Source organism: Nocardioides donggukensis (assembly GCF_014842875.1).
GTDB lineage: Bacteria > Actinomycetota > Actinomycetes > Propionibacteriales > Nocardioidaceae > Nocardioides > Nocardioides donggukensis.
On sequence record NZ_JACYXZ010000002.1, the window covers coordinates 454,302 to 511,972 of the forward strand.

At 72.2% G+C, this 57,671-nt stretch carries 50 protein-coding genes and 1 tRNA gene (2 of these 51 cut by a window edge); 17 read left to right on the forward strand and 34 right to left on the reverse strand.

The window, feature by feature from the left end:
• Positions 1-691, forward strand: the final stretch of a protein-coding gene (locus IE331_RS08535; protein WP_192142527.1) for a S9 family peptidase. Its footprint begins 1,436 nt before the window's first position; the window shows 691 of its 2,127 coding nt (coding positions 1,437-2,127); its start codon lies off the left edge, out of view; it ends in the stop codon at positions 689-691.
• A 205-nt stretch (positions 692-896) separates the two neighbouring features.
• Complete coding sequence (locus tag IE331_RS08540; protein WP_192142528.1) at positions 897-1,844, forward strand: sigma-70 family RNA polymerase sigma factor; 948 nt, start codon at positions 897-899, stop codon at positions 1,842-1,844.
• Positions 1,845-1,847: 3 nt separating this feature from the next.
• Here the strand turns inward: IE331_RS08540 and coaE are convergent, their stop codons facing one another.
• Positions 1,848-2,432: a dephospho-CoA kinase gene (coaE, locus tag IE331_RS08545; RefSeq protein WP_192142529.1), complete on the reverse strand. Its 585-nt coding sequence runs from the start codon at positions 2,430-2,432 to the stop codon at positions 1,848-1,850.
• A gap of 23 nt (positions 2,433-2,455) precedes the next feature.
• Here coaE and IE331_RS08550 point away from each other — a divergent pair, with 23 nt between their 5' ends.
• Positions 2,456-3,718, forward strand: a complete 1,263-nt coding sequence (locus tag IE331_RS08550; RefSeq protein ID WP_192142530.1) for a class I adenylate-forming enzyme family protein — start codon at positions 2,456-2,458, stop codon at positions 3,716-3,718.
• A gap of 35 nt (positions 3,719-3,753) precedes the next feature.
• Here IE331_RS08550 and IE331_RS08555 read toward each other — a convergent pair whose 3' ends face one another.
• The 3 genes from IE331_RS08555 to IE331_RS08565 all read right to left on the reverse strand — a co-directional run bounded on the left by IE331_RS08555 (position 3,754) and on the right by IE331_RS08565 (position 7,304).
• Positions 3,754-5,055: an HNH endonuclease signature motif containing protein gene (locus tag IE331_RS08555; RefSeq protein ID WP_192142531.1), complete on the reverse strand. Its 1,302-nt coding sequence runs from the start codon at positions 5,053-5,055 to the stop codon at positions 3,754-3,756.
• A 74-nt stretch (positions 5,056-5,129) separates the two neighbouring features.
• The gene (locus tag IE331_RS08560; RefSeq protein WP_192142533.1) at positions 5,130-6,248 is read right to left on the reverse strand and encodes a right-handed parallel beta-helix repeat-containing protein; all 1,119 of its coding nucleotides are present in this window, start codon (positions 6,246-6,248) and stop codon (positions 5,130-5,132) included.
• A gap of 105 nt (positions 6,249-6,353) precedes the next feature.
• Entirely contained in the window at positions 6,354-7,304 is a 951-nt protein-coding gene (locus tag IE331_RS08565; protein ID WP_192142535.1) for a GlxA family transcriptional regulator, read from the reverse strand.
• A gap of 93 nt (positions 7,305-7,397) precedes the next feature.
• On the opposite strand from IE331_RS08565, the gene IE331_RS08570 reads away from it, so the two are divergent.
• Positions 7,398-7,562 carry a hypothetical protein gene (locus IE331_RS08570; protein WP_192142537.1) on the forward strand — a complete coding sequence of 55 codons (165 nt, stop codon included), beginning with the start codon at positions 7,398-7,400 and terminating at the stop codon, positions 7,560-7,562.
• 128 nt (positions 7,563-7,690) lie between these two features.
• On the opposite strand, the gene rpsA is transcribed toward IE331_RS08570, so the two are convergent.
• Positions 7,691-9,202 (reverse strand): 30S ribosomal protein S1, encoded by a 1,512-nt coding sequence (gene rpsA / locus IE331_RS08575; protein ID WP_192142539.1) that lies wholly within the window; start codon positions 9,200-9,202, stop codon positions 7,691-7,693.
• Positions 9,203-9,405: 203 nt separating this feature from the next.
• On the opposite strand from rpsA, the gene IE331_RS08580 reads away from it, so the two are divergent.
• A complete protein-coding gene (locus tag IE331_RS08580; protein WP_225579682.1) occupies positions 9,406-10,248 on the forward strand; it encodes a class I SAM-dependent methyltransferase in 843 nt (280 codons plus the stop codon).
• 3 nt (positions 10,249-10,251) lie between these two features.
• Here IE331_RS08580 and IE331_RS08585 read toward each other — a convergent pair whose 3' ends face one another.
• Positions 10,252-11,145, reverse strand: a complete 894-nt coding sequence (locus IE331_RS08585) for a porin PorA family protein (RefSeq protein WP_192142541.1) — start codon at positions 11,143-11,145, stop codon at positions 10,252-10,254.
• Between the two features lie 141 nt (positions 11,146-11,286).
• Here IE331_RS08585 and IE331_RS16965 point away from each other — a divergent pair, with 141 nt between their 5' ends.
• Complete coding sequence (locus tag IE331_RS16965) at positions 11,287-13,104, forward strand: hypothetical protein (RefSeq protein ID WP_192142543.1); 1,818 nt, start codon at positions 11,287-11,289, stop codon at positions 13,102-13,104.
• Positions 13,101-14,306 (forward strand): acyltransferase family protein, encoded by a 1,206-nt coding sequence (locus tag IE331_RS16970; protein WP_192142545.1) that lies wholly within the window; start codon positions 13,101-13,103, stop codon positions 14,304-14,306. The genes IE331_RS16965 and IE331_RS16970 overlap by 4 nt, the downstream gene beginning before the upstream one ends.
• On the opposite strand, the gene IE331_RS08600 is transcribed toward IE331_RS16970, so the two are convergent.
• The gene (locus tag IE331_RS08600; RefSeq protein WP_192142546.1) at positions 14,207-18,319 is read right to left on the reverse strand and encodes an alpha-(1->3)-arabinofuranosyltransferase domain-containing protein; all 4,113 of its coding nucleotides are present in this window, start codon (positions 18,317-18,319) and stop codon (positions 14,207-14,209) included. The two genes, IE331_RS16970 and IE331_RS08600, sit on opposite strands and share 100 nt — an antisense overlap.
• A complete protein-coding gene (locus IE331_RS08605; protein ID WP_201931462.1) occupies positions 18,316-19,068 on the reverse strand; it encodes a class I SAM-dependent methyltransferase in 753 nt (250 codons plus the stop codon). Before IE331_RS08605 ends, IE331_RS08600 begins: the two co-directional genes overlap by 4 nt.
• A gap of 34 nt (positions 19,069-19,102) precedes the next feature.
• Here IE331_RS08605 and IE331_RS08610 point away from each other — a divergent pair, with 34 nt between their 5' ends.
• Positions 19,103-20,260 (forward strand): glycosyltransferase family 4 protein, encoded by a 1,158-nt coding sequence (locus IE331_RS08610; RefSeq protein ID WP_192142547.1) that lies wholly within the window; start codon positions 19,103-19,105, stop codon positions 20,258-20,260.
• A gap of 55 nt (positions 20,261-20,315) precedes the next feature.
• Here IE331_RS08610 and IE331_RS08615 read toward each other — a convergent pair whose 3' ends face one another.
• Both IE331_RS08615 and IE331_RS08620 read right to left on the reverse strand, forming a co-directional pair.
• Complete coding sequence (locus IE331_RS08615) at positions 20,316-20,468, reverse strand: hypothetical protein (RefSeq protein ID WP_192142548.1); 153 nt, start codon at positions 20,466-20,468, stop codon at positions 20,316-20,318.
• Positions 20,469-20,535: 67 nt separating this feature from the next.
• Positions 20,536-22,221 (reverse strand): hypothetical protein, encoded by a 1,686-nt coding sequence (locus IE331_RS08620; protein ID WP_192142549.1) that lies wholly within the window; start codon positions 22,219-22,221, stop codon positions 20,536-20,538.
• A gap of 76 nt (positions 22,222-22,297) precedes the next feature.
• On the opposite strand from IE331_RS08620, the gene IE331_RS08625 reads away from it, so the two are divergent.
• Entirely contained in the window at positions 22,298-23,533 is a 1,236-nt protein-coding gene (locus tag IE331_RS08625) for a lipopolysaccharide biosynthesis protein (RefSeq protein WP_201931470.1), read from the forward strand.
• Positions 23,534-23,546: 13 nt separating this feature from the next.
• Here IE331_RS08625 and polA read toward each other — a convergent pair whose 3' ends face one another.
• A complete protein-coding gene (gene polA, locus IE331_RS08630; RefSeq protein ID WP_192142550.1) occupies positions 23,547-26,249 on the reverse strand; it encodes a DNA polymerase I in 2,703 nt (900 codons plus the stop codon).
• A 65-nt stretch (positions 26,250-26,314) separates the two neighbouring features.
• Between polA and IE331_RS08635 the strand changes: the two genes are divergently transcribed.
• Positions 26,315-26,788: a hotdog fold thioesterase gene (locus IE331_RS08635; RefSeq protein WP_225579685.1), complete on the forward strand. Its 474-nt coding sequence runs from the start codon at positions 26,315-26,317 to the stop codon at positions 26,786-26,788.
• Positions 26,789-26,801: 13 nt separating this feature from the next.
• Here the strand turns inward: IE331_RS08635 and IE331_RS08640 are convergent, their stop codons facing one another.
• On the reverse strand, positions 26,802-27,374 hold the full coding sequence (locus tag IE331_RS08640) for a GNAT family N-acetyltransferase (protein WP_201931475.1): 573 nt from the start codon (positions 27,372-27,374) through the stop codon (positions 26,802-26,804).
• Between the two features lie 79 nt (positions 27,375-27,453).
• On the opposite strand from IE331_RS08640, the gene IE331_RS08645 reads away from it, so the two are divergent.
• The 5 genes from IE331_RS08645 (at position 27,454) to IE331_RS08665 (ending at position 32,483) form a co-directional block, all read left to right on the forward strand.
• A complete protein-coding gene (locus IE331_RS08645; RefSeq protein ID WP_201931476.1) occupies positions 27,454-28,191 on the forward strand; it encodes a DUF554 domain-containing protein in 738 nt (245 codons plus the stop codon).
• Positions 28,192-28,378: 187 nt separating this feature from the next.
• A complete protein-coding gene (locus tag IE331_RS08650; RefSeq protein ID WP_201931477.1) occupies positions 28,379-29,668 on the forward strand; it encodes a branched-chain amino acid ABC transporter permease in 1,290 nt (429 codons plus the stop codon).
• 19 nt (positions 29,669-29,687) lie between these two features.
• Positions 29,688-30,668 (forward strand): branched-chain amino acid ABC transporter permease, encoded by a 981-nt coding sequence (locus IE331_RS08655; RefSeq protein ID WP_192142557.1) that lies wholly within the window; start codon positions 29,688-29,690, stop codon positions 30,666-30,668.
• A complete protein-coding gene (locus tag IE331_RS08660; RefSeq protein ID WP_192142559.1) occupies positions 30,658-31,674 on the forward strand; it encodes an ABC transporter ATP-binding protein in 1,017 nt (338 codons plus the stop codon). The genes IE331_RS08655 and IE331_RS08660 overlap by 11 nt, the downstream gene beginning before the upstream one ends.
• Positions 31,671-32,483 (forward strand): ABC transporter ATP-binding protein, encoded by an 813-nt coding sequence (locus IE331_RS08665; RefSeq protein ID WP_201931478.1) that lies wholly within the window; start codon positions 31,671-31,673, stop codon positions 32,481-32,483. The genes IE331_RS08660 and IE331_RS08665 overlap by 4 nt, the downstream gene beginning before the upstream one ends.
• A gap of 166 nt (positions 32,484-32,649) precedes the next feature.
• On the opposite strand, the gene IE331_RS16515 is transcribed toward IE331_RS08665, so the two are convergent.
• Both IE331_RS16515 and IE331_RS08675 read right to left on the reverse strand, forming a co-directional pair.
• Entirely contained in the window at positions 32,650-33,969 is a 1,320-nt protein-coding gene (locus tag IE331_RS16515) for an ABC transporter substrate-binding protein (protein ID WP_201931479.1), read from the reverse strand.
• A 134-nt stretch (positions 33,970-34,103) separates the two neighbouring features.
• Positions 34,104-34,709, reverse strand: a complete 606-nt coding sequence (locus IE331_RS08675; RefSeq protein ID WP_318646796.1) for an ANTAR domain-containing response regulator — start codon at positions 34,707-34,709, stop codon at positions 34,104-34,106.
• Positions 34,710-34,781: 72 nt separating this feature from the next.
• Here IE331_RS08675 and IE331_RS08680 point away from each other — a divergent pair.
• Positions 34,782-34,854 (forward strand) — tRNA-Leu (locus IE331_RS08680).
• 33 nt (positions 34,855-34,887) lie between these two features.
• Here IE331_RS08680 and pyk read toward each other — a convergent pair.
• The 15 genes from pyk to IE331_RS08755 all read right to left on the reverse strand — a co-directional run bounded on the left by pyk (position 34,888) and on the right by IE331_RS08755 (position 53,565).
• Complete coding sequence (pyk, locus tag IE331_RS08685; RefSeq protein WP_192142561.1) at positions 34,888-36,336, reverse strand: pyruvate kinase; 1,449 nt, start codon at positions 36,334-36,336, stop codon at positions 34,888-34,890.
• A 34-nt stretch (positions 36,337-36,370) separates the two neighbouring features.
• Entirely contained in the window at positions 36,371-37,828 is a 1,458-nt protein-coding gene (locus IE331_RS08690; RefSeq protein WP_192142563.1) for a glutamate synthase subunit beta, read from the reverse strand.
• A 35-nt stretch (positions 37,829-37,863) separates the two neighbouring features.
• Entirely contained in the window at positions 37,864-42,396 is a 4,533-nt protein-coding gene (gltB, locus tag IE331_RS08695) for a glutamate synthase large subunit (protein ID WP_201931481.1), read from the reverse strand.
• Positions 42,397-42,578: 182 nt separating this feature from the next.
• The gene (locus tag IE331_RS08700; protein ID WP_192142567.1) at positions 42,579-43,523 is read right to left on the reverse strand and encodes a metallophosphoesterase family protein; all 945 of its coding nucleotides are present in this window, start codon (positions 43,521-43,523) and stop codon (positions 42,579-42,581) included.
• Between the two features lie 47 nt (positions 43,524-43,570).
• Positions 43,571-44,278 (reverse strand): VIT1/CCC1 transporter family protein, encoded by a 708-nt coding sequence (locus tag IE331_RS08705; RefSeq protein WP_192142568.1) that lies wholly within the window; start codon positions 44,276-44,278, stop codon positions 43,571-43,573.
• Complete coding sequence (lgt, locus tag IE331_RS08710; RefSeq protein ID WP_192142569.1) at positions 44,259-45,257, reverse strand: prolipoprotein diacylglyceryl transferase; 999 nt, start codon at positions 45,255-45,257, stop codon at positions 44,259-44,261. Before lgt ends, IE331_RS08705 begins: the two co-directional genes overlap by 20 nt.
• Positions 45,254-45,892 (reverse strand): SCO family protein, encoded by a 639-nt coding sequence (locus tag IE331_RS08715; RefSeq protein ID WP_201931482.1) that lies wholly within the window; start codon positions 45,890-45,892, stop codon positions 45,254-45,256. The genes lgt and IE331_RS08715 overlap by 4 nt, the downstream gene beginning before the upstream one ends.
• On the reverse strand, positions 45,885-46,682 hold the full coding sequence (gene trpA, locus IE331_RS08720; RefSeq protein WP_192142570.1) for a tryptophan synthase subunit alpha: 798 nt from the start codon (positions 46,680-46,682) through the stop codon (positions 45,885-45,887). Before trpA ends, IE331_RS08715 begins: the two co-directional genes overlap by 8 nt.
• Positions 46,679-47,920 (reverse strand): tryptophan synthase subunit beta, encoded by a 1,242-nt coding sequence (gene trpB, locus IE331_RS08725; RefSeq protein ID WP_192142571.1) that lies wholly within the window; start codon positions 47,918-47,920, stop codon positions 46,679-46,681. The genes trpA and trpB overlap by 4 nt, the downstream gene beginning before the upstream one ends.
• Complete coding sequence (gene trpC / locus IE331_RS08730) at positions 47,917-48,705, reverse strand: indole-3-glycerol phosphate synthase TrpC (RefSeq protein ID WP_192142572.1); 789 nt, start codon at positions 48,703-48,705, stop codon at positions 47,917-47,919. Before trpC ends, trpB begins: the two co-directional genes overlap by 4 nt.
• A gap of 35 nt (positions 48,706-48,740) precedes the next feature.
• The gene (locus IE331_RS08735; RefSeq protein WP_192142573.1) at positions 48,741-48,938 is read right to left on the reverse strand and encodes an HGxxPAAW family protein; all 198 of its coding nucleotides are present in this window, start codon (positions 48,936-48,938) and stop codon (positions 48,741-48,743) included.
• A 63-nt stretch (positions 48,939-49,001) separates the two neighbouring features.
• Entirely contained in the window at positions 49,002-49,607 is a 606-nt protein-coding gene (locus IE331_RS08740) for a Trp biosynthesis-associated membrane protein (protein WP_192142574.1), read from the reverse strand.
• Positions 49,604-49,972, reverse strand: a complete 369-nt coding sequence (hisI, locus tag IE331_RS08745; protein ID WP_192142575.1) for a phosphoribosyl-AMP cyclohydrolase — start codon at positions 49,970-49,972, stop codon at positions 49,604-49,606. Before hisI ends, IE331_RS08740 begins: the two co-directional genes overlap by 4 nt.
• Before the next feature lie 9 nt (positions 49,973-49,981).
• The gene (locus IE331_RS08750) at positions 49,982-51,778 is read right to left on the reverse strand and encodes an ABC transporter ATP-binding protein (RefSeq protein ID WP_201931483.1); all 1,797 of its coding nucleotides are present in this window, start codon (positions 51,776-51,778) and stop codon (positions 49,982-49,984) included.
• Positions 51,775-53,565: an ABC transporter ATP-binding protein gene (locus IE331_RS08755; protein WP_201931484.1), complete on the reverse strand. Its 1,791-nt coding sequence runs from the start codon at positions 53,563-53,565 to the stop codon at positions 51,775-51,777. Before IE331_RS08755 ends, IE331_RS08750 begins: the two co-directional genes overlap by 4 nt.
• Positions 53,566-53,623: 58 nt before the next feature.
• On the opposite strand from IE331_RS08755, the gene IE331_RS08760 reads away from it, so the two are divergent.
• On the forward strand, positions 53,624-54,658 hold the full coding sequence (locus IE331_RS08760) for a Vgb family protein (RefSeq protein ID WP_192142576.1): 1,035 nt from the start codon (positions 53,624-53,626) through the stop codon (positions 54,656-54,658).
• On the opposite strand, the gene IE331_RS08765 is transcribed toward IE331_RS08760, so the two are convergent.
• The 5 genes in view from IE331_RS08765 to IE331_RS08785 are tightly spaced (at most 11 nt apart) and all read right to left on the reverse strand, a layout consistent with a single transcriptional unit that may run on beyond the window.
• On the reverse strand, positions 54,645-55,088 hold the full coding sequence (locus tag IE331_RS08765; protein WP_192142578.1) for a PH domain-containing protein: 444 nt from the start codon (positions 55,086-55,088) through the stop codon (positions 54,645-54,647). The two genes, IE331_RS08760 and IE331_RS08765, sit on opposite strands and share 14 nt — an antisense overlap.
• Positions 55,072-55,929 (reverse strand): ATP phosphoribosyltransferase, encoded by an 858-nt coding sequence (gene hisG / locus IE331_RS08770; protein ID WP_192142580.1) that lies wholly within the window; start codon positions 55,927-55,929, stop codon positions 55,072-55,074. The genes IE331_RS08765 and hisG overlap by 17 nt, the downstream gene beginning before the upstream one ends.
• Positions 55,930-55,937: 8 nt before the next feature.
• Positions 55,938-56,201, reverse strand: coding sequence for a phosphoribosyl-ATP diphosphatase (locus IE331_RS08775; RefSeq protein WP_192142582.1), 264 nt, complete (start codon positions 56,199-56,201; stop codon positions 55,938-55,940).
• An 11-nt stretch (positions 56,202-56,212) separates the two neighbouring features.
• Positions 56,213-56,701 carry a 6,7-dimethyl-8-ribityllumazine synthase gene (ribH, locus tag IE331_RS08780; protein WP_192142585.1) on the reverse strand — a complete coding sequence of 163 codons (489 nt, stop codon included), beginning with the start codon at positions 56,699-56,701 and terminating at the stop codon, positions 56,213-56,215.
• A protein-coding gene (locus tag IE331_RS08785) for a bifunctional 3,4-dihydroxy-2-butanone-4-phosphate synthase/GTP cyclohydrolase II (protein ID WP_318646797.1) crosses the window boundary here: on the reverse strand, positions 56,698-57,671 show its 3' portion. The gene runs 274 nt beyond the window's last position; only the last 974 of its 1,248 coding nucleotides appear in the window; its start codon lies off the right edge, out of view — the gene reads right to left on this strand; its stop codon occupies positions 56,698-56,700. The genes ribH and IE331_RS08785 overlap by 4 nt, the downstream gene beginning before the upstream one ends.

Sequence of the window (57,671 nt, forward strand, 5' to 3'; positions counted from 1 at the left end):
CTACGGCTCCTACGAGGCCTCCATCGACCCGTACTTCTCGATCCCGAGGCTGTCGATGCTCGACCGGGGTGCCGGGTTCGCGATCGCCCACGTCCGGGGCGGCGGCGAGATGGGCCGGCAGTGGTACGACGACGGCAAGCTGGCCGCCAAGACGAACACCTTCACCGACTTCGTGGCCTGCGCGCGCCACCTCGTCGACGAGGGCTGGACCTCCCCCGACCGGCTGGTGGCCGAGGGCGGCAGCGCGGGCGGGCTGCTGATCGGGGCGGTGGCGAACCTGGCCCCGGAGCTCTTCGCCGGCCTGGTCGCCCAGGTCCCGTTCGTCGACGTGCTGACCACGATGCTCGACTCCTCGCTGCCGCTCACGGTGATGGAGTACGACGAGTGGGGCAACCCGGAGGGCGATCCTGAGGCGTTCGCGCGGATCCTCGGCTACGCGCCTTACCACAACGTGGCCGCGGTGGACTATCCGCCGATCCTCGCGGAGACCTCCCTGAACGACACCCGGGTGCTCTACGTCGAGGCGGCCAAGTGGGTGGCCCGGCTGCGGGCCACGGCCACCGGACGCCGGGACTTCCTGCTGAAGACCGAGATGGCCGCCGGCCACGGAGGGGTGTCGGGGCGCTACCAGGCCTGGACCGACCGGGCGTTCTCGCTCGCCTGGATCCTGGACCGGATGGGGCTGGCCTGAGCGCTCCCACCCGGCGGGGTGGGGTGGCCTGAGAAGTCCCTGAGAAGTGGTCCGATCGGCAACTATCCGCCCAGACCAATCGTCTGACCCTGTGTAACCGAATCACTCTCGGGTACGGGAATCTCTCCCGAGCCCGGCGTGTTCGAACAGGTGTGTGACGGAACCGATGCCCGGTGCCGGTCACTCGACGAAGGAGGGGCGCACCATGGCCACGATGACCGCGACGCGCGAGATCGAAGGACGCGACAGCGTCGGGCTCTACCTCGACGAGATCGCCCGCAACCCGCTCCTGGACGCCGCGACCGAGGTGGAGCTCTCCAAGACGATCGAGGCCGGGCTGCTGGCCGAGCGACTGCTGGCCGAGGGCCGGGTGGGCCGCCGCAAGGGCGGTGCCCCGAAGCGCGCCACCGAGGACGAGCTGGAGTGGATCGCCGAGCAGGGCCGCAAGGCCGTGGACACGTTCATCACCGCGAACCTGCGACTGGTCGTCTCCATCGCCCGCAAGTACGGCCGGGCCCAGATGCCGATGCTGGACCTCATCCAGGAGGGCAACACCGGCCTGATCCGGGCGGTCGAGAAGTTCGACTACACCAAGGGCTACAAGTTCTCCACCTACGCCACCTGGTGGGTGCGCCAGGCGATCACCCGCGGGATCGCGCAGCAGGCCCGCGTGGTGCGGCTCCCCGTCCACGTCGTGGAGGAGCTGAACCAGGTCGGCAGCGCACGCCGCAGCCTGGAGCGTCAGCTGGGCCGGGAGCCCGAGCCCGAGGAGATCGCCCACGAGCTCGGGATGGACCTCGACCGGGTGATCGACCTGCTCCGCTGGGGTCGTGAGCACATCAGCCTCGACTCCCCCGTCGACGAGGACGGCGACACCTCGCTGGGCGACCTGATGGCCCAGGAGACCACGCCGAGCCCCGACCTCGAGGTGCTCGACGTCGAGAGCCGGGACCGGCTCAACTCGCTGGTCTCCCACCTCGACGACCGGGCCGCGGACATCATCCGCTCGCGCTACGGCCTGGTCGACGGACGCCAGCACAAGCTCGCCGACATCGGAGCCAAGCACGGCATCTCCGCCGAGCGGGTGCGCCAGCTGGAGCGCGAGGCGCTGCAGAAGCTGCGCACGTTCGCCGACCCCGACCTGGCTGCCTGAGGGCTACCCGGCCAGCTCCGCGAAGACCTCCGCGACCCGCTCGCGGAGGTCTTCGTGCGTCCCGGTGTTGTCCACGACGTGGGTGGCGATCCGGAGTCGCTCGGCGCGTGAGGCCTGTGCCGCCAGCCGGGCCCGGGCGTCGGCCTCGGACATCCCCCTCAGCCGGGTCATCCGGTCCACCTGCACGTCCTCGGGGACGTCGACGACCACGACCGCGTCGAAGCCGTCCGCCTGGCCGGTCTCGGCGAGCAGCGGGATGTCGTGGACCACCACGTCACCCGGCTCGGCGGCCGCCTCGAGCTCGGCTCCCCGGGCCCGGACCCGGGGGTGGATGATCGCCTCCAAGGCCTGCCGCTTGGCGGGGTCGGCGAAGACCAGGGCACCCACGGCCGGACGGTCCAGCTCGCCGTCGGGGGTGAGCACGTCGTCGCCGAAGGCCGCGACCACCTCGGCCAGGCCGTCGGTGCCCGGTGCCACCACCTCCCGCGCCAGCAGGTCGGCGTCGACGAGCACCGCGCCGAGGTCGACGAGGATCGCGGCCACCGTGCTCTTGCCGGAGGCGACGCCTCCCGTGAGTCCCACGCGCATGGCGGTCACAGTAGCCTCACGCCATGCCCGCGCCGCCGCTGTCCCCCGGTGACCGGGTCGCCCTGCTGCTGCCCGGCTCCACGACGTACGTCGAGCACGTGCTCGCCCTGCTCCGGGCCGGGATCCACCCGGTCCCGCTCGACCCCCGCTCGACGTCCCGCGAGCGCGAGCGGCTGCTCGCGGTGGTGGACCCGCACCACGTCGTGGAGCGGGCCGACGACCTGGCCGCGCTGGCCGCGCGGTGCGGCGCCGACCACGGCCCGCCGAGGTGCCGGCCGATGCACTGCACCAGCGGCACCACCGGGACGCCGAAGGGGGTCGACTCGGGCCTGCTCTCCCCGGCCGACGCCGCCTCCCTGGTGGCGGAGGAGGCCGACCTGTGGGGGTTCGGCCCCGACGACGTGAACCTGGTGCTGAGCCCGCTTCACCACTCCGCGCCGCTCCGGTTCGCCCTCGGCACGCTGCTGGCGGGTGGCCGGGTGGTGGTGCCCGGCGGCGGCGAGCAGCGCGCGTTCGACGCCGCCGAGGTGACCGAGACGATCCGGGGCCTGGGCACGGCCCGACCGGTCACGATGTTCTGCGTCCCGACCCACCTGCAGCGGCTGTTCGCGCACTGGGACGCCGTCGGGGTGCCCGACACCTCGGCCTTCCGGCTGGTGGCCCATGCCGGCGCTCCGTGCCCGCCCGCGGTCAAGCGCCGGCTGCTCGAGCTGTTCCCGGCCGGGTCGACCTGGGAGTTCTACGGCTCGACGGAGGGGCAGTTCACGGCCTGCCGCTCCGAGGAGTGGCTGGAGCGGCCGGGCACGGTGGGCCGCGCCCGGCCCGGGCGGCGGCTGCGGGTCGCGGACGACGGCACGATCTGGTGCACGGTGCCCCGGCACGCCCGGTTCGGCTACTTCGGCGACCCGGACCGGACCGCCGAGGCCTGGCAGGGGGACGCGTTCACGGTCGGAGACCTCGGACGTCTCGACGACGCCGGCTACCTGTTCCTCGACGGCCGCCGGGAGGACCTGATCATCACCGGCGGGGTGAACGTCTACCCCGTCGAGGTCGAGAACGCCCTGCGCGAGCACCCGGGCGTGCACGACGTCGCGGTCTTCGGGGTCCCCGACGACCACTGGGGGCAGCGGGTCTGCGCCGCGGTGGTCGGGACGGCCTCGGCCGAGGAGCTCGACGGTTTCGCGCGCAGCCGGCTCTCCCCGCCGAAGCGGCCCAAGGAGTTCCGCCCGGTGCCGGACCTCCCCCGGACGGCGACGGGCAAGGTCCGGCGCAGCGAGCTGCAGTGACGGCAGCCGGGCACCGCGGGCCCCGAGCAGCACGCTCAGTCGAGCCGGACGGTGCCGCTCGGGGTGACGAGGAACCGCCTGCCGTGCGGCCCCTGCCAGGCGAAGGTGCCCTCGGGTGTCCGCCGGTAGTGCCAGCGGCGGGCGGTCTTGGCGCGGTGATGTCGTCGGCAGAGCGGCGCCAGGTTGCCGGGGTGCGTCTGGCCCGGCGGCCCGTGCTCGTCGTAGGGGGTGATGTGGTCGACGTCGCAGCACCGGGCGTCGCGCTCGCACCACGGGAAGACGCAGTGCCGGTCGCGCAGGATCACCAGCTCCCGCATCCAGGCCGGCGGGTCGTGCCCGTCGACCGCGTCGTCGCGGCCCCGGTCCAGCACCGGCACGACGGTCACCCGACCGCGGCCGACCCAGGCCCGGATCCGCTCCAGCGTGGCGGCCCCGAGGCGCTCGGCCGTGCCGGTGCCGACCCGGTCACCGAGGACGTCGGCGAGGTCGGCATGCAGGTAGAGCGTGCTCCGGGACCGGCCCCCGGCGCCGTCCACCTCCCCGGCAGCTCCCGCGGCCTGGTCGACGATCGTCCCCAGCGCCCGGATCTTGCGCACCTCCAGCCCGTCGTCGTCACCGGCGGCACCCAGCTCGGCAGCCCGACGGCAGACCAGGTCGTGGACGTCGGTGAGCACCTGGGTGTCACCGATGACCTCCAGGAACGACGTCCCGACCCAGCGCGAGAGCGGACCGGCCGTCGTGCCGACGCCGTGGGTGAGCCGAACGCTCCACGAGTCCCGCGCGGTCTCCTCGGCCTCGGCCTGCTCCTCGGCGTCGAAGAGCGCCTGCGCCTCGGCCACCGCCCGGTCGATCCGCCCCGGGCCGCACGAGTCCACGATCCCGGCCAGGCAGCGGTCGACGTGCGCCGCGGCCTCCGGGGAGAGCGTCACCGTGGCCTGCGCCACCCGTCGCGCCCGCCAGGGCGCCACCTCCAGCGCCTCCACCCGCTCCCAGATCGCCGGCAGCCGGTGCTCCAGCTCGAGGGCGTCGGCCATGAGCGCCATCCCCGCCCGGGTCGAGACCCCCAGGGCCGCCGCGAACGGCTCGGCGGTGAACGCCGCCACCAGCGGCGTGCCCTCACCACCGAGCAGCTCGTCGCAGTCCGCGACCTCGCCCCAGCAGGACGCGTCACCGTCGGGCAGCGCGGGATGCAGCGCACACCACTGGGCGGCGTACCGCAGCTTGCGCCGCTCCGAGGCGCGCGACTGCTGCTCGGCCTCCTCGGCGAGCTCGAGCAGCCACTCGGCATCGAGGTCTCGCACCTCGATCGGCTGCCCGGTCACGTCCACCTCGATCATGAGACCAGCCAAGCACCAGCCACCGACAGTCCGACGTCACCGGTGTCCCCGCGTGAGGTCCGGGTCGATCCGGCTCAGGTGCAGGTCCGGCCGCCGTACGTCGGGTTCCGCCCGTCGATGCGCTGACCGGTCTCCAGCACCCGGTTGCCGGAGCGGTTCCACCCGTCGGTGGGGCTGCCGCGCGGGAACCACACGCCGTAGTAGCCCACGCAGCCGAAGAGCCGCTGGCTGAAGACGTTGTCGATGAAGCGGGTGTTGAGCACCTTGTGGCCGCCCTCGGGCGAGGCCTCCGAGGGGTGGTAGTCGTGGGCGTAGATCGAGAACCCACCGCCGGCGATGAGGTTGTCGCGCACCACGATGTCGCGGCTGGTGCGCCTGCCGTTCCAGATCGCGACGGCGGAGGTGGCGCTGTTGTTGTCGTCCGACGTCATCTTGTAGGTGTTGTGCCGGATGACCCCGTGGGCGGAGCCGACGGTCTGGTAGCCGTCCACGTGGCCGTTGGCGGTGCGGGTCGTGAAGTTGTGGAAGTAGCTGTTCTTGATCCGGAAGTTGTCGCCGGTGGTCTGCGAGTAGCCGGTGTCGGCCCAGCCGAAGATCCCGTCGTTGACCCGGCGGCAGTCGAGCCGACCGACGACGAGGCTCGTCCCCTGGTGCCAGACGCAGGCGTGGACTCCTCGCCGACCGTCGGTGAGCACCCGGCGGATCGTCGCGCTGGCGCCGTTCTGCACCTTGATCACGCCGGTGCCGTTGGCCGCCTCACCCGTGCGGCCGCTGTGACAGGTGACCTTCACGTCGCGGATCGTCACGTTGCGCGCCTCGATGCTGAGGCAGCCCAGGATCCGCTGGCAGGACACGACGGCCCCGGCCCGGCCGATCCGGATCACCGAGCGGGCCCGGGTGCCCCGGTCCCGGATCCCGTCCGGGCACTTGGATGCCTTCGGCCCGGTCGAGCGGAGGCCCGGCCAGCCGCACGCGTGCAGGTGGGTCCAGACGTAGTCGCCGTCAGAGGCGCAGGCCGCGGGAACCGCGGCTGCGGTGCCCACCGCGGCGGCTGAGGGCAGGGGCGAGGTGCTGACCCCCGCCGAGGGTGCCGGGGCAGCCCGGCCGCCCGTGAGCGGGAGCACCACGAGGGCGCCGGTGAGGAGGGCGGCGAGGGCGCGCAGCGCGCGTCGTGTCGGGGGGTGGGGGGTCATCGTGTTCCTTCCGAGCAACGGTGCGCGCCGCCCCCCGCCGAGCACGGACGTCGTCCTCCGGCACGCGCTCCGCGGCACTGTAGTGCAGATCGCGGGGCGACGGGCTCAAGCCGGCCGATTGAAGGTGCGGCGGTACTGCTGCGGGCTCACCCCGCGGCCACGCGTGAAGTGGTGGCGCAGGGTGGCGGCGTTGCCGAAGCCGGTCTCCGCGGCGATCCACTCCACGGGGTGCTCGGTCTGCTCGAGCAGCTCCTCGGCGGCCACGAGCCGCTGCGCGGTCACCCAGGCGTGCGGCGTGGTCCCGGTCTCGTCCCGGAACCGGCGGGCGAAGGTCCGGGGGGACATGTGACTGCGCCGGGCCAGCGCCTCGACCCCGAGGTCCTCGGCCAGGTTCTCCAGGATCCAGGTCAGCAGCGGCCCGAGCGTCTCCGCACTGCAGTCGGGCACCGCCCGGGCGATGAACTGGGCCTGGCCGCCGTCGCGGTGCGGCGGCACCACCATGCGCCGCGCCGCAGTCGCCGCCACGTGCGCCCCGAACTGCTGGCGCATCAGGTGCAGCGCCGCGTCGAGCCCGGCCGCGGAGCCGGCCCCGGTGATCACCGGGCCGTCCTGGACGTAGAGCACGCCGGGGTCGACGCTCGCGGCCGGGTACGCGGCCGCCAGCTCGCCCACGTGCCGCCAGTGGGTGGTGCACCGTCGTCCGTCGAGCAGCCCGGCCTCCCCCAGCACGAAGGCGGCCGTGCAGTGGGCGAAGATCGTCGCCCCGCGCTCATGGGCGCGTCCGACCAGGTCCGCGACCTCGGGCGAGGGCTCGCGGAAGTCCCGCTTCGGGGAGACGCAGACGAGGTCGGCGGTCTCGGCGACCTCGAGCCCGTGCTCGACGTACAGGTCGAAGCCGGAGGAGCCGCGGACCCGGCCGGGCCGTGGGGTGACGACGCTGAAGTCGAAGACCGGGTTGTCGTCCTCGGCGTGGAACGGCTCGGCCCACACCTCGCACATCGACCCCAGCCCGAAGGGCTCGGCACCGTCCTGGACCACCACCGCCACGGAGCGCATGTGCCGAGCATGACAGAGGGTTGGCAGATAATCAATGGGGCATGTCATCACTGCCACTGGTGGCAGGATCTCCGGCGAGACAGAATTACTGCCATGACCGAACTCATCGCCTTCTGGGGCACCGCCCTCATCATCGCCATCGTGCTCGTGGCCCTGCGGGACGTCTACACCGACGACCCCCGACGGAGCTCCTCCCACCGTCCGCCGCGCAGCCACCACGACGACCCGTTCTCGCACACGGGCGCCTGGTTCCACTGACCCTTGCCACACCCGGTACAGCACAGAACACAGCACGAGGGCCCGGACACCGTGTGGTGTCCGGGCCCTCGCGCTGTGCTGCTAGGTCGGGATCGACTCCGGTCCCGCGAGACGCCTGCGGCGCTCGCTCAGGAGCCGCCGCCGGTGAGCTTCTCGCGCAGGGCCTGCAGGGCCTCGTCGGAGGCCAGCGAGCCGCCGCTGGCGTCCTCGGCCGCTGCCGGCTGGGCCGAGCCGCCACCGGTGGCCGGGGCGCTGTCGCCGCCGCTGGAGTACGACGTGGCCTCGCCCGCCTCGGCCTCGGCGACCTTGGCGTCGGCCTGCTGCTTGACGTGCGCCTCCCAGCGGGCGTGCGCCTTGGCGTACTGGTCCTCCCAGACCGCACGCTGCTCGTCGTACCCCTCGAGCCACTCACCGGTCTCCGGGTCGAAGCCCTCCGGGTAGATGTAGTTGCCCTGCTCGTCGTAGGAGGCGGTCATGCCGTAGAGCGTCGGGTCGAAGTCCTCGGCCTCGGCCGCCGCGGCGGTCTCGTTGGCCTGCTTGAGCGACAGCGAGATCCGGCGACGCTCGAGGTCGATGTCGATGATCTTGACCATGACGTCGTCGTTGACCTGCACGACCTGCTCGGGGATCTCGACGTGACGCTCGGCGAGCTCGGAGATGTGCACCAGGCCCTCGATGCCCTCCTCGACGCGGACGAACGAGCCGAAGGGCACCAGCTTGGTGACCTTGCCCGGCACGATCTGGCCGATCTGGTGGGTCCGGGCGAAGTGCTGCCACGGGTCCTCCTGCGTCGCCTTCAGCGACAGGGAGACCCGCTCGCGGTCCATGTCCACGTCGAGGACCTCGACGGTGACCTCGTCACCGACGTTGACGACCTCGCTCGGGTGGTCGATGTGCTTCCACGACAGCTCGGAGACGTGCACCAGGCCGTCGACGCCGCCGAGGTCCACGAACGCGCCGAAGTTGACGATCGAGGAGACGACGCCCTTGCGGATCTGACCCTTCTGGAGCTGGGTCAGGAAGCCCTGACGCACCTCGGACTGGGTCTGCTCGAGCCACGCCCGGCGGGACAGGACCACGTTGTTGCGGTTCTTGTCCAGCTCGATGATCTTCGCCTCGAGCGTCTGGCCGACGTAGGGCTGCAGGTCGCGGACGCGTCGCATCTCGACGAGGGAGGCGGGCAGGAAGCCACGCAGGCCGATGTCCAGGATCAGGCCGCCCTTGACGACCTCGATGACGGTGCCCTCGACGACGCCGTCCTCCTCCTTGACCTGCTCGATGGTGCCCCAGGCGCGCTCGTACTGGGCGCGCTTCTTGGACAGGATCAGCCGGCCTTCCTTGTCCTCCTTCTGGAGGACGAGGGCCTCGACCTTGTCGCCGACGGCGACGACCTCGTTGGGGTCGACGTCGTGCTTGATCGACAGCTCGCGCGAGGGGATGACGCCCTCGGTCTTGTAGCCGATGTCGAGCAGGACCTCGTCCCGGTCGACCTTGACGATGGTGCCATCGACGATGTCACCGTCGTTGAAGTACTTGATGGTCGCGTCGATCGCGGCGAGGAACTCTTCTTCGGACCCGATGTCGTTGACAGCGATCTGAGGCGCGTCGTAGTCCGGAAGAGTGGAGATGGTGCTCGTCATATGGGAAGTGATTCCTTGGATGGATGGCTCGTGCGGGCACGCCACAGGTCCTGTTTCACTACCGGTCGTGCGGTGCCGGGAAGGCCGGCGGGTGATAGCGAGCGAGAGTCCACTCCGTCCGGGACGCAGGCAGACTTCTGGCGCAGCGATCAGACTACCGGCGTGGCGCGCACCGCGTCCAACCGGGCGGTTAGGCTCGGGACATGGAGCCAACCATGGGGTCCCCCGGGGACGGGGCCCCTGACACCACCGGCGTGCGCGCCATCCGGGTCCGGGTCGGCGAGGAGACCTCGAGGGTCGCGAACCGCCGCGACTGGGACCGCTACGCCGACGAGTACCAGGCCACCCACGGGGCCTTCCTCGGCGACGCCGGCTTCGTCTGGGGGCCCGAGGGCCACACCGAGGACGAGACCCGCCTGCTCGGCGACGTGGCCGGGAGGTGGGTGCTGGAGCTGGGCTGCGGCGCCGGTCAGTGCTCGCGCTGGGTGATCGACCACGGCGGTCACGCCGTCGGGCTCGACCTCTCGCTGCGCCAGCTGCAGCACTCCCGCCGCCTCGACGCCGAGACCGGCACGCCGGTGCCGGCGGTGTGCGCGACCGCGACCGCGCTGCCGCTGCCCGACGAGCGCTTCGACGTCGTCTTCTCCTCCTTCGGCGCGCTGCAGTTCGTCGCCGACGCCGACGTCATGGTCGCCGAGGTCCGCCGGGTGCTGCGGCCCGGTGGCCGCTTCGTCTTCTCGGTCACCCACCCCACGCGCTGGATGTTCCCCGACGACCCCGAGGAGGGCGGCCTCACCGCCTCCCAGTCCTACTGGGACCGGACGCCGTACGTCGAGGTGGACGACGCCACCGGGGACGTCAGCTACGTCGAGCACCACCGGACCATCGGCGACTGGGTGTCGCTGCTGGCCGCCGAGGGCATGGCCCTGGTCCGCTTCGACGAGCCGGAGTGGCCCGCGGACCACGACCGCACCTGGGGAGGCTGGTCGCGGACCCGCGGGCTGCTGACACCGGGGACCGCGATCTTCGTGGCCCGACGCGACTGAGCGCTACGCCCGAGCGGTGGTGGAGCGGGAGCGCAAGAGCAGGAACCCGCCTGCCAGGAGCAGGATCGGGCCGAGGATGAAGCCCACCAGCGGGACGGTCTTGGTGAGCAGGTCCAGCGTTCCGATGCTGTCCTTCGCCTCGTCGACGTTGGTCTGCACCTGCTCGTCGGTGAAGGCCAGCTCGAGGTCCAGCAGCGTGGTGCCGTCGTCGGTGACCCGCGTCTCGGCCTGCTCCTGCTTGATGATCGCCCCGGTCCGGGGGTCGATCCACATCGTCTTGTCCATCGAGTACTGGCCCTCGATGTCACCGAGCACCGTGGCGTCGACGTCCTCGACGACGTAGTTGAACTCGTAGGTCTCCAGCCCGTCGAGGGACTCGGTCCCCTGGTAGGCGGCGGTCACGGCCTCGCCGACGACACCGTCCCAGAAGGGGTAGTCCTGCTTCTCGGCGTCGAACGGGAACTTGTTGATCAGCCCCTCGTGCGGCCGGGCGTCCTCAGGCAGGTACTCCTCGTCGTTGACGGCTGCCGCGTCGACACGGTCCGCAGCGAACACGTCATTGCTGATCGTGATCACGTTGGGATCCGCGTTCTCGTCGACCCCCTCCTCGCCACAGTCCAGCTCGGACTGCTCGAGGACCAGGCAGGTGGTGTTCACGAAGACGACCACGTCGTCGTCCGAGCGGTCCGAGTCGGCCTCGGTGATGCTCGTGGCGCGCACCTGGAGCCGGTCGTCGCTCTTCGTCGGGACCAGCGCCGTCCCGTCGAGCCGGGTGGTGGTGTCGGTCTTGAGCGGTGTCTTCTTCACGGCGTCCGGGGCCCAGACGACGGAGATGATGGCCGCCGTCACGAGGAACGCCCCCAGGACAAGCAGCACCCAGCTGATGATCTTCTGCACGAAATTACCCTCCCCAGGGAACCAAATGGCGCCCGAACTCTAGCAGGCAAGTTACCGGGTGGTCACTACGCGTGATCGAGGTCACGCGCTGCCCGGTCAGCGGCCGCAACTCGCGTACGACCCCGTGAGATAGTCGCTGCCGTGACCCACCCGGCCGGCGCCGCAGCGCGGCTCCTCCAACTCCTCAGGGACCCTGTCGTCGGCGTCGGTCTCGGGATGGTCGGGCTGCACACCGTGTTCCGGGCCTGGGCGCTGTACCCCAGCTGGTTCTACGCCGACGACTACCGGCTCCTGTACGAGGCGCGGGGAGAGCTGTCCGCGGAGTACCTGCTGCGACCTTTCGACAGCCAGTTCATGCCCGTCGGGCGGCTCCTGGCCTGGGCCGTCCAGCACAGCGGGACGCTCAACTGGCCGCTCGCGGCCAGCCTCACGCTCGGCATCGGAGCGGCCGCCGCCGTTGCCTGCCTCTGGGCGCTGGTCACCATGTTCGGCCCGCGCTGGGGGATCCTGGCCCCACTCGCGCTCTATCTCACCACGGCGGTCGTCACCCCGGCGGGGATGTGGTGGGCCGCCTCCCTGAACCAGGTGCCGCACCAGCTGGTCATCTTCCTGAGCATCGGGTGCTGGGTGCGCTACCTGCGTGGACCGCGCCACCTGTGGCTCGGGCTCACGCTGCTGGTCCTCCTCGTGGGACTGCTCAGCTACGTGAAGACCGTGTTCCTGTTTCCCGTCCTGGCCTACCTCCTGCTCGCCTTCTTCGCCTCGGGTGGAGCCCGGCGCCGGGTGCTGTGGTCGGTTCGCCGCTACTGGCCGGCCGCGGCCTCGGCGGCGACCCTCGCCCTCGTGTTCACGGTCTACTACGCCAGCCACGTCCCCAGTCTCGTGACCGGAGACGGCGACGGCGACCCGTCCGGGCTGGCCGGGACGCTCATCGGCACCTCCCTGGTGCCCGGGATGGTCGGAGGGCCATGGACGTGGTGGAACTACAACCCACCCGTGCCGGTCGCCCAGCCCCCGGAGGTCGCGGCGCACCTCGCCTGGGTGGCCGTGGCCTTCGTGATCGCCTACCTCTACCTCACCCGCCGCCGCACCGGCCGGGTCTGGGCGCTCCTCGCGGGGTACACGGTGTCGGCGTACCTCGTGCTGGCCACCACCCGTGGCTCACTGGTCGGCGCGCTCGCCGGGCTGGAGTACCGTTACCTGACCGACGTCGGTGCGCTGTTCCCCCTGTGTCTCGGGCTGGCGTCCATGCGGTTGCTCGGAGCCGTGGAGTCCACCGTCCCCCGCGAGGAACCCATGCTGACCGTCGCCGTCCCCTCGATCGCGAGCGCGACCGCAGTGGCGCTGGTCGGAGGGCTCGGCGTGTTCAGCTCGGTGCGCTACGTGCACGTGTGGCACAGCGACAACCCTGGCGAGACGTATGTGAAGAACGCACGGGAGGGGCTGCGGGGCAGCCCCGCGACGGTCGTGGACGTCCAGGTCCCGGACACCGTCATCCCCGCCAACGCCTACCCGGCGAACCTCACCTCGATCCTGCTGCCCGTGGTGTCCGGCAATGCCGAGTTCGACCGGGCCACACCGGAGCTGGTCGTGCTCGACGATGCCGGCAACCCGCGCCGAGCGACGTTCGGCGACGCGATCCGGACCGGGCCGGGACCGCGCGAGGGCTGCGGCTGGAAGGTCACGTCGCGTCGGCCCGCCACGATCCCGCTGGGGTCCCGCACCTACGACTGGGGCTGGTGGGTCCGGATCGGCTACCTGTCCTCGGACGCCTCCCCCGTGGTCGTGCGTGCCGGGGACGACAGCGTGACGACGGTCGTGGAGCCCGGGCTCAACAGCCTCTACGTCCAGCTGACCGGTGCCTTCGACACGGTGGAGATCGACGGTCTGGCCGACGGAACCCAGGTGTGCGTCGACGTCGTGGAGGTCGGCAACCCCGAGCCCGGAGGCGAGTTGTGAGCACCTCGAACCAGGAAGGCACGCAGCTCACTCACCTGCCCGCGCTCGACACCCTCCGCGCCGTCGGCGCCCTGGGCGTGCTCACCACGCACACCGCGTTCTGGGCCGGCGCGTACACCGCCCACGGGGTCTGGGGTGCCGTCCTGGCGCGGCTCGACGTCGGCGTCGCGATCTTCTTCGTGCTGTCGGGGTTCCTGCTCTCCAGGCCGTGGATCGCCGCCGCCCGAGCCGGTCGTCGGGGCCCGCGCGTCACGCCGTACCTCGGCAAGCGGTTCCTACGGATCGTCCCGGTGTACGTCGTCACCGCGATCCTCGCCCTCGTGCTCATCGACGCCAACCGGGACCTCGGGGTGCGGGACTGGCTGGTCACGCTGACGATGACCGACATCTACGTCTCCTCCGGACCACCGCCGGGGCTGACCCAGACGTGGAGCCTGGCGACGGAGGTGGCGTTCTACGTCACGCTGCCCCTGCTGATGCTCGTGATCCTCGGGCGAGGCGGGCTCTCCCCCCGTCGGGTCGCGATCAGCCTCGCGCTGGCCAGCTCGACCACCGTGCTCTGGCTGGCCGTCGTCTCGCCGCGACTTCCGTTCGCCGGCGACATCGCCGTCAACGAGTGGCTTCCCGCGTTCCTGACCTGGTTCTCAGCCGGGATCGGGCTGGCCCTGCTGCACGTGCTGCACGGCGCCGACGCGCTGCTTCCTCCCGTGCGCGACGCGGTGGAGCGGGTGGCCGCCAGCCCGGGCGTCTGCTGGAGCATCGTCGGCGGCCTCCTGCTGGTCGCGGCCACGCCCGTCGCGGGTCCCACGCTTCTCGTGGCGCCGACCCTCGCCGACGCCGTGACCAAGAACCTGCTCTACACCGCCATCGGCGGCCTCCTGGTCTTCTCGGCCGCCTTCGCGCCGGCGACCTCGCGCTACGCCCGCCTGATGGCGCACAGGGTGCCGCGACACCTCGGCCTCATCTCCTACAGCCTGTTCTTGATCCACCTTCCGGTGCTGCACCTGGTCATGAAGGCCACCGGGTACCAGCTCTACGAGGGCCACTTCCTGCAGATCTTCCTGCTGACGCTCGGGCTGTCCCTCCTCGCCGCGCAGGTGCTCTACAGCCTGGTCGAGAAGCCCTTCATGTCCCTCAAGCGACGTGAGTTCGGCTCGACGGACAGGGCCACCACCCCGGCGAGCGCCACCAGCACGAGGTAGTGCGGCCAGGCCCACTCCCCCGCCCAGCCGGAGTCGCTGCCCCAGGGCCGGAACAGGTAGCCCGTCGATGCCAGGAGCGGCAGGACGCCGACCGACCAGGCCGCCGAGTCGCCCAGCAGGTGACGGGCGGTCCACGCGAGAAGCAGCCCGACCCCCGCGCAGGCGACCCCTGCCCAACCGCCCAGCAGCGCTCCCGCGGCGACGGCGGCCGGCATGGCCGCCAGCAGCGGTAGTCGGGCAGCCCCGAGCCGTGGCAGCCCGGCCCCCGGCCACCGCCTCCGGGGCACCGCGAGGAGTGCCACCAGGAGCAGGGCCAGCCCGGCGCCCACTCCGAGCCCCACCCGGTACGTCGCGTCCGGGGTGAACCGCGCGGTGACCGGAGCACCGGATCCGTCGGTTTCCCATCCCTGCTGCCAGCCGTCCACCACCACCGGGTCGAGCTGCTCGCCGCCCTCGGTCGCCTCCCAGCCCGGGTTCACGTTCTGGCGGAGGACCAGCCACGGAGCTCCCTCCGCCGGCGGCTCCGCCACCTTCCGCACCGGGGTGGGCGAGCCGAGCCCTGCGCTCCTGACCGTCCGGGGGGTCGCCTCGGTGCCCAGGTGGACCGAGCGCGGTGCCACGGCGTCGGTGCCCCGGACCCGCACCAGGTTCGACCCGGACCGCAGGGAGACCTCGCCCTCGCCCCGGCACACCGACACCTCGACGTCCTCCATCGAGAACAGCTCGGCGGGGCTGGCGGTCAGCCGGGTCCTGACGGTGGCGCCGTTGACCTCGATCTCGGGGCCGGTGCCGCACGGCCGGGTACGCCGGTCCGGCGAGAGGCTCAGGGGGGCGTACGGAAGGCCGTCCAACCGGATCTCCCCGATCCCGACCGGCAGGCCCTGGGCGTTGCCCGCCGCGTCGAACGACACCGCATTGGCGGAGCTGAGCACCCGCACCGTGAGCCGATCCGTGCGCAGGGGACGGAACCGGGCGGCACCGTCCTCGTCCAGCTCGACGGTGCGCTCGCCCCCGGGCCAGATCAGGTCCAGCCGCGTGGGCCGGCGGACCGGGGAGTCCGGGTCCACGAGGACCTGGATGCCGCGCAGCGACCTCGTCCCGAGCCAGTTCAGCTGCAGCTGGGGGCGAGGGTCGTCGACCTCCGGAGTCCACGCGGTCCCGGTGTCGCCGTCCACGGCGGCCAGCCCCGACGCGCGAGCATCCGGGACACCCACGGTCGAGCCCACGGCGTTGAGGGGCTGGTCCTCCTGGATGAGGTCGAAGAGGCCGGGCCCGGCCACCGGGGCAGCCGTCACCCGCGGCCGGTACTGCCGGCGGCCGGCCACGGTGACCACCCTCTCGAAGCCGCCGGGCTCCTCCGAGAACCGTGCCCGGTTCTCGACGCAGGGCGTCCGGCCCTCGACCTCGACGCAGCCGGTCCGCTCGTCCCGGAGCGCCCGCAGCAGGATCTGGTCAGGGGTCCCCCAGCTCGGCGCCAGCGGTGGGAGCACGAGCTGGCGCCGCACGGTGGTGCCCGGGATCCGGATCTCCGCCAGGGCGAGGCCCGGGCCGCCCGGCGACGCGGACTCCACTCGCAGCCACCCGGTGGGACCGGGTGGCAGCTGCACGGTGCTGGTCGCCCCGGAGCGCAGGGTGGTCTCCACCTCACCGGCCTCGGTCCGCACCCGGACGGGGTTGCGCTCGGCGCCGGCCGCGCCGAGGATGATCTCCACCTCGGACACCGAGGTGGGTCGGGCCAGGTCCAGCTGCCACCAGGCCGGTCCGTCGCCGGTCTGCCGCGCCACCCACTCGGTCGACTCGTCGCCGTCGAGCGCGGCGAACGGGAGCCGGCCGGGGCGGGCGCCGCCGCCCATGGTCGAGTCCGACTGCGATGCCGAGGCGGACACCGCCTCAGCTCCGACCAGCCGCGCCGTCGTGAGCCACCGACTGCCCTCCTCGAGCTGGTAGTCCGGCACCGGGTTGCCCGAGCGGCGGACGTCGCCGGGGGTGGTGACGGCGGAGTAGCCGTCGTGGACCCGGCCGAAGAACCGCTCCCGGCCGAGCAGGCCGTCCGTCAGCAGGACCTGCCCGTCCGGTCGGTCGCCGGCCGGGTCGACGTCCACGCCGAGCCGCACCGGGTCGTCTCCGAGGAGACCGACGTCGGCCAGACCGAGCAGGTCCTCGGGCCCGCCGACCACCAGCGGCAGACTGCTCGCGCTGACCGCGGAGGCGGTCGTCCGCTCGACCTGGTAGACCTCGACGGCGCGCCGAGCCGTCTGCCACCCGCCGTTGACGACGATCCGCCCTTCCTCGGTCTCGAGATGGGCCTCACCACCGACCTCCGGGCCGAAGCCCCGCACCGGCACCAGGCCTGGCGAGTCCGCGAGGGCCTGGTGCACCAGGGCCGGGTCCGGGATGTCGGAGGAGACCACGAGGTCGTTGCGGACCACGACGTACCGGATGCCGGATCGTGCGAGGTAGGCGGCCAGCCCGCGGGAGCCCCGGCCCTGGGCCAGGCGCTCCTCGACGGCGTCCAGCATCCTGATGTTCCCCGGTGGGGTGAGCGGGATGGCGTTCCGCACCGCCCAGTCGGGACCGCCCTCGAGATACTGCAGCGGCTCGTCGCGCGGCGCACCCCAGAGGTAGTCCGCGAAGGACGAGCCCGGGGCGAGAAGCACCTCCCGGTCCCCCGCGTTCGCCTCGAGCCAGGCCGAGGCCGCCCGCCAGTACGGCGGAGTCTCCTGCACCGGATCGGTGGGGGCCAGCCGGCCCGCGACAGCCGGCGTGGCGGCAGCCACGACCGCCAGCGCCGCCAGCCCGACGACCGCGGGCCGCGCCGAGACCGTCACGTCCCGTCCGGCGACAACGAGCCGTCTGGGCTCAGCGGTCCTCGCGGCCAGCTCCAGCAGCCAGGCGAGGCCGACGACGAGCGGCAGCCGGATCAGCGGATCCAGCTTGTGCACGTTGCGGAACGGCGCGAGCGATCCGTCGAGCAGGTCGTTGAGCGGTGCGGCGAACCAGCCCTGCACCGACCCGAGGTGGCCGGTGCCCACGAGGACCAGTCCCACCAGCAGCGACAGGGCCAGGAACACCCGGTGCGGGTGCCCTCGCAGCGCGATGCCCACGGTTCCGAGCATGAGCACGACGCCGGAGTTCAGCGCGAGATAGCCCTCACTGACGGTCAGGAAGCCGCCCTGCCAGGCCGGCTCGACGTACGGCACCCACGCCGAGGTTCCTCGCAGGGCGTCGAAGGGGGTGGTCGGGAACGTGGTGATCGAGGCGGACTCGATGAAGTCCAGGAACGGGGGGCTGTACTGGCCGAGGAGGAACAGGGGCAGCAGCCACCAGAGGGTCCCCAGGGCCGTGAACACCGGCCACCAGAGCATGAGGCTCCGCCGCCGCGGCCCCCGGCTCCTCGTGAGCAGCCACACGACGCCCAGAGGCAGCACGGCGAACGTCGCCGCCGCGTTCACGCCCCCCACCATGGCCACCGCGAGGCCGGCGAGCATGGCCATCCTGCGCGGTGAGCCTCGCTCACTCCCGACCACCAACGGGAGCAGCACCCAGGGCGCCACGGCACTGGGCCAGGCCTCGATCGAGATCGGGCCCAGCGTGCTGAGCAGCCGCGGCGAGGTGGCGTAGGCCAGTCCGGCCAGGATCATCGCAGCATCGGAACGGACGCCCAGTGCCCGGCACAGCAGCGCCGTGCCGACGAAGGCGACGCACAGGACGACCGCCAGCCACAGCCGCTGCACCACCCATCCGGGGAGGTCGACGAGGTCGCCGATACCGAAGAACGGGCCCATCGGCCACAGGTAGCCGTAGGCCTGGTTCTGCAGCTGGCCGAAGGCGCCCGCCCCGTCCCACAGGTGCGTGGCTCGCTGGAGGAAGCCCCACGGGTCGACTGCGAGGTCGAACTTGGTGTCCGACACGAGGTATCCCGGTGACTGGATGAACGCCAGCCCGACGAGAAGCACGCAGCCGGCGGTGAGACGGAGCCCGGTGCGGGAGGTCGGTGCCGCGTCGCCACTCATCGTTTGCGCAGCACGAGCACCAGGTTCCACGTCACCACCTCGCGCACGACCGGCACCCGCAGGAGCCACCGGCTCCACCACGGGTTGTAGCGAGGGGTCAGGTGCACGATGTCCGCCACCTTCTGGCTCCTGGCCCAGGCGAGCCCGTCCCGGACCGTGACCTTGAACAGGGACTCGCCGAACCTGTTCTTGGGCTCGTGCCCGTGCACGCGGATGTAGCGCCTCCGCGCGAACCGGCCGCCCAGGTAGTGCCAGGCAGCGGTCTCGTGGCCGCCCCACGGGCCGTACCAGACCGTGTAGCTGATGAACGCCGTACCGCCCGGCCGGGTGACCCGCAGCATCTCCTCAGCCATCCGCCACGGGTCCGCGACGTGCTCGAGGACGTTCGAGGAGTAGCAGACGTCCAGCGAGGAGTCCGCGAAGGGCAGCTGCATCCCGCTGCCGATGACCGTGCCCGCAGCGATCTCCCCGGCCCCGGACAGCTCGCCGACGTCAGCGTCGAGCGCGAAGTAGGTGGCACCGGCCTCGGTGAACGCGTTCCGGAAGTAGCCCGGTCCCCCGCCCACGTCGAGCATCCTCGCGCCCGTGAGGTCGACGTACTCCGAGAGCTGGGCGACGGAGTCCTCGGCGAGTGCCGTGTAGAAACGGGCCGGATCCGGCTGCTCATACCGGAACTCCCGGAGCAGCCGGACGGACCGGCTCCAGGAGGCGCGCCACGGCCGCCGAGAGGGCGTGGTTCGGCGCAGCACGCGGCGACCCTACCCGACCCATTATCCTACGGCCGTGCAGCACCCCACTCGCTTCGACGGCCGACATGTCGTCTTCTTCAGCTGGCGCGACACCCGCAACCCAGAGGGCGGCGGCGCCGAGCTGTACCTCGAGAAGATCGCGGCCGGCCTGGTCGAGCGCGGTGCCCGAGTGACAGTCTTCTGCGCCGCCCATGCCGGCGCCCCGCCGGACGAGGTCGTCGACGGCATCCGCTTCGTTCGTAGGGGCTCCAAGATGGGTGTCTACGGTCGCGGGCTCCTTGCTCTCGCCCGGCGCGCGTTCGGGCGGGTGGACGCCGTCGTCGACGTCCAGAACGGACTGCCGTTCTTCACCCGCCTACTGACCCGCAAGCCGGTCGTCGTGCTCGTCCACCACGTCCACCGCGAGCAGTGGCCCGTCGTGTACCCGGGGCTCACCGGGCGCGTCGGTTGGTGGATCGAGAGTCGGCTCGCTCCCCGGCTCTACGCGCGGTGCCAGTACGTCGCGGTGTCGCAGGCCACGGCCGACGAGCTCGTCGGCCTGGGAGTGGACCGGGACCGGATCGCGATCGTGCACAACGGCACCGACCCGGCGCTGCCTACCACGGCGGTGCGACGCACCGCGCCGGCAGTGTGCACGGTCGGCCGGCTGGTGCCGCACAAGCAGGTCGAGCACGCGATCGACGCCTGCGCCCGGCTCGGGCCGGAGTTCCCGGGCCTGCGGCTCACGGTCGCCGGATCCGGCTGGTGGGACCAGGAGCTGCGCCAGCACGCACGAGCCACGACACCGGAGGGTGCGGTGACCTTCGAGGGGCACGTGTCCGAGCGCCGCAAGCAGGAGATCTATGCGGAGTCGTGGGTCATGGCCCTGCCGTCACTGAAGGAGGGCTGGGGCCTGGTCGTCGGCGAGGCGGGGATGCACGGCACGCCCACCGTCGCCTACCGGTCCGCCGGTGGCACCCGGGAGTCGATCGAGCACGGTGATTCCGGCCTGCTGGTCGACGACTTCGAGGAGTTCGTGGCGGGGCTGCGCTCACTGCTCGCGGACGAGAGGCTCCGCGAGCGCCTCTCCGTGGGCGCCAGGTCCATGAGCCACCGCTTCACATGGGGTCACGCCCAGGGCTCGTTCGCCCACGTCCTCAGTGTGGCCATGGCCGGGAGCTCCGAGCACAGCGAAGACCCCGACGAGACCTGAGACGCTGTGGCCGCATCGGGGTCGATCCCGGCGGACGCGCCGGGACGAGATCGGTTCAGTCCGTGCCGTAGTTGACGACCGGGCTCTCGGCGTTGGCCGGCGACTGCGACGGTGCTCCGGTCTGGTTGGAGACCAGGCCCACGACGGTCCCGACGGCGACAGCAGTGCCCAAGACGATGCTTGCGGCGATGCCTGCGATGCTTCCCACGTTCAATCCCTCCCTAGGATCCCGCGAAGGACTGTAGCAGCGGAGGCGGCGTCAACCTACTCGCCGGTCACATGTCTCGTCGACGCCGGACCAGCGTCCATGTGACGCCTGTCACGAGCAGGGAGAGGAACGCGGCCCAAGCCACGCTCATGGCGAGCCACCACTCGTCCGGGACCGGTCGTTCCCGGGCCTCGCCGAGTGTGACCACTCTCACGTCCGACGAGGTCAGGATCGACTCCCCCGCCACCTCGGGAGACTCGCCCGGCGCCGCACGCTCCACGACCAGAGTGCCGATGCCGAGATCGGTCAGCGCCGACGCTCGCGCTCCGGGCGTGGGTTCCGTCAGCGCCTGCCGGACCGCCTCGCCGCGGGGGTCCTCGCCGGCCAGCCTCTGACCCGAGACCACCAGCTCGTCGCTCGACACGTGGTCGATGCCCAAGTAGCGGCCCAGCGGGTCCAGCACCTTCTGGCCCCGGTTCCAGGCCGGGGCACGGTAGCTCGTGAACGGCAGGAGGAGGACCTCGCCCCGGGACGGGTCGACGGCGGTCCGGGTGGCGTCGTACCAATCCGGATAGCGCGCGGCGTGGAGCCGGCCGGAGGCGCCCCAAGCCGCGTCCGGCAGCATGGCGAGCGGCAGGACGGCCGCCAGAGAGGCCACCACGGTGGCGGAGGCATGCGGCTGGAACCACGCCCGGATCCGGGCGACGCCGTGGCCGCTCAGCACGCCCAGGAGCGGGGCACTGAGGACCAGCAGCCGGGAGCCGTCGCGCAACAGTCCGCCGCCCGGAACCTCTGCCGCCAGCCAGCCGAGGGCCTGCGGAGCACCCCACGACAGGACCGCCACGCCCCAGCCGACGCCCCAACAGACGGCCAGCGCGATCGCGTCCCGGCGATCGGTGCCGCGCCACCAGGCGCGCAGACCGGCGCCGGCCACGAGCAGCAGCGCGGCCAGTGCCAGCACCGCCAGCGCGCCCTCACGCGACACCGGCACCACCTCACGGTTCCAGATCCCCCCGAGCCCCAGCGCGGCCAGCGGTCCCGGCAGCGGACCCTCGCCGTTGGTCGCGAACCTGACGGCCCCGGCCGGGTCGGACGTGGCCCGACCGGCGTGGAGCAGCCCGGCCACCAGCCACGGAGCATTGCCCGCGAGCACCACCAGGGTCAGCAGCGCGTTGCGGAGCCGCCCCCTTCCCAGGCCGAACAGCAGGACCGCCAGTCCGCTGGCGATCCCGGCGCTGGCGCTGAGGCAGCCGAGCGGGAGCAGCAGGAGCAGGTGCGGCCGCACCGAGCTCTCACGTCGCCACCTGCCGGCTTCCAGGATCAGCCAGGGCAGAACGGCGTACCCGACCAGGACCGGCCAGTGCCCGATCACGAGGCGCTCGACCACGAAGGGATTCCAGACGTACACCGTGGCGGCGGCACAGCGCGCCAGCAGGGGGAGCCCCCCGACCAGCGCCGCGGCCCCGGCACCGGCCGCCGTCAGCGTGGCGACCAGGACGAGCTTCTGCAGCAGCATCCCCGGGATCACGTCGTCCAGCACTGCGACCACGGCGTCCGACGGGACGGCGCGCGGCAGGCCCGAGCCGACTCCGAGCGCGTCGACCCCGAGCCCCAGGTCGGGCACCCAGACCATGTCGTAGGTCAGGACGAACCCCGGAGCCAGGGCCGGGCCGAGGAGCAGCAGCGCCAGCAGCAGGGACCACAGGCCCGGGGCTGCATCCACCAATGCCCGCCGGTCCCACGCCCTTGCCACGGCGCCACGCTAGTCGGTGCAGGCCGATGTCGGTGCCGCACCGCTCGACCGGGCTGCGTGTGCCACACTCCACCCCGTGACGAATCCGGGCAGGACGTTGCCGAAGTGGCTCGTCGGCGGCAGCTCCATCGCCGTGGCCATCGGCATGATGAACCTCGCCACCTACGGCTTCACGATCATCGCTGCCCGGGTCCTCGGCCCCGAGGCGTACGGCGCCTTCGCCGCCGTCATGGCCACCCTGCTCGTCCTCAGCGTCCTCCAGCTCGGCCTCCAGGCCACCGCCGCCCGCCGGATCTCGGCCGACCCCGACCACGTGGGGCAGATCGAGCACTCGATCATGCGGGTGACCGTCCGGGCCGCCCTCGCCGTCGGCGCGCTCCTCCTGCTCCTCACGCCCCTGGTCGACCTGCTACTCCGCCTCGACAGTCTGCCGGTCGCGGCGCTGATCGCGGTGACCGCCGTGCCGATGACGATGATGGGCGGACAGGCCGGCATCCTCCAGGGAGAGCGTCGTTGGCTGCCGCTGGCGCTGGTGTACGCCGCCAACGGGGTGCCCCGGCTGATCGTCGGCACCGGGCTGATCCTCTGGCAGCCGACCGAGTTCATCGCCGTGCTCAGCGTCGCGCTCGGCCAGTTCGCACCGGTGCTCGTCGGTCGCGTCGCCCTGCGCCACGTGCGGGCACCCGGAAGCGTGAGCCACGCGCACAGCGCCCGCCCGGTCGTCCGGGAGGCGATCCACAACTCCCAGGCGCTCCTGGCGTTCTTCGCGCTGTCGAACGCCGACGTCATCGTGGCCCGCAACGTGCTCGCCACGCAGGACGCCGGCCTCTACGCGGGTGGCCTGATCCTCACCAAGGCGGTGCTGTTCCTCCCCCAGTTCGTCGTGGTGCTGGCCTTCCCTGCCATGGCCTCCGTCGACGAGAGACGCCGCGCGCTGACCCGCGGTCTCGGGATGGTCGCCGTCATCGGGGTGGTTGCCATCAGCGGCGCCTGGCTGCTGTCCGACCTGGCGATGGTCTTCGTGGGCGGTGACGGCTATCGCGAGATCCAGGACCGCCTGTGGCTGTTCGCCGTCCTGGGCACCACGCTGGCGATGCTGCAGCTGCTGGTCTACTCGGTGCTCGCGCGGCAGGGTCAGAAGTCGGTCTTCCTGGTGTGGGGCGCGCTGCTGGCTCTCGTCGCGGTCGGCTCCACGGTCAGCACGCTGCCAGGACTCCTCGCGGTCGTCGTCGGCGTCGACGTGCTGCTGCTGGGCGTGCTGTTCACGGTGAGCCTCTACCTGGTCCGCAGGCCGCAGCCCACCCCCGTATGAGGTCGCCGGGCGCTCAGTGCGCCGCGTCGTGCCAGCTGCGCCCGGTGCCGACGGAGACGTCCAGCGGGACGGTCAGCTCCGCCGCGCCCGCCATCTGCGCCCGGACCAGCGCCTCCAGCGCCTCCCGCTCCCCCGGTGCCACCTCGAGCACGAGCTCGTCGTGCACCTGCAGCAGCAGCCGGGACTCCAGCCGCTCGTCGGCGATCGCCCGCTCGACGTTCAGCATCGCGACCTTGATGATGTCGGCGGCCGAGCCCTGGATCGGGGCGTTGAGGGCCATCCGCTCGGCCATCTCCCGGCGCTGCCGGTTGTCGCTGGTGAGGTCCGGCAGGTAGCGGCGCCGGCCCAGGATGGTCTCGGTGAAGCCGGAGCGCCGGGCCTCGTCGACGATCCCGGACAGGTAGTCGCGGATGCCCCCGAACGTCTCGAAGTACTCCTCCATCAGCACCCGCGCCTCGGACGGCTCGATCCGCAGCTGCTGGCCGAGCCCGAAGGCGGACAGCCCGTAGGCGAGCCCGTAGTTCATCGCCTTGATCTTCGCGCGCATCTCGGTCGTGACCGCGTCGGCGTCCACCTCGAACACCTTCGCCGCCGCGATCGAGTGGAAGTCCCGGCCGGAGCGGAACGCCTCGATCAGCTGCTGGTCCTCCGAGAGGTGGGCCATGATCCGCATCTCGATCTGGCTGTAGTCCGCGGTCATGAGGCAGTCGTGGCCGGTGCCGACGACGAAGCCCTCCCGGATCCGGCGGCCCTCCTCGGTGCGCACCGGGATGTTCTGCAGGTTCGGGTCGGTGCTCGAGAGCCGGCCGGTCGCCGCGATCAGCTGGTTGAACGTGGTGTGGATCCGCCCGTCCTCGGCCACCGTCTTCAGCAGTCCCTCGACCGTCTGCCGGAGCCGGCTGACGTCGCGGTGCCGCAGCAGGTGGGAGAGGAACGGGTGCCCGGTCTTCTCGAAGAGCCCCTGGAGGGCGTCGGCGTCGGTCGTGTAGCCGGTCTTGGTCCGCTTCGTCTTGGGCATCCCCAGCTCGTCGAAGAGCACCACCTGGAGCTGCTTGGGTGAGCCGAGGTTGATCTCCTTGCCGATCACGGCGAACGCCTCGTCGGCGGCGGCCTTCACCTCGTCCGCGAAGTGCGACTCCAGCCCCTCGAGATGGTCGTGGTCCACGGCGACGCCGACCTGCTCCATCGCCACCAGGGTGTCCACCAGCGGCAGCTCGACGTCCGCGAGCAGCCGGGTGCCGCCGTGCTCCTCGACCTGGGTGTCCAGCTCGTCGGCGAGATCGAGGACCGCCCGGGCGTGCAGCATGTCCACCTCCGAGGCGCCGGTGTCCTCGAGCTCCTCGAAGCTCAGCTGGCCGGTGTCGCCGGTGGCCTGGCGCAGCTCCCGCTTGAGGTAGCGCAGGGTCAGGTCGGCCAGGTCGTAGGAGCGCTGGTCGGGTCGCACGAGGTACGCCGCGAGCGCGGTGTCGCTGGTCAGCCCGCGCAGTGGCCAGCCGCGTCCGGCCAGGGCCAGCATCGGTCCCTTCGCGTCGTGCATGACCTTGGCCGCGCCCGCGTCGCCGAACCACTCGGCGAGCGCGGCGTCGTCCTCCGGCGCCACGTCGGTCGCGTCGAGCCAGGCGGCGGTGCCGTCCGCGGCGGCGAGGGCCACGGAGAACACGTCCCCGGTGCCGGCCCGCCACGAGCCCTGGATCGCGACCCCGACCCGCCGGCCCTCGTCGCGCGCGTGCTCGTCCAGCCACGCCCGCACCTCCCCGGCCGCGAGCCGGGAGGCGGCCAGCTCGAAGCCGGAGTCGTCGATCTCCTCCTCGGACTCCAGGGTCTCGAAGAGCCGGTCCCGGAGCACCCGGAACTCCAGACCGTCGAAGAGGGTGTGCACCTCGTGCCGGTCCCACGGCTGGCGCCGCATGTCCTCCGGGGTGACCGTCAGGGACAGGTCGCACACGAGGGCGTTCAACCGCCGGTTGCGGATCACCTCGCCCAGGTGGGCCCGCAGGTTCTCGCCTCGCTTGCCGGTGATCTCGTCCGCCCGGGCGATGACGTTGTCGAGGCCGTCGTACTGTGCGATCCACTTCGCGGCCACGCCCGGGCCGACCAGCGGCACGCCGGGCAGGTTGTCGGAGGTCTCGCCCACCAGGGCCGCGAGCTCGGGGTAGCGCTGCGGGGGGACGCCGTACTTCTCCTCGACGGCGGCCGGCGTCATCCGGGCCAGGTCGGAGACCCCCTTCATGGGGTAGAGCACGGTGCTCTGCTCCCCCACCAGCTGCAGCGAGTCCCGGTCGCCGGTGAGGATCAGCACCTCGAAGCCGGCGGCCACGGCCTCGGTGGTGAGGGTGGCGATGATGTCGTCGGCCTCGTAGCCCTCGAGCTGCAGGTGCGGGATGTGCAGTGCGTCCAGCACCTCCTGGATCAGCGGCAGCTGGCTGGAGAACTCGTCGGGGGTCTTGTTGCGCTTGGCCTTGTACTCGGAGTACTCGGCCAGCCGGAACGTCTGCCGCGACTTGTCGAAGGCCACCCCGACATGGGTCGGCTCCTCGTCGCGCAGCACGTTGATGAGCATCGAGGTGAACCCGTAGACGGCGTTGGTGTGCTGGCCGGTCGTCGTCGAGAAGTTCTCCACCGGCAGGGCGAAGAACGCCCGGTAGGCCAGCGAGTGGCCGTCGAGGAGCAGCAGCCGGGGGCGGCGGTCGGTGGCGGCGTCGGCGTTCTCGGGCACGTCGCGACTCTATCCACCGACGGGCCTCGACCTCGACAGCGGGACGGTGGGCCACAATGACGGCCATGACCGACGCCGTACCCGAGTCCGAGTCCCTCGCCGACCTCAGCATCGAGGACTTCGTCGCCCGGATGCCCCAGGGCATGGGCGGTCTCAACGAGAAGATGGGCATCGAGATCACCGAGCTGTCCGCCGACCGGCTGGTCGCGACCATGCCGGTGGAGGGGAACACCCAGCCCTACGGCCTGCTGCACGGCGGCGCGTCCGTGGTCCTCGCCGAGACCCTCGGCTCGCTGGGCTCGGCCATCCACGCCCACCCGGACCGGGTCGCGGTCGGCGTCGACATCAACGCCACCCACCACCGGGCCGCCACCGCCGGCACCGTGACCGGCGTCGCCACGCCGCTGCACCGCGGCCGCAGCATGGCGTCCTTCGAGGTCGTGATCACCGACGAGCGGGACCGCAGGGTCTGCACCTGCCGGATCACCTGCGCCCTCGTGCCTGGCGCGCAGGTCCCCGGCAGCCAGCCGGCGGGCTGACCAGCAGCCGACGTCAGACCAGGTCGCGCTGCCGACGCTGGGAGCGGCGGGCGGCCAGCACCTGCCCGAGCGCCGGTCGGCCGCCGGTCTGCGACCGCGCCGGCCGCCGCGAGCTCAGCTTCGCCCGGACCACCTGGGTCGGCGCCACCCGGAGGACGGCCTGCGGGGCCAGCGCCAGCCGGGCCAGGAAGCGGTGGGCCTCACGCGAGGCGCTGAGCGAGGCGGAGGCGACGTGGCCGATCCCCTTCTCCTCGGCGTGCGCGACCGCGGCGTCCATGAGGGCCCGGCCCACGCCGTGCCGCCGGAACTCCGGGAGCACGTGCGGGGAGACGGCCTGGACGACCGGCTCGACGTGCAGCGGGCTCATCGGCCCGACGCGCAGGTAGACGGCACCGGCCAGCCGTCCGTCGCACTCGGCCACCACGATCCGGTCGCGGGCCGAGGCCAGCGACTGGTCGACGACCAGCTCCATGTCGACGAGCATCTGCTCGGCGGAGGCTCGGGGGACGACCTCTTCCCAGAGGCGGACCAGGTCGGGCGCGTCCTCGGGACGCACCTCACGCAGCACCACGCCAGATCGGCTCACGCCCGCACTCCTCCCTCGGAACCCCCCGGCAAAGAGAGACTACGCTCAGCCGACCGTCCCCGGGAGAGGAGGCTCCGACGTGCCCGGTCTCGGCACTCTCGTCAACGTCGTCGCCGTGCTGGTCGGCTCGGTGCTGGGCGTCGTGCTCGGCAACCGCCTGCCGCACCGCACCCGCGAGGTGGTGACCGACGCGCTCGGCCTGGTCACGCTGCTGATCGCCGCCACCAGTGCGGTCGCGGTCCTGGACCCGGCGCTGGCGTCGTACGTCGGCCGCAGCGCACCGTTGCTGATCGTCCTCGGGGCGCTCCTGGTCGGCGCGATCCTGGGGTCGCTGCTGCGCATCGAGGCCGGTCTCGAGGGGCTGGCCGGCCTGGTGCAGCGTCGCCTGGTGCGCGGGGCGGGCGACCGGCACCTGTTCGTCGAGGGGTTCGTCACCGCCTCGCTCGTGTTCTGCACCGGTCCACTCACGATCCTCGGCTCGCTCAACGACGGGCTCGGCAACGGGGCCGACCAGCTCTACCTCAAGTCGGCCCTGGACGGGTTCGCGGCGATCGCCTTCGCGGCCGCGTTCGGCTGGGGGGTCGCGGCCAGCGTGCTCACCCTGATCGTGATCCAGGGCTCGCTCACCGCGCTGGGCCTGGTGCTGGGTGACGTGCTGCCGGATGCGCACCTGGCGGCGATCACGGCCGCAGGGGGTCTGATCCTGGTCGGGGTGGCTCTCCGGCTGCTCCGGATCCGCGAGGTCCCGGTCGCCGACCTGCTGCCGGCGCTGCTGGTCGCCCCGCTCCTCGTGGAGCTCGCGGCGGCCGTCGGCTGACCCCGCCCGGCCGACCGGACCCGAAATCGGATTGTTGCCGTGTTGTGGCCCCGTGAGGCTGTCGGACGGTCTGGGGTGGCTCTACAGTGTGGTGGCCGCATACGGTGCAAGGTGTGATCCGGGTCACGCTATAGTCCCGCTGGTCAGTTCAGGCCCCGCTGCGGGGGCACACAGTGACAGGAGCTCCATGCACGTGCCACGGCTACGAGTCCCGCTGCTCGTTTCCCTCGTCGTCGTCCTCATCGGGATGCTCGCCTCGCCGTCGCTGGCGGCGACCGAGGAGGAGCAGTCGAACACCGTCCAGGGGACGCTCGTCAACACCGCGGAGGACCGGGCGCCCGTCGAGGGCGTCGAGATCACGGTCACCAGCCCCGACGGCGAGGTGTTCACCGACACCAGCGACGACGAGGGCAAGTTCGAGATCGAGGTCCCCGGCCGCGGTGGCCGGGTGATGATCGAGCTCGACACCGAGACCCTTCCCGACGGCGTCTCGCTGCGCAACGAGAACAAGAGCAGCATCACCCGGAACCTCAACCCGGGGCAGCGCGCGGTCATCCTCTTCCCGATCGGGCCCGACACCCGCGACATCGCGACCAAGTGGGACCGGATCCCCCAGCTCGTCGTCAACGGTCTGATCTTCGGCATCATCCTCGCGCTCGGCGCCCTGGGGCTGTCGATGGTGTTCGGCACCACCGGCCTCACCAACTTCGCCCACGGTGAGCTGCTCACCCTCGGTGCGATGGCGGCGTACATGTTCAACGTGGCGATGGGCCTGCCGTTCGTCCTCGCCGCGGTGCTGTCGGTGGTGGTCGGGCTCGCGGTCGGCTGGGCGCAGGACAGAGGGCTGTGGCGACCGCTGCGCCATCGTGGCACCGGCCTGATCGCCATGATGATCGTGACCATCGGCCTGCAGTTCCTGCTCCGGAACCTGTTCCAGTACTTCACCTCGGGCCGCACCCTGAACTACGACGCCTACGTGACCCCCTCCGGCGTGGACGTGGGCCTGTTCAGCTACACCTACCGGGACGCGATCATGGCCGGCATCTCCGCGGCCGTGATCATCGCGGTGACCCTGGCGCTCTCGTTCACCCGCTTCGGCCGGGCCACCCGGGCCGTCGCCGACAACCCCGCGCTGGCCGCCTCCACCGGCATCAACGTGGACCGGGTGGTCTCGGGCGTGTGGATCGTCGGCACCGGACTGGCTGCCCTGGCCGGCGTCTTCCTGGGCTACACGCTCGGCGTCACGTTCAACATCGGCCAGTTCACCCTGCTCCTGCTGTTCGCCTCGGTCACCGTCGGTGGCCTCGGCTCCGTGTGGGGGGCCCTGATCGGCAGCCTCATCATCGGCGTGCTGATCGAGGTCTCGACCCTGGTCATCCCCGCGGAGCTCAAGAACGCCGGAGCCCTGATGCTGCTGATCGTCATCCTGCTCGTCAGGCCGCAAGGCCTGCTCGGGCGCAAGGAACGGATCGGCTGAGGGCCGGGAAAGAGGAATCATGGACATCATCTCCAGCGCCCTCCACGACGCGTTCTCACCGTTCGCGCTGTCGTTCGTGCTCGCCGCGATCGGCCTCAACGTGCACTTCGGGTACACCGGACTGCTCAACTTCGGCCAGGCGGCGTTCTGCGCCGTCGGGGCCTACGCCATGGGCGTCTCCGTCGCCTCCTTCGACCTGCCGCTCATCGTGGGCATCTTCTTCGGCCTGGTCGCCTCCGCCCTGTTGGCGCTGGTGCTCGGTGTCCCGACGCTGCGACTGCGAGCCGACTACCTGGCGATCGCGACCATCGCGGCCGCCGAGATCGCCAGACTGGTGTTCTCGACGTCGTTCAAGGAGTACTTCAACGCCCGCGACGGCGTCAGCGGCTTCACCCGGGGCTTCCGCGACATCAACCCGCTGCCGGACTTCAACGGCCAGTTCCTGACCTTCAGCCGCAACGACTGGTGGGTCATGACCGTGGGCTGGGTCCTGGTCGCCCTCACCTGCATCTTCCTGTGGCTGCTCATGCGCTCCCCCTGGGGCCGCGTGCTGCGCAGCATCCGTGAGGACGAGGAGGCGGTCCGCTCCCTGGGCAAGAACGTCTACTCCTACAAGATGCAGGCGCTGGTGCTCGGCGGTGTGATCGGTGCCTTCGGTGGCTTCATCGGCGGCCTCGGACTCGCCTCGGTGCAGCCGGACAGCTTCAACACCGACTTCACGTTCATCGCGTTCACCATGCTGATCCTCGGCGGCGCGGCGCGGATCCTCGGTCCCGTCGTCGGGGCCGTGCTGTTCTGGGGCGTGCTGAGCGGAGTCGGGAGCACCCTGGCCCGACTCTCGAGCGGGGACAACCCGATCATCCCGCCGGACCTCATGGGCTCCGACCAGGTCAGCAACGTCCGGTTCATGCTCGCCGGCCTGGCGCTGATGCTGCTGATGATCTACCGCCCACAGGGAATCTTCGGCGACCGGAAGGAGATCGCGCTCGATGCCCGCTGACGCCACTCCCAACCCCACTCCGACCCCCGAGGCCGGTCCCACAACCGGCCCCACAACCGGCCCCACGACCGGCACCACGACCGGCCACGCGGCCGCCGCCGCGGCGCTGGCCCAGGTCCCGAGCGAGCCCGGGGCCGCCAAGCCCGACCCGATCGTGATCGCCGACAACGTGAAGCGCTCGTTCGGCGGACTCACCGCCGTCGACGTGGAGCACGTGGAGATCCAGCGTGGTGTCATCACCGCGCTGATCGGTCCCAACGGTGCCGGCAAGACCACCTTCTTCAACCTGCTCACGGGCTTCGACCAGCCCGACAGCGGCGACTGGTCCTTCAACGGCACCTCGCTGCGCAAGAAGGCCTCGCACAAGGTGGCCCGGCTGGGCATGGTGCGCACCTTCCAGCTGACCAAGGTGCTCTCCAAGCTGACCGTGCTCGAGAACATGCGGCTCGGAGCCACCGGCCAGCGCGGGGAGTCCTTCTGGGCGGCACCGCTGAAGTTCCTCTGGGGCGGGCAGGAGGACGAGAACACCGTCCGCGCCCGCGAGCTGCTCGCCCGCTTCAAGCTCGACGGCAAGGAGAAGGACTTCGCGGGATCCCTCTCCGGTGGGCAGCGCAAGCTGCTCGAGATGGCCCGTGCCCTCATGGTCCGCCCCGAGCTGGTGATGCTGGACGAGCCCATGGCCGGGGTGAACCCTGCCCTCAAGCAGTCCCTGCTCGGTCACGTGAAGTCGCTGCGCGAGGACGGCATGACCGTGCTCTTCGTGGAGCACGACATGGACATGGTCCGCGACATCTCCGACTGGGTCATCGTCATGGCCCAGGGCAAGGTGATCGCCGAGGGCACGCCCGACTCGATCATGGCCGACGAGCGGGTCATCGACGCCTACCTCGGCGCCCACCACGACGTGGACATCACCGAGATGGAGCGCGAGATCGAGCAGGAGCACCTGGAGTACGGCGACCCGATGGGCGACTCGGCCCACCAGCCGCGCGAGGAGGAGAAGTGAGCCAGAACGCCGCCGCCGACAACGGCCTGGACGAGGCGGACGCCAAGGCGAGGGAGGTGCACCTGGCCGAGGCCGAGGGCGCCGTCCTCCGCGCCGACGACCTGGTCGCCGGCTATCTCCCCGGGGTCAACATCCTCACCGGCACCGACCTCTACTGCCGGGACGGGGAGCTGGTCGGCATCATCGGCCCCAACGGCGCCGGGAAGTCCACCCTGCTCAAGGCCCTCTTCGGTCTGGTCAAGATCCACTCCGGCACCGTGCAGCTGCGCGGCAGCGAGGTCACGAACGAGCGGGCCGACACGCTGGTCGCCAAGGGGATCGGCTTCGTCCCGCAGACCAACAACGTGTTCCCCAGCCTGACCATCGCCGAGAACCTCCAGATGGGCTGCTACCAGGCTCCCGAGAAGTTCCAGGACCGGTTCGACTTCGTCACCGAGCTCTTCCCCGCCCTCGGCGAGCGCCGCGGGCAACGGGCCGGCTCGCTGTCCGGCGGCGAGCGGCAGATGGTCGCCATGGGCCGGGCGCTGATGATGGAGCCGTCGGTGCTGCTGCTGGACGAGCCCTCCGCGGGCCTCTCCCCCGCGCTACAGGACGAGGTCTTCGTCCGGACCCGGGCCATCAACCGGACCGGCGTCTCGGTGATCATGGTCGAGCAGAACGCCCGGCGCTGCCTGCAGATCTGTGACCGGGGCTACGTCCTCGACCAGGGACGCAACGCCTACACCGCCTCCGGTGCCGCGCTGGTCAACGACCCGAAGGTCATCGAGCTCTACCTCGGCACGCTGGCCAAGCAGGACAAGAAGAAGTAGCCACACCGGCCCGCAGGGGTCCGCGTACGGAAGCAGGGCACAGGCCCTCCGGGATCTCCCGGAGGGCCTGTTGCATGCTCACGGCCCCGTGGCGCCCGCCCGGGCAGCACGAAGGCCCCCCGGGAGATCCCGGGGGGCCTGCGTGTCGAGCCTCAGACGGTGTGGGTCACTTCTGACCCAGGCCCGCCTCGATGAGCTCGGGGACGATCTTCTTCGTCTCGTCGAACGCGATCAGGACGACCGCGTCGGGGTCCTGACCAGCGATCTCGCTGACCTCGGCGCTGTAGCTGGCAGCGTTGGGGTCGTAGAGCTGGGTCGAGACCACGGTGCCGCCCGACTCCTCGAAGAACTTCGTGACGTTCTCCGCCAGGGCCTCACCGTAGGAGTCCTGACGCACCAGCAGCGCGACGTTGTCGTAGCCGTCACCGAGCACCAGGTTGGCCATGACCGAACCCTGCATGACGTCCGACGGGGCGGTCCGGAAGTACAGACCGTTGTCGGCGTAGGTGTCGAACGCGGTCGAGGTGTTCGCCGGCGAGAAGTGCACGACGCCGGCGCCCGTGATCCGGTCGATCACGCTGAGCGACACCGAGGACGACGCAGCACCGATGATGGCGTCGGCGCCACCGCGGAGCAGCTTGTCGGTCTCGGACGGCGCGATGTTCGGCGTACCGTCACCGGAGTCGGCCTTGACCTGCTTGACCGGCTTGCCGAGGACACCGCCGGCCTCGTTGATCTCCTGGACGGCGAGGTCGACACCCGCGAACTCCGGGGGCCCGAGGAACGCGAGGTCACCGCTCTGCGGCAGCAGGGTGCCGATCGTCAGCACGCCGTCGCCCTTGGGGACCTTGCCGGAGACCAGCTGGTTGGGCTTGACGCCCTCGGCCGGCGGGATCTCCTCCTCGATGTAGTCCTCGGCGGAGTAGGTGTTGTCGTCGCCGTACTGGTAGATGCCGATGGTCGCCTCGGCCGGGCTGCCGGTCTCGTTCAGCGACAGCGGACCCGAGGGACCGTCGTAGTCGATGTCCTGACCGTCGGCGAGCAGGTCCGAGCAGGACTTGAAGTCCGTGCACTGCTCGCCGTCCTTGGTGACCCCGGGGATCTCCTTGGCGATGGCCTTGCCCGAGTCGTTCTTCGCCGCGACCGCCGCGAGGGCGGTCACCATGACGGCGTCGTAGGACTCCTGGCCGTAGGTGAAGTCCTTCAGCTTGGGGTCGACCCCGAGCAGCCGGTCACGGAAGTCGTCCGCGATCTCGGGACCGGGGTAGGTGGCCCGGACGCCCTCGAGGGTGCCGGGGTCGAAGTCTGCGGAGTAGTCGGCGGTGTTGCCGTCGACGAAGTAGAGCTGCACGCCGCTCGCGTCGTCGCCCCCACCTCCGCCACCGGTGCTACTGCCGCCATCGTCGTCACTGCCGCAGCTGGCGAGGACCATCGAGGCGGCCATGGCGGCCACCCCGAGCTTCGCGATCTTGTTTGGGCGGAACATCAAACCTCCGGGGTTTTCAGGACAGTTCACGGCGGCACACCACCACCGGCCCCCCGAAACTAACGCCTCCGGACGGCGCCGCACCCGCGCACGCCACGACGTTGTCAAGTTGTGACCTGGACCATAGGGCCGGTCTAGCCAGCGGGCTGCCCCGGGCCGTGCTCCACGACCCCGTCCGCGACCTGACGCATGGACAGACGCAGGTCCATCGCGGTCTTCTGGATCCACCGGAACGCGTCCGGCTCGCTGAGTCCCAGGTCCTTCTGGAGCACGCCCTTGGCCCGGTCGACGGCCTTGCGGGTCGCCAGCCGCTCCGCGAGGTCCGCGACCTCCTGCTCCAGTGCGTGCAGCTCGGTGAACCGGCTCACGGCCATCTCGATGGCCGGCACCAGGTCGGTGCGGGTGAAGGGCTTGACGAGGTACGCCATCGCGCCGGCGTCACGGGCCCGCTCCACGAGCTCCCGCTGGGAGAAGGCGGTCAGGATGACCACGGGAGCGATGCGCTGCTCGGCGATCCGCTCGGCGGCCGTGATGCCGTCCAGCCGGGGCATCTTCACGTCCAGGATCACCAGGTCCGGCGCCAGCTCCTCCGCCAGGGCGATCGCCTGCTCGCCGTCGGCGGCCTGGCCCACGACGTCGTACCCCTCCTCGCCGAGCATCTCGGCGAGGTCCATGCGGATCAGTGCCTCGTCCTCGGCGATGACGACGCGACGGGTCGTGGGGCTGGCTGCTGCTGTCACGCGCACAGACTAGGGCTGCGGGTCAGGCTGGTGAAATCCGGCGACCCGGGTTGGGTAGCCTGTGCGGGCCCGGCCCCGGTAGTCCAACGGCAGAGACAGTGGTCTCAAACACCATCCAGTGTGGGTTCGAATCCCACCCGGGGCACGTCCGCGCCCGGTCAGGCGACCGCGGGACCCGTCAGCGGGTGCGGCGGTAGGCCGGCGCGACCTCGTTGATCGCGTCGCCGATCCGGTGGATCCGCAGCGCGTTGGTCGAGCCCGGGATGCCCGGCGGGCTGCCGGCGATGATCACGACCAGCTCGCCCTGCTTGACCCGGCCGATCGTCAGCAGCGCCTCGTCGACCTGGCGGACCATCTCGTCGGTGTGCTCCACCGGGTCGGTCTTGAACGTCTCCACGCCCCACGTCAGCGCGAGCTGGGAGCGCACCCTGACCTCCGGCGTGAACGCCAGCACCGGGATCTGGCCGCGGTACCGCGAGAGCCGCTTCGCCGAGTCGCCGCTCTGGGTGAACGCCACCAGGTAGGACGCGCCGACCCGCTCACCGACCTCCGCGGCGGCCTTGGCGATGACCCCGCCCCGGGTGCGCGGGTCCCAGTCGATGGCCGCCATGTGCCGCAGGCCGTGGTCCTCGGCCGAGGAGAGGATCCGGGCCATCGTCTCGACCGTGGTGACCGGATACTCCCCCACGCTGGTCTCCCCCGACAGCATCACCGCGTCCGCGCCGTCGAGCACCGCGTTCGCGACGTCCGAGGCCTCGGCCCGGGTCGGCGCGGGGGCCGAGATCATGGACTCCAGCATCTGCGTCGCCACGATGACCGGCTTCGCGTTGCGGCGGGCCTTGTCGATGACCGCCTTCTGGAGGAAGGGCACCTCCTCGAGCGGGCACTCCACGCCGAGGTCGCCCCGGGCGACCATGAAGCCGTCGAAGGCGTCGATGATCTCGTCGAGGTTCTCGATGGCCTGGGGCTTCTCGATCTTCGCGATCACCGGCACGTGCACGCCGACCTCGTCCATGACCGCGCGGACGTCGTCGACGTCGGCGGCGGACCGGACGAAGGACAGGGCGATGAAGTCGACGCTGAGCGAGAGCGCGAAACGGAGGTCCTCCACGTCCTTCTCGGACATCGCGGGCACGGACACCGCGACGCCGGGCAGGTTGAGCCCCTTGTGGTCGCTCACCTCTCCCCCCGTCACCACCTCGGTGTGCACGTCGGTGTCCTCCACCGAGGTGACCCGGAGCCGGATCTTGCCGTCGTTCACGAGGATCGGGTCACCCTCGGCCACGTCGCCCGGCAGCCCGGCGTACGTCGTGGAGCAGGCCTTCGCGTCCCCGGGGACGTCGCGGGTGGTGATCACGAAGGGGTCGCCCGCGTGGATCTCGACCGGGCCCTCGGGGAAGGTGCCGAGCCGGATCTTGGGGCCCTGCAGGTCCGCGAAGATGCCCACACCGTGGCCCGACCCGTCCGCGGCCGCGCGCACGTTGCGGTACGCCGCGGCGTGCTGGGCGTGGGTGCCGTGGCTCATGTTCATCCGGGCCACGTCCATGCCCGCCTCGACGAGCTCCCGGATCGCCTCCGGGGTCGAGGTGGCAGGGCCGAGGGTGCAGACGATCTTCGCTCTTCTCACGAGTGAAACCCTATCGGGGCCGGTCAGGCCCGACTCAGACGACCAGGGGCCGTTCGGTGGGTGGGATCGGCGCCGGCAGGGCCGTCGACCCGGTGAGGTAGGTGTCCACCGCGGCGGCGGCGGCCCGACCCTCCGCGATCGCCCAGACGATGAGCGACTGACCGCGGCCGGCGTCGCCGGCCACGAAGACGCCGTCCACCGACGAGGCGTAGGAGTCGTCGCGCGCGACGTTGCCGCGCTCGTCGAGCTCCACGCCCAGCTGGTCGACCAGGCCCTCCCGCTCGGGACCCGTGAAGCCCATGGCCAGCAGGACCAGCTCGGCCGGGATCTCCCGCTCGGTGCCCTCGACCGGCTGGAAGTCGCCGTCCACCTCGACCAGGCTCAGGGCCCGGACCCGACCGTGCTCGTCGCCGAGGAACTCCCGGGTCGAGGTCGCGTAGACCCGGTCCCCGGCCTCCTCGTGCGCCGAGGAGACCCGGAAGAGCATCGGGTACGTCGGCCACGGCTGGCCGGCCGGCCGCACCTCGCCCGGCTGCGGCATGATCTCGAGCTGGGTGATCGACGCCGCACCCTGTCGCGTGGAGGTGCCGAGGCAGTCCGCCCCGGTGTCGCCACCACCGATGATGACGACGTGCTTGCCCTCGGCGGTGATCTGCTCCTCGACGGTCTCGCCGAGCGCGACCCGGTTCGCCTGCGGGAGGAAGTCCATCGCCTGGTGGATGCCCTCGAGCTCGCGCCCGGGGACCGACAGGTCCCGTCCGACCGTGGAGCCCATCGCCAGCACGATCGCGTCGTACCGGTCGCGCAGGGCCTCGGCGGTGAGCTCGGACCCGACGTCGATGCCGGCGCGGAAGACGGTGCCCTCGCGCTTCATCTGGTCCATCCGGCGGTCGAGGTGGCGCTTCTCCATCTTGAACTCGGGGATGCCGTAGCGCAGCAGGCCACCGATCTTGTCGGCCCGCTCGTAGACCGCGACCGTGTGCCCGGCCCTGGTCAGCTGCTGGGCGGCGGCCAGGCCGGCCGGTCCGGAGCCGATCACCGCGACGGTGCGACCCGAGAGCCACTCCGGCGGCTGCGGTCGCACGTAGCCGGACTCCCAGGCCCGGTCGATGATCGCGACCTCGACGTTCTTGATCGTCACCGGGTCCTGGTTGATCCCCAGCACGCACGAGGTCTCGCACGGGGCCGGGCACAGGCGACCGGTGAACTCCGGGAAGTTGTTCGTGGCGTGCAGCCGCTCGATCGCGCCCTGCCAGTCGTCACGCCAGACGAGGTCGTTCCACTCGGGGATGATGTTGCCCAGCGGGCAGCCCTGGTGGCAGAACGGGATGCCGCAGTCCATGCACCGGCCGGCCTGCTTGCTGATGATCGGCAGCAGGGCGCGTCCGATGCCGTCGGGGTAGACCTCGTTCCAGTCGTGGATCCGCTCCTCGACCGGGCGCCGCGGCGCGACCTCGCGCCCGTCCTTCAGGAATCCCTTGGGGTCAGCCATGACTGGCTCCTTCCAGGTTGGTGCCGGGAGTGCGCTCAGCCATGGAGCACCTCCATGATCCGGGCGGCGGCCTGGTCCTCGTCGAGCCCTTCGGCAAGGGCGGCCTCACGGGCCTCGAGGACCCGGCGGAAGTCGCGCGGCATGACCTGGGTGAACCGGGGCAGGGCCGCGTCCCAGTCGGCGAGCAGGGACTCGGCGACCGTCGAGCCGGTCTCCTCCGCGTGCCGGCGGACCAGGTCCTGAAGCTCCTCGGCGGCCGTGTCGTCGAGCGGCGTCAGGTCGACCAGCTCCGGGTTCACCCGCTGCTCGTCGAGGTCCAGCACCAGCGCGTAGCCACCGGACATGCCGGCCGCGAAGTTCCGGCCGGTCGGGCCGAGGACCACCACGCGGCCACCGGTCATGTACTCGCACCCGTGGTCGCCGACCCCCTCGACGACGGCGCTCGCTCCGGAGTTGCGCACGCAGAAGCGCTCCCCGGCCTGGCCGCGCAGGAAGATCTCGCCGGACGTGGCGCCGTAGGCGATGGTGTTGCCGGCGATGATCTGCGCCGAGGCGTCGAACGTCGCGGACCGGTCGGGGCGGACCACGATCCGGCCACCGGAGAGCCCCTTGCCGACGTAGTCGTTGGCGTCGCCCTCGAGCCGGAGCGTGATGCCCGGCGGGAGGAAGGCCCCGAACGACTGGCCGGCCGAGCCGGTGAAGGTGATCTCGATCGTGCCGTCGGGCAACCCCTCGGCGCGGTGCCGCTTGGTGACCTCGTGGCCCAGGATCGTGCCGACGGTGCGGTTGACGTTGCGCACCTCGAGCTGGGCGCGCACGGGCTCACCGCGCTCGAGGGCCGGCTCCGCGAGCCGGACCAGCTCGTTGTCCAGGGCCTTGTCGAGGCCGTGGTCCTGGCCGGTCGTGTTCCGCAGCGCGGCACCCTCGGGCAGCGTCGGCTGGTGCAGCACCGGGGAGAGGTCCAGGCCGGCGGCCTTCCAGTGGTCGACCGCCCGCTCGACGTCCAGGGCCTCGACGTGGCCGATCGCCTCGTCGAGGGTGCGGAAGCCGAGCTCGGCCAGCAGCTCGCGGACCTCCTCGGCGACGAACTCGAAGAAGTTCACGACGTGCTCGGCCTTGCCGGCGTACCGCTCGCGCAGGACCGGGTTCTGGGTCGCCACCCCCACCGGGCAGGTGTCGAGGTGGCAGACCCGCATCATGATGCAGCCGGAGACGACCAGGGGGGCCGTGGCGAAGCCGTACTCCTCCGCCCCGAGCAGCGCCGCGATCAGCACGTCGCGCCCGGTCTTGAGCTGGCCGTCGGTCTGGACGACGATCCGGTCCCGCAGCCCGTTCAGGAGCAGCGTCTGCTGGGTCTCGGCGAGGCCGAGCTCCCAGGGACCGCCGGCGTGCTTGAGCGACGTGAGCGGCGAGGCGCCCGTGCCACCGTCGTGCCCGGAGATCAGGACGACGTCCGCGTGAGCCTTGGAGACCCCCGCGGCCACCGTGCCGACGCCCACCTCGGCGACCAGCTTGACGTGGATCCGGGCCTGGGGGTTGGCGTTCTTCAGGTCGTGGATGAGCTGGGCGAGGTCCTCGATCGAGTAGATGTCGTGGTGCGGCGGCGGCGAGATCAGCCCCACGCCGGGCGTGCTGTGCCGGGTCTTGGCGACCCAGGGGTACACCTTGTGGCCCGGGAGCTGTCCACCCTCGCCGGGCTTGGCGCCCTGCGCCATCTTGATCTGGATGTCGTCGGCGTTGGTGAGGTACTCCGAGGTGACGCCGAACCGGCCCGAGGCGACCTGCTTGATCGACGAGCGTCGCTCCGGGTCGTAGAGGCGGTCGGCGTCCTCGCCGCCCTCTCCGGTGTTGGACTTCCCGCCGAGGCGGTTCATGGCCACCGCGAGCGTCTCGTGCGCCTCCTTGCTGATGGAGCCGTACGACATCGCGCCGGTCGAGAACCGCTTGACGATCTCGGAGACCGGCTCGACCTCCTCGAGCGGCACGGGGGTCCGGCCGCCGGACTCGGCGTCCTTGAAGCGGAACAGCCCGCGCAGCGTCATCAGCCGGGCCGACTGCTCGTCGACGCGGGAGGTGTACTGCTTGAACACGTCGTAGCGTCCGCTGCGGGTCGCGTGCTGCAGCCGGAAGACGGTCTCGGGGTCGAACAGGTGCGGCTCGCCCTCGCGGCGCCACTGGTACTCCCCGCCGATGGACAGCTCGCGGTGCGCGGGGGCGATGCCGCCGCGCGGGTACGCCGTCCGGTGCCGGCGGGCGACCTCCTCGGCGATCACGTCGAGGTCGACCCCGCCGAGCTTCGACGTGGTGCCGCTGAAGTAGCGGTCCACGACCGACTGCGACAGTCCGACCGCCTCGAAGATCTGGGCGCCGGTGTAGGAGGCGACCGTGGAGACGCCCATCTTCGACATCACCTTGAGCACGCCCTTGCCGAGCGAGCGGACCAGGTTGCCGACGGCCACCTCGGGCTCGGCGCTGACGTAGAACCCCTCGCGGGCCAGGTCCTCCACGGACTCCATGGCGAGGTACGGGTTGACCGCGGCCGCGCCGTACCCCACCAGCAGGGCCACGTGGTGGACCTCGCGGACGTCGCCGGCCTCGACCAGCAGGCCCACCTGGGTGCGGGTCTTCTCGCGGACCAGGTGGTGGTGGACGGCACCGGTGAGCAGCAGGGACGGGATCGGCGCCAGCTCGGCCGTGGAGTGCCGGTCGGAGAGCACGATGATCCGCGCCCCGTCGGCGATCGCCTCGGACACCTCGACGCAGATCTCGTCGATGCGCCGGGCCATGGCCTCGCCGCCGCCCTCGACGTCGTACAGGCCGCGGGAGACGTGGGTGATGAAGCCGGGCATGTCGCCGTCGCGGTTGATGTGCCGGATCTTCGCCAGGTCGTCGTTGTCGATGACCGGGAACGGCAGCACCACCTGGCGGCAGGCCGCCGGCGTCGGCTCCAGCAGGTTCGCCTCGGGGCCGATCGCGCCCTGCAGCGAGGTGACCAGCTCCTCCCGGATCGCGTCCAGCGGCGGGTTCGTCACCTGCGCGAACAGCTGCGCGAAGTAGTCGAAGAGCATCCGCGGCTTCTCCGAGAGGGCCGCGATCGGGGTGTCGGTGCCCATCGAGCCGATCGGCTCGGCGCCGCTGTTGGCCATCGGCGTCAGCAGCACCCGCAGCTCCTCCTCGGTGTAGCCGAAGATCTGCTGGCGCCGCGTGACCGAGGCGTGCGTGTGCACGATGTGCTCGCGCTGGGGCAGGTCGTCGAGGTGGATCATGCCGGCGTGCAGCCACTCGTCGTACGGGTGCTCGGCGGCCAGCTCGGCCTTGATCTCCTCGTCCTCGATGATCCGGTGCTCCTCGGTGTCGACGAGGAACATGCGGCCCGGCTGGAGCCGGCCCTTGCGGACCACCGTGGCCGGGTCGAGGTCGAGCACGCCGACCTCGGAGGCCAGCACGACCAGGCCGTCGTCGGTGACCCAGTAGCGGGAGGGGCGCAGGCCGTTGCGGTCCAGCACCGCGCCGACCTGGGTGCCGTCGGTGAAGACGACGCAGGCGGGGCCGTCCCAGGGCTCCATCATCGTGGAGTGGAACTCGTAGAAGGCCCGGCGCTTCCGGTCCATCTCGGCGTGGTTCTCCCACGCCTCGGGGATCATCATGAGCACCGAGTGCGGCAGCGAGCGGCCGCCCATGTGCAGCAGCTCGAGCACCTCGTCGAAGGAGGCCGAGTCGGAGGCGCCGGTGGTGCAGATCGGGTAGAGCCGCTCGAGGTCGCCGGGGATCACCTCGGAGGCCAGCAGGGCCTCCCGGGCCCGCATCCAGTTGCGGTTGCCCATGACGGTGTTGATCTCGCCGTTGTGGGCGATGAAGCGGAACGGGTGCGAGAGCGGCCAGCTCGGGAAGGTGTTGGTGGAGAACCGGGAGTGGACCACCGCGATCGCCGAGGCGACCCGCTCGTCGACCAGGTCCGGGAAGACCTGGTCGAGCTGCTCGGTGGTGAGCATCCCCTTGTAGGCCAGGGTCCGCGAGGACAGCGACGGGAAGTAGACGTCGGTCTCCCGCTCCGCGCGGCGTCGCAGGCAGAACGCCACCCGCTCCAGGGCCATGCCGGCGATCCGCTGGGCGGCACCGGCCACGAACAGCTGGGCGAACGCGGGCATCACCGAGAGCGCCGTGGCACCGAGCGTGGTCGGGTCCGTGGGCACCTCGCGCCAGCCGAGGACCGCGAGGCCCTCCTCCGCGGCGATCTGCTCGATCTGCTTGCGGGTCTTGGCGACCTGCTCGGCGTCACCGGGGAGGAACGCGGTGCCGACGGCGTAGGAGCCCTGTGCCGGCAGGTCGAAGTCGACCTCGTCGCGCAGGAACGCGTCCGGCACCTGCATGAGGATGCCGGCGCCGTCGCCGGAGTTCGGCTCGGCACCCGCAGCGCCGCGGTGCTCGAGGTTGCGCAGGGCGGTGAGGGCCTTCGACACGATGTCGTGGCTGGGGACGCCGGTCAGGGTCCCGACGAAGGCGACACCGCACGCGTCGTGCTCGTGCTCGCCGTCGTAGAGCCCTTGGGGCGGCGGGAATGCGTGCATGGGCATTCTCCCGTCGTCGTCTGCGTCGGCCCCGGCGTCCGGGATCGACGAACTGGCAGTGTGGAACGTGATCTGCTGGGGACGACATTGGCCCTGGCGGAAGGGTCACCCTAGCACCCCGCGAGGGTCCGGGCCGAGGGTCGACCACCGGGTGGAGCGACCCCACAGGGGGTCGGAACGGGTCAGACGCAGTCGCGACGGCCCCGGTCGCGCACCTCGCCGTCGACGGTGCGGAACCGCCAGCGGTAGCCGCCCTCCATGAGGGCCAGCACCAGGACTCCCGGCTGGCCGGCGTAGAAGCGCTGCGAGCCCGGCGCGGTCGCCCCGCGGCGGTACTGCGACTTGCCGCCGAGGCCCGAGACGAAGGAGCTGATCCCCCGCCCGGGCCGCCGGTCGCCGGCACCGTTCAGGGCGGCGAACCGCTCGTAGTCGTGGTCGTGACCGGCCAGCGCCACGTCGAGCCGGTGCCGGTAGGCGACCCGCCAGAAGCGGCGCATGGACGGGTCGCTGCCGTGCGCCCTGCCGGAGGAGTAGCGCGGGTGGTGCATCGCCATCAGACGGCACCTGCCGGGGTTCTGCTCGAGGTCGCGCTCCAGCCACCGGACCTGGCGCTTGCAGTTGACGGCCCCGCAGTTGGAGTTCAGGGAGTAGACCCGCCAGCTGCCCGCGTCCCACGCGCCGTACCCGGGTGCCTCGGTCCCGAAGTAGCGGTAGAAGCCTCGGGCCTCCTCGGTGTAGTACTCGTGGTTGCCCGGGACCGGGTGGGTGATCGCCTTCAGCCGACCCCACGACTCGTCGTAGGAGCGCCGGAAGGCCCGCAGCCGTCCCTTCTCGTACTGCAGGTCGCCCAGCGCGATGACGTGGTCCGGGGAGAGGTCCCGGGCCAGCCGGGCGGTCTGCCGGTGCCGGCAGGTGGTGGCGGTCTGCTGCCGGTCCGGTGGGCAGGCGATGTCGCCGACCGCCACGACCCGCACCGGGTCCTCTGCCGCCACCGACCCGGCGGCCAGGCCGACGGTGGCCTGCTGGCCCGGGGTGCGGTCCCCCCGGCCGGGGTCGCCCTGCGAGCAGGCGGAGGCGAGCACGAGCATGGCGGCCACGGTGGCCAGGGTCCGAGAGGGGCGTCTCATGGCGCAGACCCTAACCGCCCGGTGCGGCCCGGGTGGGCGGAACCGGGTCAGCCCAGGCCCGCGCCGACGCCCAGGCCCACGGCGTAGGTGATCACGAACGCGGCCAGGCCGAGCAGCATCTGCCGGAACCCGCCGTACCACCAGGAGCGGCTGGTCACCCGCGTGACCAGCGCCCCGCAGGCGAACAGCGCGAGGAGCGTCAGCACCATCGCCGGGGCCAGCCCGAAGCCCAGCAGGTAGGGCAGCACCGGCACGAAGGCGCCCACGGCGAAGGCGGCGAACGACGAGAGCGCGGCCACCATCGGTGAGGCGAGGTCGTCGGGGTCGATCCCGAACTCCTCCATGGCATGCACCGCGACGGCGTTGTCGATGTCGCGGTGGATCTGCTCGGCCACCTCGCTCGCGGTCTCCGGCTCGATGCCCTTGTCCGTGAGCATCGCCGCCAGCTCGGCGGTCTCCCCGACCGGGTTGGCGAGGATCTCCCGGCGCTCCTTCGCGACCTCGAACTCGGCCGCCTCGGACTGGCTGGCGACGGAGGTGTACTCCCCCACGGCCATCGAGAAGGCGCCGGCGGCGAGGCCCGCGAACCCGGCGAGCACCACCGAGGAGCTGTCGGTGGCGGCGCGGGTGCCGCCGGCGACGCCGGCGATCAGCGCGGCGTTGGAGACCAGCCCGTCCATCGCCCCGAAGACGGCGGGGCGGAGCCAGCCGCCGGTGACGTCGGCGTGCTCGTGGTCAACGTCCAGGTCGGCCATCGCCGTCCCCCTCGCTCCCGGTCGGGCCGTTCGGGCGGCCGGCGGTCTCGCCGGTGCCCACCTCGGCACCCTCGTCGCTCTCGTCGCTCTCGTCGGTCGACTCCTCGGCGTCCGGCCCTGCGTTCCCCGTCGGCGCCGGGCCCTCGCCGGGCCGGAACACCGACTCCTCGCGCCCCGGGTGCCGCCGGGCGGAGACCACGAAGTACGCCGCGGCGGCGAGGAACAGGATGATCGAGGTCCACGCGTTGAGCCGGAGCCCGAGCACGTCGTCGAGCTGCACGTCGTCGATCCGGAGCAGCTCGATCCAGCCCCGGCCGAGGGTGTAGAGCATGACGTAGAGCGCCAGCACCCGCCCGTGGCCGAGCCGGAACCGCCGGTCCGCCCAGATCAGCACCCCGAAGGCCGCGAGCGCCCACAGCGACTCGTAGAGGAACGTCGGGTGGAAGGTCTCGGCGTCCAGGTAGCCCGGGGGCCGGTTCTCGGCGTCGATCTCGAGCGCCCAGGGCAGGTCCGTGGGACGGCCGAACAGCTCCTGGTTGAACCAGTTGCCCCAGCGGCCGAACGCCTGAGCGACCAGGACGCCCGGCGCCAGGGTGTCCAGCACCGGTCGGATGCTCAGACCCATGCGACGGGCACCGATCATCGCCCCGACCGCGCCCAGGGCGATCGCACCCCAGATGCCCAGGCCGCCGCGCCACACGTAGAGCGCCGTGATCGGGTCCTGGCCGTCGCCGAAGTAGAGCTGCCAGTCGGTCGCCACGTGGTAGATCCGGGCACCGACCAGGCCGAACGGGATCGCCCAGATCGCGAGGTCCGACATCTGTCCGGCGGTGCCGCCGCGGGCCACCCACCGCCGCTCGCCGATCCAGATCGCGGCGACGACGCCGGCGATGATGCACAGGGCGTAGGCGCGCAGCGGCAGGGGGCCGAGCTCCCAGACCCCGTTCGCGGGGCTGGGGATCGACAGCAGCGTGGTCACGGAGAGTCCTCCAGGATCGTGGTGATGTCCGCGGCGAACTGGGCGGCCGAGGTCTCCTTGCCCCACAGGACCGGGATCTCGTCGTCGCCGTCGATCGCGAAGACCCGGTCGGTGTGGGCGATGTCGAAGCCGCCGGACGGCAGCCGGTCCCCCTTGTCGATGAGGACGCCGATCTCCTCGCCGGCCTCGACGATCGTGCGCAGGTCGCCGGTCAGCCCCACGAAGGACGGGTCGAAGCGGTCGAGGTAGGACCGCAGCACCGTCGCGTCGTCCCGGGCCGGGTCCGTGGTCACGAACACCACGTCGACCTGGTCCCGCGCCGCGTCGTCCAGGCGGGTCAGGGCGGAGGCGATGTTGGACATCACGATCTGGCAGATGTCCGGGCAGTGGGTGTAGCCGAAGAACAGCAGCGTCAGCGGCCGGTCCGTCTGGGCGGCCAGCGAGTACGGCTCACCCTCGGTGTCGACGAGCTCGGCGGCCGGTGCCTGGAACGGGTTGCCGATGGTGGTGCCGCTGAGCCCGCCGCCGGAGGCGTTCGTCGCCTGCCCGGTCGGGGCGGCGGCGCAGCCGGCGACCAGGACGACCCCCGCGGCGGCGGCGGCCAGGGCGGCGACGCTGCGCCGGCGCTCAGCCACGACGCACCCCCGCGGCCAGGTCGCGGGTCAGGTCGCCCAGGGCGGCCAGGCCGGCGCGGCGGTCGCTGCCGGCGTCGAGCAGCGTCCGCACGAACGCCGAGCCGACGATGACACCGTCCGCGTACGCCGCGACCTCGGCCGCCTGCGCGCCGTCGGACACGCCGAGGCCCACGCCCACGGGCAGGTCGGTCGCCGCCCGGGTGCGGGCCACCAGCGGTCCGGCCAGGTCCGAGGTGGTGGTCCTCGCCCCGGTCACCCCCATCACGGCGGTCGCGTAGACGAACCCCCGGCAGGCCGCCGTCGTCATCGCGATCCGGGCCTCGGTGGACGACGGCGCGACCAGGAAGACCTTGTCGAGGTCGTGCGCGTCCGCGGCAGCGATCCAGTCCGCGGCCGAGTCCGGGGTCAGGTCGGGGGTGATCAGGCCCGCGCCGCCGGCGCTGGCGAGGTCCGCGGCGAACCGCTCGACGCCGTACCGCTCGACCGGGTTCCAGTAGGTCATCACGAGGGTGGGCACGCCCAGCGAGGCGACCGCCTCGACCGTGCGCAGCACGTCGCGGGTGCGCACGCCGCCCTCGAGCGCCTGCTGGGCCGCGGCCTGGATCGTCGGGCCGTCCATCACCGGGTCGCTGTAGGGCAGCCCGACCTCGACCACGTCGACACCGGCCTCGACCATCGTGCGCAGCGCCTCGACGCCACCGTCGACGTCGGGGAAGCCGGCCGGCAGGTAGCCGACCAGGGCGGCGCGGCCCTCCTCGCGGCACCGGTCGAACGCGGCGCGCACGCTCATCGGGCGTCTTCCTCGGGAGCCGCCTGCGGGGCCGCGGTCTCGCCCAGGCCGAACCACTCCATCGCGGTGCCCATGTCCTTGTCGCCGCGCCCGGACAGGTTGACCAGGATCGTCGCGTCGGGGCCCTTCGTCTCGCGCAGCCCCTCGGCCAGGCGCAGAGCCCCGGCGACGGCGTGCGCCGACTCGATCGCCGGGATGATCCCCTCGGTCCGGCTCAGCAGCGCCATCGCGTCCATGGCCTCGGTGTCGGTCACCGGCTCGTAGGTGGCCCGGCCGGTGGCCGCGAGATGGGCGTGCTGCGGGCCCACCCCGGGGTAGTCCAGTCCCGCCGAGATCGAGTGCGACTCGATGGTCTGTCCGTCCTCGTCCTGCAGCACGTAGGTGCGGGCGCCGTGCAGGACCCCGCGGTCGCCGGCATGGATCGTGGCCGCGTGACGGGGGGTGTCGACACCCTCCCCGCCGGGCTCGTAGCCGTGGATCGCCACCGCCTCGTCGTCGAGGAAGGCGGTGAAGAGGCCGATGGCGTTGGAGCCCCCACCGACGCAGGCGGCCACGGCGTCGGGGAGCCGGCCGAACCGGTCGAGCACCTGCTGCCGCGCCTCGTCCCCGATCCCCCGGGTGAAGTCGCGCACCATGCTGGGGAACGGGTGCGGACCGGCCGCGGTGCCGAAGAGGTACGCCGTGTGGTCGACGCTGGCGACCCAGTCGCGCATGGCCTCGTTGATCGCGTCCTTGAGCGTCGCGCTCCCCGACTCGACGGGCACCACCGTGGCGCCCAGCAGGTTCATCCGCGCCACGTTCAGCGCCTGCCTCCGGGTGTCCACGGCGCCCATGTAGACGGTGCAGTCGAGCCCGAAGTAGGCGGCGGCGGTCGCGCTGGCCACACCGTGCTGGCCGGCGCCGGTCTCCGCGATCACGCGGTGCTTGCCCATGCGCCGGGTCAGCAGCGCCTGGCCGAGGACGTTGCGGATCTTGTGCGCGCCCGTGTGGTTGAGGTCCTCCCGCTTGAGCAGGATCCGCACCCCCACCTTCTCGCTGAGCCGCTGGGCCTCGTAGAGCGGGCTGGGGAGGCCGGCGTACTCACGGAGGATCGCCTCGAAGTCGGCGACGAAGCCGGGGTCGGCCATGGCGTCCCGCCAGGCCTCGGTGAGCTCGTCCAGGGCGGCGACCAGCGCCTCGGGCATGAACCGGCCACCGAAGTCGCCGAACCACCCGAGCTCGTCGGCGTCGTAGCTCATCGGGCGGCCCCGATCCCGGTCATCGCGCGGACCGCGGCGGCGGGGTCGCCGTCTCGCACCAGGGCCTCCCCGACCAGCACCACGTCGGCGCCCTCCTGGGCGAGGCGGCGGACGTCGTCGGGGCCGGTGACCCCGGACTCGGCGACCCTGACGCAGTCCGCGGGCAGCAGCGGGGCCAGCCGGCCGAACGTGCCCGGGTCGACCTCGAGGGTCTTGAGGTTCCGCGCGTTGACGCCGACCAGCTGTGCGCCGAGGTCCACCGCACGGCGGGCCTCCTCCGCGTCGTGCACCTCGACCAGCACGGTCAGGCCGAGCGCCCGGGCCTCGTCGTGCAGCGCGGTCAGCGTGGCCTGGTCGAGGGCCGCGACGATGAGCAGCACCAGGTCGGCCCCGGTCGCCCGGGCCTCGTGCAGCTGGTAGTCGGTCACCACGAAGTCCTTGCGCAGCAGGGGCACCTCGACGGCCGCCCGGACCGCCCGCAGGTCGGCCAGGCTGCCACCGAAGCGACGCTGCTCGGTGAGCACGCTGATCGCCGCGGCTCCCCCGTCGGCGTACGCCCGGGCGAGGGTGGCCGGGTCGGGGATGTCGGCGAGGTCGCCCTTGCTCGGGCTGCGCCGCTTGACCTCGGCGATCACGCTGGTCCCGGGCGCCCGGAAGGCGGGCATCGGGTCCCGCGGCGCGGGAGCGGCGTTGGCGAGCCGGCGCATCTCGTCGGGTCCGGTCGTCGCCTCGCGGTCAGCGAGGTCGAGCCGGACGCCGGCGACGATCTCGTCGAGCACGGACATGCGGACCTCCTCCGGGTACGTCGCGGACCCGGGGGTCAGCGGACGTCGCCCAGCCCCATCTTGGTCATGACCACGAACACGATCAGCGCCACCGGCAGCAGCGCGGCGCCCACCCAGAACATGGCCATGCTCACCGGCGACAGCATCAGGGCAATGCCGCCGACCACGAAGCCGGCCAGGGCGACGAAGACCGCCGACCAGGCTGCGGGGGTGTTGCCGTGGTTGTCGGACATGGGGGCTCCTCAGTGCTTGCCGGAACGGGCTCGAGTGCGAGGGGGACAGTCTATTCAGCGACGTCACACGGTCGGGTCGCGGCCCTCGTCGATCGACCGCCACAGGTCGCCGGACGCCGCCTGGGCCGGGTCGCTCGGCCCGTCCTCCCGCGCGGTCGCCGTCGCCGCCGCGCTCGCCCGCGTCCCGGGGGCGTCGTAGCGGCTGCCCATCGCGGGCCAGCCGTGCACGGACCGGACCGCGATCGCGGTGCTCACCAGCGAGCCGACCGAGCCGATCGCCGCGGCCACGAACCAGCCGGTGCTGGTGGTCGCGACGTCGTCGGCCCCGACCCCGGCGAACGCCTCCCGCAGGGCGTCCTGGGTCTGGGAGTAGCCGACCAGCACGGTCGCCACGACGCCGGCCGAGGCGAGCAGCCCGAGCCCGGCCACGCCGACCCGCACCCAGCCGCGGGTGACCAGCAGCACGCCCCAGGCGGCGAGCACGACCAGGCTCAGCGCGGCGGCCAGCGGCATCTGGGCGTCGGTGCTGCCGGCCAGCGCCGCGGCGCCCTCCACCGACCGGGCCGAGTCGTCGGCGACCGCGGCCCACGGCCGGTTGCTCGCGACCGCGGTCAGGGCGCCGGAGCCGATCCCCAGCAGGACGACCGGTCCGAAGCTGCGCCGGCTCACGACTGGCTCGACCCCCCGGACGGCGCGTCGAGCAGCAGGTCGGCGTCGAAGCAGGTGCGGGTGCCCGTGTGGCAGGCCGGCCCCTCCTGGTCGACCCGGACCAACAGGGTGTCGCCGTCGCAGTCGAGCCGCACCTCCCTGACCCACTGCCGGTGCCCGGAGGTCTCGCCCTTGACCCAGTACTCGCGCCGCGAGCGGCTCCAGTACGTCGCCCGGCCGGTGCCGAGGGTCCGGGCCAGCGCCTCGTCGTCCATCCAGCCGAGCATCAGCACCTCGCCGGTGTCGTGCTGCTGGACCACGGCCGGCACCAGTCCGTCGTCGGTGCGCCGGAGGCGCGCGGCCAGGGCCGGGTCGAGGGGGCTCACGGCTCCAGCCTAGGCGCCGGCGGCGCGGCCCTGCTGCGCGACCCAGGAGGCGTGCAGGCCGGCGTAGACGCCGTCCTGGGCGGCGAGGACGGCGTGCGGCCCGCGCTGGACGATCCGGCCACGGTCGACCACCACCACCTCGTCGGCGTTCTCGGCGGTGGAGAGCCGGTGCGCGATCGTCACCGAGGTGCGTCCGCTCATGAGCCGCTCCAGGGCCCGGCCGATCCGCATCTCGAGGTTGGGGTCGACCGCGCTGGTCGCCTCGTCCAGCACCAGCAGGTCGGGGTCGACCAGGTGGGCACGCAGCAGCGCGACCAGCTGCCGCTCCCCCGCGGACAGGGACTCGCCGCGCTGGCCGACCCGGGTGTCCAGCCCGCGCGGCAGGCCGTCCACCCAGTCGGCGAGACCGAGCTCGGCGGCCGAGGCGAGGATCTCCTCGTCGGTGGCGTCGAGGCGTCCGTACCGTGCGTTGGCGCGCAGGGTGTCGTCGAAGAGGAACCCCTCCTGCGGGACCAGCACCACCGAGCGGCGCAGCGACCCCTGGCCGATGTCGCGCACGTCGACGCCGTCCAGCAGCACCGCGCCCGACACCGGGTCCATGAGCCGGGTCAGGAGCTTGGCGAAGGTGGACTTGCCGGAGCCGGTCTCGCCGACGATCGCGATCCGGCTGCCGGACTCGATGTGCATCGAGACCTCGTGCAGCACCACCGGCGCCTCCGGGCCGTAGGCGAACGTCACGTCCCGGAACTCGACGTCCACCGGGCCGCGCGGCAGCACCCGGCCGTCCGGGCCGGGGTCGACGAGGTCGGCCGGGGTGTCCAGGATGCCGATCACCCGGCGCCAGCCGGCGATGGCGTTCTGCGCCTCGGTGAGGATCTGGGTGCCCATCTGCACGGGCATCACGAACAGCGAGACCAGGAACGCGAACGCGATCACCTCGCCGGCGCTGATGTCGCCGGCGAAGCCGAGCCAGATGCCCACGATCAGCACACCGGCGTTGGCCAGGCCCCCGGAGAGGCCGCCGAGGCTGAACGAGAACGCGGTCAGGCCCTGCGCCTTCGTGGCGGCCACCCGGTGCCGGTCGATCGCCTCGTCGATCCGGTCCTGGGTGCGCTGCTCGACGGCGTAGGAGCGGACCACGGCGGCACCGACGACCGGCTCGGAGATCGCCGAGAGGAGGGTGCCGATCTGCCGCCGCACCACGCCGTACGCGTCGGAGAGCTTGCGCTGGAAGAACCGCAGCGACACGAACAGCGGCAGGAAGCAGAGCCACACGACCGCGGTCAGCTGCCACGAGTAGACGAGCATGATCACCGTCGCCACGAGCACCTGGCCGACGCTGATCACGGCGAAGATGCCGCCGAAGATCAGGAACGTGCTGACCTGGTCGACGTCGCTGGTCACGCGGGAGACGAGCGACCCGCGGCGCTCGGTGTTCTGGGTCAGGACCGGGAGGTCGTGCACGTGGCGGAACGCCTTCGTGCGGAGCGTGGCCAGCCCGGTCTCGGCGGCGCGGAAGAGCCGGGAGGTCATGAAGTACGACGCGACGCCGGTGACCGCGATCGCGAGCGCGGCCAGCAGGCCCATCCAGACCATGAAGGAGATGTCCGGCCCCTGCGGCCCGTTGATGCCGCGGTCCAGCGTCTGCTGGATGACGATCGGGACGACCACCTGGCCCATGGTGGACAGCAGCGCCAGCAGCATCGTGCCGGCCAGCCCGTCCTTGAGCTCCGGGGAGATGGCCAGCCCGCGCCGGATCGTCTCCATCGCCTTGATCTCGTCGCCGGTGGCGACCCTGGTGCTCACTCCTGCTCACCCGCTGCCTGCTGCTCGTAGGCGTTGACCAGGTCGGCGTAGGCCGGGCTGCGTCCGAGCAGGTCCGTGTGGGTGCCGCGGTCGACGACCCGGCCGTCGGCGAGGTGGATCACCTCGTCGGCGAGGCCGATCGTGGCCTTGCGGTAGGCGACCACGACCAGGGTGGCCGCCGGGCCGCCCTCCCCGCGGTCCGCCCCGTTCCGCAGGGCCGCCAGGATCCGGGCCTCCACCTCGGGGTCGACCGCCGAGGTGGCGTCGTCGAGCACAAGGAGGCGTGGCCGCCGGACCAGGGCCCGGGCCAGGGAGATCCGCTGCCGCTGGCCGCCCGAGAGGGAGGTGCCCCGCTCCCCCAGCCGGGTGTCGAGCCCCTCGGGCAGGGCGGCCACGAACCCGTCCGCCTGCGCCGTGCGCAGCGCCTCCCACACGTCCTCGTCGGGGATGTCGGCGTCCAGGGTGACGTTCCCGCGGACGGTGTCGTCGAAGAGGAACGCGGCCTGGCCGACGACGGACATGGAGCCCGCGAGCACGCCGGGTGCCAGGTCGCGCAGGTCGGTGTCGTCGATCCGCACCGCCCCGCGGTCCGGGTCGACCAGGCGCGTGAGCAGGTTCGTCAGCGTGCTCTTGCCCGAGGCGGTGGCGCCCACCAGCGCCACCGTGCGTCCCGGCTCGACGTCGAAGCTGACGTCGTCGAGCAGCGGCTGGTCGGGGTCGTAGGCGTAGGCGAGGCCGTCGACGACGAGCCGGGCTCCACCGGACCCGTCGAGCCGGGCGGGGCCGTACTGCATCTCGCCGGTCGCCCGCAGGACGGCGTCGACCCGCTCGAAGCCGACCACGCTGCGCGGGAACTCACCGAGCAGCCAGCCGATCGAGCGGATCGGGAACGACACGATCGTGAGCAGGTAGGCGACGGTGACCAGGTCGCCGGTGCTGGTGGCGCCCTCGAGCACCCGGGCGACGCCGATGGCCAGCACGACCAGGACGCCGAGGTTCGGCAGCGCCGCCAGGGTGGGGTCGAACATCGCCCGGATCCGGCCCGCCCTCACCAGCACGTCACGGAGCTCGACCGCCTTGCTGCCGAACCGCTCGGTCTCCTCGCCCTCCCGGCCGAGGGTCTTGACCACCATCGCCCCGTCGAAGGACTCGTGGGCGACCTCGCTCAGCTCGGCGCGCAGCTGCTGGGCGCGGGTCATCAGCGGGGACGCCGCCCGCTGGTAGGCCACGTTGGCGGCGATCACCGCGGGGAAAACCAGCAGGCCGATGATCGCCAGCACGACGTCGGCCAGCAGCATCTGCACGATCGCGATGACCATCATCGCGACGGTGCCGACGGCCATGGGCAGCGGCGCGATCGGGAACCAGGTGGCCTCGACGTCCGAGTTCGCGTTGGAGAGCAGCTGGCCGGTGGGGTGCCGCTGGTGCCACTCCATCGGGAGCCGGAGGTACTGCCGGGTCACCTCGCGCCGGGAGTGCGCCTGCATGCGGTACTGCATGATCCCGGCACCGAGGCGGCGGGCGACGATGCCGACGGCGCGCAGGATCGCGACGCCCACGAACAGGCCGAAGACGGCCCACAGCACCGAGGCCTCGACCTCGCCGGTCTCGAACGCCGGCAGCACGGCGTTCTCCGTGGACCAGCCGAGCACCCAGGCGTCGGCCACGGTCAGCGCCCCGAAGAGCACGCTGCCCACGGTCGAGAGCGCGAAGATCCAGGGCTCGCGCTTGATCGCGACCCAGAGTACGGCGAAGCCGTCCCGCATCGTCGAACTCCGCACAGCCACGTACTTCACCCTATTGCTTGGCCTCAACCAGTTTCGGGTGGGCCTAGGCTGCGGTGGCATGGACGGTCCGATCCGCAGGCGCTTCTCCGCCGTGCCGGCCCTGCTGGTCGCGCTGGCGCTCGGCCCGCTGGCCGCCTGCGGCTCCGACCCGGACCCGGACCAGTCCGGCACCTCCGGCACCCCGGGAGCGGCGACGGCCGACCCGAGCGGGCCGGACCTGCCACCCGAGGGCGTCGAGGTGGAGCGCGTCGGCAGCGGGCCGGTCGGGGTCGGCGACGTCGACGGCGAGGCGTGGAGCGTCCTGCCCCAGACGGCCTCGGTGCGGCCCGGCTCGGGGCCCGAGATCGAGGTCGGTGGCACCCCGCTGAGGCTGGTGGCCACCCCGGCCGGCACCTGGGTCAGCGACATCGCCCGCGGTCGCCTGGTCCGGATCGACCCGGACTCCGGCCGGGTGGACCGTCGGGTCCGGGTGCCGCCCGCCCCCGGCGCCGAGGTCGCCGAGCCGGAGGGGCTGGCCTTCGACGGTCGGCGCGTCTGGGTGGTCGACCAGGCCGGGGACCGGGTGCTGCCGCTCGACCCCCGCTCCGGCCGGCTCGGGACCCCGGTCCCGGTCGGTGACGGCCCGCGCCTCGTCAGTGCCGGCGCCTCGGGGATCTGGGTGGGGAACTTCCTCGCCGGCTCGGTCTCCCGGGTCACCGACGGCCGCGCCCGGACCGAGGTCGTCGACGGGTGCCGCAGCCCCCAGGGGCTGGTGGGGGCCGGGGGCCTGGTCTGGGTCGCCTGCACCCGCGAGGGCCGGGTCGTCGCCCTGGACCCGCAGGACCTGAGCGTGACGAGCACCGTCGAGGGGCCGGTCGCGGCCGACGCCGTCGTGGCCGAGGGAGACCGGGTGCACGTGGTCGGCCAGGAGGGTCCGACGGTGCACACGATCGACACCGGCACCGGCGAGGTGCTGGGCGAGCTGACCCTGGACCGGGCCCCGGTCACCAGGGAGAACGTGGACGCGGCGATCGTCGGGGACCGGCTGGTGGTCACGCACCCGGAGATCCAGAAGATCTACCGGGTCCCCCTCGCGCTGCTCAGCGGCGGTTGAGCAGCGCCCGCAGCTGGGCGAGGTCGCGCCGGGCCCGGGCGCCGTCGGAGCCCTGGATCGCCATCACCGGGCAGGTGTTGCCGTCGGCGAGGTCGAGCACCGCCCAGGGCGCCCCCGAGGGCAGGTGCACCGCGACCACCTCGGCCCACTCCAGGTCCCGGCGCCGGTAGCCGTTGACGACGACGAGCCCGGCGTCGGTCGCCACCAGCCGGGAGCGGACCAGGGCGAACCACGCGGAGAACGCCAACCCGCCGAGGAACAGCAGGGTCGCCCGCTGGAAGAACGAGAAGGTCTCCTTCACCTCGGGCGGGAAGGCGATCCAGGCCGCCGCGCACACGATCAGCAGCATCCCCCCGAGGGCGGTGCCGGCCAGCCGGACCCCGAGCGGGCGCCAGGTGTGCGGCAGGGTCACCTCAGAGGCGGCAGGCATGGATGTCCGTGAGCAGGATGCCGCGCGCCCCGAGCTGGTAGAGCTCGTCCATGAGTCGCTGGGCGCCCGTCCGCGGGACCATCGCGCGGACCGCGACCCAGCCCTCGCGGTGCAGGGGCGAGACGGTGGGGCTCTCGATGCCGGGGGTCAGGGCGACCGCGTCGCTCACCCGGTCGCTGGTGATGTCGTAGTCCATCATCACGTAGGACCGGGCCACCAGGACCCCGTCGAGCCGGCGCAGGAAGATGTCGAAGCCGGCCGGTCGCTCGGCACCGTGGTGCCCGATGAGCACGGCCTCGGACTCCAGGACCACCTCGCCGAACGTCGCGAGCCCGGCCGCCCGCAGCGTGCTGCCGGTCTCCACGACGTCGGCGATCACGTCGGCCACGCCGAGCTGGATCGAGGTCTCGACCGCGCCGTCGAGGCGGGTCACCGTCGCCTCGATCCCGCGCTCGTCGAGGAACCGCTCCACCACCCCGACGTACGACGTGGCGATGCGGGCGCCCTGCAGCTGGGCGATCTCGGAGAACCGGTCGGCCGGACCGGCGAAGTGGAACCGCGAGCGACCGAAGCCGAGCGGGACGATCTCCTCCGCGTGCGCGCCGGAGTCCAGCAGCAGGTCGCGTCCGGTGATACCGATGTCGAGCGTCCCCTCGCCGACGTACAGCGCGATGTCGCGCGGGCGCAGGTAGAAGAACTCCACCCCGTTCTCGGGGTCGGCGAGGGCCAGCTCCTTGGAGTCCTGGCGCTGCCGGTAGCCGGCCTCGCGCAGGATCTCGGACGCGGACTGGGACAGCGACCCCTTGTTGGGGACGGCGATGCGCAGGGGCTTCTCGGGCACGGGGTTCCTCAGAGGTGGGCGTAGACGTCGTCGAGCGTGATGCCGGTGGCGAGCATCAGCACCTGGGCGTGGTACAGCAGCTGGCTGATCTCCTCGGCCGCCGCCTCCTTGCCCTCGTGCTCGGCCGCCATCCACGACTCGGCGGCCTCCTCGACCAGCTTCTTGCCGATGGCATGCACCCCGGCGTCGAGCTGGCGCACGGTGCCGGACCCCTCGGGACGGGAGGCGGCCTTCTCATTGAGCTCGGCCCAGAGCTCCTCGAACGTCTTCACGTCGCGCAAGCCTACGGCGTACGCCGGGCGGGCAGCTCCGCGAGTGTCCGCGCCGTGGCCAGGGCCGCGGCCGTGGCCTCCCAGCCCTTGTCCTCGCTGGAACCCTCCAGGCCGGCCCGGTCCAGCGCCTGCGCCTCGTCGTCGCAGGTCAGCACGCCGAACCCGACCGGGACGGTGTGGTCGAGGGAGACCCGGGTCAGGCCGTCGGTCGCGGCCCGGCAGACGTACTCGAAGTGCGGCGTGCCGCCGCGGATCACGACGCCGAGGGCGACCACCGCGTCGTACCCGTCACGGGCCAGGGCGGCCGCGGCGACGGGCAGCTCGAAGGTGCCCGGCACCCGGAGCACGAGCGGGGTCTCCACGCGGTGGGCCGCCAGGGCCCGGTGGGCGCCGGCGAGCAGGCCGTCCATCACCGTCTCGTGCCAGCTGGCGGCGACCACGGCCACCCGGAGGTGGCTGCAGTCGCTCGGCTCGGTCGCGGGGGTTCCGGACTTGCTCACAGGGCGTGTCCTTCCGGGGTCAGGCCGAGGTGCGGCATGTCGTGGCCCATCCGGTCCCGCTTGGTGAGCAGGTAGGCCAGGTTGTGGTCGTTGGGGTGCGGCGTGAGCGGGACCCGCTCGGCGACGGCGACGCCGAACTCCTCCAGGTTGGTCACCTTGTCCGGGTTGTTGGTCAGGAGCCGCACGCTCTCGACGCCCAGGTCGCGCAGGATCTGGGTGGCGGTGCCGTAGTGCCGGGCGTCGGCGGGCAGGCCGAGGTCGAGGTTCGCGTCGACGGTGTCCCGGCCGCCGTCCTGCAGGGCGTAGGCCTGGAGCTTGGCGACCAGCCCGATGCCGCGACCCTCGTGCCCGCGGAGGTAGACCACGATGCCCCGGCCCTCGGCGACGATCGTGTCGAGTGCCTCGTCGAGCTGCGGGCCGCAGTCGCAGCGGTGGCTGCCGAAGACGTCGCCGGTCAGGCACTCCGAGTGCACCCGGGTCAGGACCGGCTCCGGCCCGCTCACGTCGCCGTGGACGAGGGCGACGTGCTCGCTGCCGTCGACGGTGATCCGGTAGCCGTAGGCGGTGAAGTCGCCGGACCTCGTCGGCAGCCGGGTCTCGGCGACCCGCTCGACCAGCACCTCGGTGCGGCGCCGGAACCGGACCAGGTCGTCGATCGAGATCATCGCCAGCCCGTGCTCGTCGGCGAACTCCCGCAGCTCGGGGCCGCGCTTCATCGTCCCGTCGTCGTTGACCACCTCCACCAGGACGCCGGCCGGCGTGAGGCCGGCCATCCGGGCCAGGTCGACGGCCGCCTCGGTGTGGCCGCGCCGCACCAGCACCCCACCGTCGCGGTACCGCAGCGGAAACACGTGCCCGGGGCGGGTGATCTCCCACGGCTCGGTGGCGGAGTCGGCGAGGACCCGGGCGGTGTGGGCCCGGTCCGCGGCCGAGATGCCCGTGCTGACGCCGTCGCGGGCGTCCACCGAGA

What these genes read in the sequence shown, in the direction of transcription:
- IE331_RS08705 (WP_192142568.1), bottom strand. Translation starts at nt 44,278, where the DNA reads ATGGCCGACCTGGACGTTGACCACGAGCACGCCGACGTCACCGGCGGC.
- IE331_RS08760 (WP_192142576.1), top strand. Translation starts at nt 53,624, where the DNA reads ATGGACGGTCCGATCCGCAGGCGCTTCTCCGCCGTGCCGGCCCTGCTG.
- trpA (WP_192142570.1), bottom strand. Translation starts at nt 46,682, where the DNA reads ATGAGCGTGCGCGCCGCGTTCGACCGGTGCCGCGAGGAGGGCCGCGCC.
- trpB (WP_192142571.1), bottom strand. Translation starts at nt 47,920, where the DNA reads ATGAGCTACGACGCCGACGAGCTCGGGTGGTTCGGCGACTTCGGTGGC.
- IE331_RS08655 (WP_192142557.1), top strand. Translation starts at nt 29,688, where the DNA reads ATGGACATCATCTCCAGCGCCCTCCACGACGCGTTCTCACCGTTCGCG.
- IE331_RS08650 (WP_201931477.1), top strand. Translation starts at nt 28,379, where the DNA reads ATGCACGTGCCACGGCTACGAGTCCCGCTGCTCGTTTCCCTCGTCGTC.
- IE331_RS08690 (WP_192142563.1), bottom strand. Translation starts at nt 37,828, where the DNA reads ATGGCTGACCCCAAGGGATTCCTGAAGGACGGGCGCGAGGTCGCGCCG.
- IE331_RS08550 (WP_192142530.1), top strand. Translation starts at nt 2,456, where the DNA reads ATGCCCGCGCCGCCGCTGTCCCCCGGTGACCGGGTCGCCCTGCTGCTG.
- IE331_RS08565 (WP_192142535.1), bottom strand. Translation starts at nt 7,304, where the DNA reads ATGCGCTCCGTGGCGGTGGTGGTCCAGGACGGTGCCGAGCCCTTCGGG.
- IE331_RS08735 (WP_192142573.1), bottom strand. Translation starts at nt 48,938, where the DNA reads ATGTCCGACAACCACGGCAACACCCCCGCAGCCTGGTCGGCGGTCTTC.
- IE331_RS08570 (WP_192142537.1), top strand. Translation starts at nt 7,398, where the DNA reads ATGACCGAACTCATCGCCTTCTGGGGCACCGCCCTCATCATCGCCATC.
- IE331_RS16515 (WP_201931479.1), bottom strand. Translation starts at nt 33,969, where the DNA reads ATGTTCCGCCCAAACAAGATCGCGAAGCTCGGGGTGGCCGCCATGGCC.
- coaE (WP_192142529.1), bottom strand. Translation starts at nt 2,432, where the DNA reads ATGCGCGTGGGACTCACGGGAGGCGTCGCCTCCGGCAAGAGCACGGTG.
- IE331_RS08700 (WP_192142567.1), bottom strand. Translation starts at nt 43,523, where the DNA reads ATGAGACGCCCCTCTCGGACCCTGGCCACCGTGGCCGCCATGCTCGTG.
- trpC (WP_192142572.1), bottom strand. Translation starts at nt 48,705, where the DNA reads ATGTCCGTGCTCGACGAGATCGTCGCCGGCGTCCGGCTCGACCTCGCT.
- IE331_RS08635 (WP_225579685.1), top strand. Translation starts at nt 26,315, where the DNA reads ATGACCGACGCCGTACCCGAGTCCGAGTCCCTCGCCGACCTCAGCATC.
- IE331_RS08765 (WP_192142578.1), bottom strand. Translation starts at nt 55,088, where the DNA reads ATGCCTGCCGCCTCTGAGGTGACCCTGCCGCACACCTGGCGCCCGCTC.
- IE331_RS08560 (WP_192142533.1), bottom strand. Translation starts at nt 6,248, where the DNA reads ATGACCCCCCACCCCCCGACACGACGCGCGCTGCGCGCCCTCGCCGCC.
- gltB (WP_201931481.1), bottom strand. Translation starts at nt 42,396, where the DNA reads ATGCACGCATTCCCGCCGCCCCAAGGGCTCTACGACGGCGAGCACGAG.
- IE331_RS08540 (WP_192142528.1), top strand. Translation starts at nt 897, where the DNA reads ATGGCCACGATGACCGCGACGCGCGAGATCGAAGGACGCGACAGCGTC.
- rpsA (WP_192142539.1), bottom strand. Translation starts at nt 9,202, where the DNA reads ATGACGAGCACCATCTCCACTCTTCCGGACTACGACGCGCCTCAGATC.
- IE331_RS08600 (WP_192142546.1), bottom strand. Translation starts at nt 18,319, where the DNA reads ATGAGTGGCGACGCGGCACCGACCTCCCGCACCGGGCTCCGTCTCACC.
- IE331_RS08580 (WP_225579682.1), top strand. Translation starts at nt 9,406, where the DNA reads ATGGAGCCAACCATGGGGTCCCCCGGGGACGGGGCCCCTGACACCACC.
- IE331_RS08555 (WP_192142531.1), bottom strand. Translation starts at nt 5,055, where the DNA reads ATGATCGAGGTGGACGTGACCGGGCAGCCGATCGAGGTGCGAGACCTC.
- IE331_RS08660 (WP_192142559.1), top strand. Translation starts at nt 30,658, where the DNA reads ATGCCCGCTGACGCCACTCCCAACCCCACTCCGACCCCCGAGGCCGGT.